Annotated in this window: 56 protein-coding genes (1 of these 56 running past the window's edge); 21 read left to right on the forward strand and 35 right to left on the reverse strand. The window is 55.7% G+C overall.

All coding sequences use genetic code 11. From position 1 onward, the window contains the following. The coding region (locus JXO48_10600; GenBank protein MBN2284329.1) for a hypothetical protein at positions 1–1,759 on the forward strand (1,759 nt) is incomplete at its 5' end. Positions 1,760–1,791: 32 nt separating this feature from the next. On the opposite strand, the gene JXO48_10605 is transcribed toward JXO48_10600, so the two are convergent. From JXO48_10605 to JXO48_10695, 19 genes are all read right to left on the reverse strand, one after another. Further along, positions 1,792–1,977 carry a DUF2065 domain-containing protein gene (locus tag JXO48_10605; protein MBN2284330.1) on the reverse strand — a complete coding sequence of 62 codons (186 nt, stop codon included), beginning with the start codon at positions 1,975–1,977 and terminating at the stop codon, positions 1,792–1,794. Then, on the reverse strand, positions 1,974–2,798 hold the full coding sequence (gene mazG, locus JXO48_10610) for a nucleoside triphosphate pyrophosphohydrolase (GenBank protein ID MBN2284331.1): 825 nt from the start codon (positions 2,796–2,798) through the stop codon (positions 1,974–1,976). The genes JXO48_10605 and mazG overlap by 4 nt, the downstream gene beginning before the upstream one ends. 308 nt (positions 2,799–3,106) lie before the next feature. Further along, a complete protein-coding gene (locus tag JXO48_10615; GenBank protein MBN2284332.1) occupies positions 3,107–3,376 on the reverse strand; it encodes a hypothetical protein in 270 nt (89 codons plus the stop codon). Between the two features lie 42 nt (positions 3,377–3,418). After that, positions 3,419–3,823 (reverse strand): MaoC family dehydratase, encoded by a 405-nt coding sequence (locus JXO48_10620; GenBank protein MBN2284333.1) that lies wholly within the window; start codon positions 3,821–3,823, stop codon positions 3,419–3,421. Positions 3,824–3,834: 11 nt separating this feature from the next. After that, a complete protein-coding gene (locus JXO48_10625; GenBank protein ID MBN2284334.1) occupies positions 3,835–4,272 on the reverse strand; it encodes a MaoC family dehydratase N-terminal domain-containing protein in 438 nt (145 codons plus the stop codon). A 14-nt stretch (positions 4,273–4,286) separates the two neighbouring features. Continuing rightward, entirely contained in the window at positions 4,287–5,444 is a 1,158-nt protein-coding gene (locus JXO48_10630) for an acyl-CoA dehydrogenase family protein (GenBank protein MBN2284335.1), read from the reverse strand. Positions 5,445–5,461: 17 nt separating this feature from the next. Beyond that, positions 5,462–6,610, reverse strand: a complete 1,149-nt coding sequence (locus tag JXO48_10635; GenBank protein MBN2284336.1) for an acyl-CoA dehydrogenase family protein — start codon at positions 6,608–6,610, stop codon at positions 5,462–5,464. Between the two features lie 16 nt (positions 6,611–6,626). Beyond that, complete coding sequence (locus tag JXO48_10640) at positions 6,627–7,097, reverse strand: Zn-ribbon domain-containing OB-fold protein (protein ID MBN2284337.1); 471 nt, start codon at positions 7,095–7,097, stop codon at positions 6,627–6,629. A gap of 21 nt (positions 7,098–7,118) precedes the next feature. Beyond that, positions 7,119–7,583 (reverse strand): Zn-ribbon domain-containing OB-fold protein, encoded by a 465-nt coding sequence (locus JXO48_10645; GenBank protein MBN2284338.1) that lies wholly within the window; start codon positions 7,581–7,583, stop codon positions 7,119–7,121. An 11-nt stretch (positions 7,584–7,594) separates the two neighbouring features. Further along, positions 7,595–8,761, reverse strand: a complete 1,167-nt coding sequence (locus JXO48_10650) for a hypothetical protein (protein MBN2284339.1) — start codon at positions 8,759–8,761, stop codon at positions 7,595–7,597. 9 nt (positions 8,762–8,770) lie between these two features. Continuing rightward, positions 8,771–9,913, reverse strand: a complete 1,143-nt coding sequence (locus tag JXO48_10655; GenBank protein MBN2284340.1) for a thiolase family protein — start codon at positions 9,911–9,913, stop codon at positions 8,771–8,773. Positions 9,914–10,075: 162 nt separating this feature from the next. Further along, positions 10,076–11,878, reverse strand: coding sequence for a long-chain fatty acid--CoA ligase (locus JXO48_10660; GenBank protein ID MBN2284341.1), 1,803 nt, complete (start codon positions 11,876–11,878; stop codon positions 10,076–10,078). 54 nt (positions 11,879–11,932) lie between these two features. Next, on the reverse strand, positions 11,933–12,793 hold the full coding sequence (locus tag JXO48_10665) for a 3-keto-5-aminohexanoate cleavage protein (protein MBN2284342.1): 861 nt from the start codon (positions 12,791–12,793) through the stop codon (positions 11,933–11,935). Between the two features lie 46 nt (positions 12,794–12,839). After that, positions 12,840–13,304, reverse strand: a complete 465-nt coding sequence (locus JXO48_10670; protein MBN2284343.1) for a Zn-ribbon domain-containing OB-fold protein — start codon at positions 13,302–13,304, stop codon at positions 12,840–12,842. A 13-nt stretch (positions 13,305–13,317) separates the two neighbouring features. Then, positions 13,318–14,475, reverse strand: coding sequence for an SCP2 sterol-binding domain-containing protein (locus tag JXO48_10675; protein MBN2284344.1), 1,158 nt, complete (start codon positions 14,473–14,475; stop codon positions 13,318–13,320). A 10-nt stretch (positions 14,476–14,485) separates the two neighbouring features. Further along, entirely contained in the window at positions 14,486–15,673 is a 1,188-nt protein-coding gene (locus JXO48_10680; protein ID MBN2284345.1) for a thiolase family protein, read from the reverse strand. A 12-nt stretch (positions 15,674–15,685) separates the two neighbouring features. After that, a complete protein-coding gene (locus JXO48_10685; protein MBN2284346.1) occupies positions 15,686–16,828 on the reverse strand; it encodes a thiolase family protein in 1,143 nt (380 codons plus the stop codon). A gap of 34 nt (positions 16,829–16,862) precedes the next feature. After that, positions 16,863–17,444, reverse strand: a complete 582-nt coding sequence (locus tag JXO48_10690; protein MBN2284347.1) for a PHP domain-containing protein — start codon at positions 17,442–17,444, stop codon at positions 16,863–16,865. A gap of 43 nt (positions 17,445–17,487) precedes the next feature. After that, the gene (locus tag JXO48_10695; protein MBN2284348.1) at positions 17,488–18,126 is read right to left on the reverse strand and encodes a TetR/AcrR family transcriptional regulator; all 639 of its coding nucleotides are present in this window, start codon (positions 18,124–18,126) and stop codon (positions 17,488–17,490) included. Positions 18,127–18,415: 289 nt separating this feature from the next. On the opposite strand from JXO48_10695, the gene JXO48_10700 reads away from it, so the two are divergent. Then, positions 18,416–19,552 carry an acyl-CoA dehydrogenase family protein gene (locus JXO48_10700; GenBank protein ID MBN2284349.1) on the forward strand — a complete coding sequence of 379 codons (1,137 nt, stop codon included), beginning with the start codon at positions 18,416–18,418 and terminating at the stop codon, positions 19,550–19,552. 62 nt (positions 19,553–19,614) lie between these two features. On the opposite strand, the gene JXO48_10705 is transcribed toward JXO48_10700, so the two are convergent. From JXO48_10705 to JXO48_10720, 4 genes are all read right to left on the reverse strand, one after another. Next, a complete protein-coding gene (locus tag JXO48_10705; protein ID MBN2284350.1) occupies positions 19,615–21,399 on the reverse strand; it encodes an AMP-binding protein in 1,785 nt (594 codons plus the stop codon). 528 nt (positions 21,400–21,927) lie between these two features. Then, positions 21,928–22,518, reverse strand: a complete 591-nt coding sequence (locus JXO48_10710; protein ID MBN2284351.1) for a hypothetical protein — start codon at positions 22,516–22,518, stop codon at positions 21,928–21,930. Between the two features lie 16 nt (positions 22,519–22,534). Next, positions 22,535–23,971 (reverse strand): thiolase domain-containing protein, encoded by a 1,437-nt coding sequence (locus JXO48_10715; GenBank protein ID MBN2284352.1) that lies wholly within the window; start codon positions 23,969–23,971, stop codon positions 22,535–22,537. Positions 23,972–24,022: 51 nt separating this feature from the next. Beyond that, complete coding sequence (locus tag JXO48_10720; protein ID MBN2284353.1) at positions 24,023–24,565, reverse strand: helix-turn-helix domain-containing protein; 543 nt, start codon at positions 24,563–24,565, stop codon at positions 24,023–24,025. 289 nt (positions 24,566–24,854) lie between these two features. On the opposite strand from JXO48_10720, the gene JXO48_10725 reads away from it, so the two are divergent. Further along, on the forward strand, positions 24,855–26,021 hold the full coding sequence (locus tag JXO48_10725; protein ID MBN2284354.1) for an acyl-CoA dehydrogenase family protein: 1,167 nt from the start codon (positions 24,855–24,857) through the stop codon (positions 26,019–26,021). 170 nt (positions 26,022–26,191) lie between these two features. Here JXO48_10725 and JXO48_10730 read toward each other — a convergent pair whose 3' ends face one another. Together JXO48_10730 and JXO48_10735 are read right to left on the reverse strand one after the other, a co-directional pair. Continuing rightward, a complete protein-coding gene (locus JXO48_10730; GenBank protein MBN2284355.1) occupies positions 26,192–27,499 on the reverse strand; it encodes a histone deacetylase in 1,308 nt (435 codons plus the stop codon). After that, the gene (locus JXO48_10735; GenBank protein ID MBN2284356.1) at positions 27,496–29,169 is read right to left on the reverse strand and encodes a hydantoinase/oxoprolinase family protein; all 1,674 of its coding nucleotides are present in this window, start codon (positions 29,167–29,169) and stop codon (positions 27,496–27,498) included. The genes JXO48_10730 and JXO48_10735 overlap by 4 nt, the downstream gene beginning before the upstream one ends. Positions 29,170–29,447: 278 nt before the next feature. On the opposite strand from JXO48_10735, the gene JXO48_10740 reads away from it, so the two are divergent. The 3 genes from JXO48_10740 to JXO48_10750 all read left to right on the forward strand — a co-directional run bounded on the left by JXO48_10740 (position 29,448) and on the right by JXO48_10750 (position 32,236). Next, complete coding sequence (locus JXO48_10740) at positions 29,448–29,912, forward strand: HNH nuclease family protein (protein ID MBN2284357.1); 465 nt, start codon at positions 29,448–29,450, stop codon at positions 29,910–29,912. 546 nt (positions 29,913–30,458) lie between these two features. Further along, positions 30,459–31,448, forward strand: a complete 990-nt coding sequence (locus JXO48_10745) for a CoA transferase subunit A (protein ID MBN2284358.1) — start codon at positions 30,459–30,461, stop codon at positions 31,446–31,448. A 17-nt stretch (positions 31,449–31,465) separates the two neighbouring features. Continuing rightward, on the forward strand, positions 31,466–32,236 hold the full coding sequence (locus tag JXO48_10750) for a 3-oxoacid CoA-transferase (protein ID MBN2284359.1): 771 nt from the start codon (positions 31,466–31,468) through the stop codon (positions 32,234–32,236). A gap of 140 nt (positions 32,237–32,376) precedes the next feature. Here the strand turns inward: JXO48_10750 and JXO48_10755 are convergent, their stop codons facing one another. Genes JXO48_10755 through JXO48_10780 form a run of 6 tightly spaced genes read right to left on the reverse strand, consistent with a single transcriptional unit; the run spans position 32,377 to position 36,514 of the window. Beyond that, positions 32,377–32,658 carry a hypothetical protein gene (locus tag JXO48_10755; protein MBN2284360.1) on the reverse strand — a complete coding sequence of 94 codons (282 nt, stop codon included), beginning with the start codon at positions 32,656–32,658 and terminating at the stop codon, positions 32,377–32,379. A 3-nt stretch (positions 32,659–32,661) separates the two neighbouring features. Next, on the reverse strand, positions 32,662–32,874 hold the full coding sequence (locus tag JXO48_10760) for a hypothetical protein (GenBank protein MBN2284361.1): 213 nt from the start codon (positions 32,872–32,874) through the stop codon (positions 32,662–32,664). Further along, complete coding sequence (locus JXO48_10765; protein MBN2284362.1) at positions 32,871–34,937, reverse strand: NAD(+) synthase; 2,067 nt, start codon at positions 34,935–34,937, stop codon at positions 32,871–32,873. The genes JXO48_10760 and JXO48_10765 overlap by 4 nt, the downstream gene beginning before the upstream one ends. A gap of 20 nt (positions 34,938–34,957) precedes the next feature. After that, the gene (locus JXO48_10770; protein ID MBN2284363.1) at positions 34,958–35,551 is read right to left on the reverse strand and encodes a class II aldolase/adducin family protein; all 594 of its coding nucleotides are present in this window, start codon (positions 35,549–35,551) and stop codon (positions 34,958–34,960) included. A gap of 10 nt (positions 35,552–35,561) precedes the next feature. Next, complete coding sequence (gene trxC, locus JXO48_10775) at positions 35,562–36,005, reverse strand: thioredoxin TrxC (GenBank protein ID MBN2284364.1); 444 nt, start codon at positions 36,003–36,005, stop codon at positions 35,562–35,564. Positions 36,006–36,028: 23 nt separating this feature from the next. Continuing rightward, positions 36,029–36,514 carry an aminoacyl-tRNA deacylase gene (locus tag JXO48_10780; protein MBN2284365.1) on the reverse strand — a complete coding sequence of 162 codons (486 nt, stop codon included), beginning with the start codon at positions 36,512–36,514 and terminating at the stop codon, positions 36,029–36,031. Positions 36,515–36,958: 444 nt separating this feature from the next. On the opposite strand from JXO48_10780, the gene JXO48_10785 reads away from it, so the two are divergent. From JXO48_10785 to JXO48_10795, 3 genes are all read left to right on the forward strand, one after another. Then, positions 36,959–37,513: a hypothetical protein gene (locus JXO48_10785; GenBank protein MBN2284366.1), complete on the forward strand. Its 555-nt coding sequence runs from the start codon at positions 36,959–36,961 to the stop codon at positions 37,511–37,513. Positions 37,514–37,593: 80 nt separating this feature from the next. Beyond that, positions 37,594–38,364, forward strand: coding sequence for a tetratricopeptide repeat protein (locus JXO48_10790; protein ID MBN2284367.1), 771 nt, complete (start codon positions 37,594–37,596; stop codon positions 38,362–38,364). A 144-nt stretch (positions 38,365–38,508) separates the two neighbouring features. Next, complete coding sequence (locus JXO48_10795; GenBank protein MBN2284368.1) at positions 38,509–41,130, forward strand: HEAT repeat domain-containing protein; 2,622 nt, start codon at positions 38,509–38,511, stop codon at positions 41,128–41,130. Positions 41,131–41,188: 58 nt separating this feature from the next. Here the strand turns inward: JXO48_10795 and JXO48_10800 are convergent, their stop codons facing one another. Together JXO48_10800 and JXO48_10805 are read right to left on the reverse strand one after the other, a co-directional pair. Next, positions 41,189–42,046, reverse strand: coding sequence for an alpha/beta hydrolase (locus tag JXO48_10800; protein ID MBN2284369.1), 858 nt, complete (start codon positions 42,044–42,046; stop codon positions 41,189–41,191). A gap of 39 nt (positions 42,047–42,085) precedes the next feature. After that, a complete protein-coding gene (locus JXO48_10805) occupies positions 42,086–42,535 on the reverse strand; it encodes a helix-turn-helix transcriptional regulator (GenBank protein ID MBN2284370.1) in 450 nt (149 codons plus the stop codon). Positions 42,536–42,752: 217 nt separating this feature from the next. On the opposite strand from JXO48_10805, the gene JXO48_10810 reads away from it, so the two are divergent. After that, on the forward strand, positions 42,753–45,584 hold the full coding sequence (locus JXO48_10810) for a PAS domain S-box protein (protein MBN2284371.1): 2,832 nt from the start codon (positions 42,753–42,755) through the stop codon (positions 45,582–45,584). 29 nt (positions 45,585–45,613) lie between these two features. On the opposite strand, the gene rdgC is transcribed toward JXO48_10810, so the two are convergent. Beyond that, the gene (gene rdgC / locus JXO48_10815; protein MBN2284372.1) at positions 45,614–46,657 is read right to left on the reverse strand and encodes a recombination-associated protein RdgC; all 1,044 of its coding nucleotides are present in this window, start codon (positions 46,655–46,657) and stop codon (positions 45,614–45,616) included. An 88-nt stretch (positions 46,658–46,745) separates the two neighbouring features. Then, positions 46,746–47,894, reverse strand: a complete 1,149-nt coding sequence (locus JXO48_10820; GenBank protein MBN2284373.1) for a DUF362 domain-containing protein — start codon at positions 47,892–47,894, stop codon at positions 46,746–46,748. A gap of 251 nt (positions 47,895–48,145) precedes the next feature. Between JXO48_10820 and JXO48_10825 the strand changes: the two genes are divergently transcribed. The 11 genes from JXO48_10825 to JXO48_10875 form a co-directional block, all read left to right on the forward strand. Next, the gene (locus tag JXO48_10825) at positions 48,146–49,006 is read left to right on the forward strand and encodes an NAD(+)/NADH kinase (protein MBN2284374.1); all 861 of its coding nucleotides are present in this window, start codon (positions 48,146–48,148) and stop codon (positions 49,004–49,006) included. 4 nt (positions 49,007–49,010) lie between these two features. Then, positions 49,011–50,762 (forward strand): DNA repair protein RecN, encoded by a 1,752-nt coding sequence (gene recN / locus JXO48_10830; protein MBN2284375.1) that lies wholly within the window; start codon positions 49,011–49,013, stop codon positions 50,760–50,762. Between the two features lie 16 nt (positions 50,763–50,778). After that, entirely contained in the window at positions 50,779–51,237 is a 459-nt protein-coding gene (locus JXO48_10835; protein ID MBN2284376.1) for an N-acetyltransferase, read from the forward strand. Positions 51,238–51,251: 14 nt separating this feature from the next. Then, positions 51,252–52,490, forward strand: a complete 1,239-nt coding sequence (locus JXO48_10840; protein ID MBN2284377.1) for an MltA domain-containing protein — start codon at positions 51,252–51,254, stop codon at positions 52,488–52,490. Positions 52,491–52,805: 315 nt separating this feature from the next. Then, positions 52,806–53,075: an HU family DNA-binding protein gene (locus tag JXO48_10845; GenBank protein ID MBN2284378.1), complete on the forward strand. Its 270-nt coding sequence runs from the start codon at positions 52,806–52,808 to the stop codon at positions 53,073–53,075. Between the two features lie 209 nt (positions 53,076–53,284). After that, positions 53,285–54,277, forward strand: a complete 993-nt coding sequence (gene trpS / locus JXO48_10850) for a tryptophan--tRNA ligase (protein MBN2284379.1) — start codon at positions 53,285–53,287, stop codon at positions 54,275–54,277. An 82-nt stretch (positions 54,278–54,359) separates the two neighbouring features. Beyond that, positions 54,360–55,076, forward strand: a complete 717-nt coding sequence (locus JXO48_10855; GenBank protein MBN2284380.1) for a segregation/condensation protein A — start codon at positions 54,360–54,362, stop codon at positions 55,074–55,076. Next, positions 55,077–55,601: an SMC-Scp complex subunit ScpB gene (gene scpB / locus JXO48_10860; protein MBN2284381.1), complete on the forward strand. Its 525-nt coding sequence runs from the start codon at positions 55,077–55,079 to the stop codon at positions 55,599–55,601. 7 nt (positions 55,602–55,608) lie between these two features. After that, positions 55,609–56,352 (forward strand): rRNA pseudouridine synthase, encoded by a 744-nt coding sequence (locus JXO48_10865; GenBank protein ID MBN2284382.1) that lies wholly within the window; start codon positions 55,609–55,611, stop codon positions 56,350–56,352. 116 nt (positions 56,353–56,468) lie between these two features. Further along, positions 56,469–56,750, forward strand: a complete 282-nt coding sequence (locus JXO48_10870) for an integration host factor subunit beta (GenBank protein MBN2284383.1) — start codon at positions 56,469–56,471, stop codon at positions 56,748–56,750. A gap of 580 nt (positions 56,751–57,330) precedes the next feature. Then, positions 57,331–57,671 carry the start of a PAS domain S-box protein gene (locus tag JXO48_10875; GenBank protein ID MBN2284384.1) on the forward strand. The gene runs 1,864 nt beyond the window's last position, so 341 of the gene's 2,205 nt are visible here — the first part of the coding sequence; it begins with the start codon at positions 57,331–57,333; its stop codon lies off the right edge, out of view.

Below are 57,671 nucleotides of genomic sequence, written 5' to 3' on the forward strand. Positions count from 1 at the left end.
ATTGACGGTGACGGACGCTCACGGACTGATTGACAGGGACGACTGCATTGTGAACGTAAGCTGGCTGAACGTACCTCCCACGGCGGACGCGGGAGCGGATCAGACCGTAGACGAGGGGATTCCGGTGACACTGAACGGGGCGAACTCGACGGACCCCGATGACGGAATTGAGTTCTATCAATGGGTGCAGAAGGGCGGTATTTTGGTGGTTCTGTCAGATGCAGGGCTTCCGAATCCTACCTTTACGGCACCTGACGTAGGTCCGGGGGGCACGTCGCTGACCTTTGAGCTGACTGTGACGGATAACGGCGGCCTGAAAGACACCGATACCTGTGTGGTCAACATAAGCTGGCTCAACGAGGCACCCACGGCGGACGCGGGGCCTGATCAGCGAGTCAATGAAGGTACACTGGTCCGGATTGACGCGACAAACTCCAGCGACCCCGACGACGGCATAACTTCCTGTCGATGGACGCAGACCGGCGGCACTCCTGTTACCCTGTCGGACAGCAGCATAATGAAACCCGTGTTCACAGCGCCTGACGTAGGTCCGGGGGGTGCATCGCTGACCTTTGAATTGACCGTGACGGACGGCGGAGGGTTGCAGGACACCGACGGCTGTGTGGTCAGCGTAAGCTGGTGCAACGAACCGCCCCAGGCGGACGCGGGTGATGATCAGACAGTTAGTGAAGGAACGGACGTGATGCTCAATGGTTCGCGTTCTATTGATCCCGACGGAAATATAGCAGTCTATCGCTGGAAGCAGACAGGAGGTGTACCGGTGACCCTCTCTGATTCGAATGCCCCTTCACCGACCTTTATCCCTGCCGATGTGGGGCCTGAGGGTGTTTCCCTGACGTTTGAACTGACCGTTACCGACAGTGAGAGCTTAAGTGATACCGATACCTGCGTGGTGAACATAACCTGGCTGAATGCTAACCCCGTAGCCCATGCCGGCTCAGACCGGAATGTGGAAGAGGGGACCACCGTTTTCCTCGATGGCTCCACGTCGGACGACCCTGACGGTTCCCTGGGATCATATCGCTGGATCATGGTATCCGGACCGGCGGTGACGCTTTCCGATCCGTCGTCACCACGGCCTACGTTCGTGACGCCGCCCGTGGATGGTATTGATGTCAGACTGGTATTTGAACTGACCGTGACCGATGACGGCGGCCTGCAGGACACCGATGAGGTGATCATAAGGGTATACGAGAATGGTATCGGGGGATTTCCCGAAGAGGTGGTAACGACCTTTTCGAAGACCGGTCAGGAGATCGGAATAGACGATATCAGCGGTGGTTCCTGCGTGGAATTCGAGACAACGGACCTCGCCGACATTCCCGATCAGGTCAACAGGCCGGAAAACCTTCCCTATGGACTTCTCGACCTCGTTATCAGAACGGAAACGGCCGGCGGCATGGCGGTACTTACCGTCTATCTGCCCGAAACGGCACCTGAAGAATGTTCATGGTTCAAATATGGTAAACGGTCGGGATGGATCGATTTCGACCGTGATCTGATATCGGGTGGCACCGGTGAAGGAGCGGTGTTCAATGAAACGCGAACAGAAGTCACTCTCTACGTGAAGGATGGCGGCAAGGGTGACGACGACGGCGTGCAAAACGGTATCATTGTCGATCCTTCCGGTCTCGGCTTTGAATCTCCTTCGTCCGATGTGACGGATGATCCCGATGGTTCCGGGAACGGCGGCAGCGGTGGTGGAGGCGGCTGTTTTATTTTTATCCTGTCTGAATGAGTCCGCTGTGTTCCCGGTGGATCGAAGAGGTGTCAGTTCCTTCCCAGATAGACCAGAAAGAGCCCCACCGAAAGTGAGAGAAGACCTAAGATTCTCAGCGTGTTGTCCGGGATTTCCTGGATCTTCAGCAGGTAGTCCTTGATCTTTTCCGGAAACGCAAAATAGGGAAGTCCTTCTATTATCAGAACCATCCCGATGACGCAAAGCATGAATTTCATGAACCTTCTTTCTCCTTCTTCGCGCATTCCCAGAGATAATCCATCTCCTCAAGTGAGACATCGGCGGGTGAGAGATCCCGTTTAGCGAGGCGTTTTTCGATATAGGCGAAACGCTCGGTGAATTTCCGCACCGAGGCGCGGACGAGGGTGTCGGGGTCTTTGTCGATAAAGCGACAGAGATTTACCAGGGAAAAGAATATGTCGCCCACTTCTTCGGCGATCTTCTCCTGATCGTTGCTTTTCACGGAGGACCTGAGTTCCTCCAGTTCCTCGCCGACCTTCACGAGTACGTCCTGCATGTTTTCCCAGTCAAAACCGACCTTTGAGGCCCGCGCCGTGACCTCACGGGCCATGATGAGGGGCGGCAGGGACCGTGGTATTCCCGAGAGGAGCGAGCGTTTCTCTTCCTGTTCCGGCTTTTCGCCCCGCTTGATCTCCTCCCAGTTTGCCTTGATTTCCGGTATCCCGCTGACCTTGCGGTTCCCGAACACGTGGGGGTGGCGACGGATCATCTTGGCCGTGATGTCGTTGATGACGTCATAGATGTCGAATTCGCCCGCTTCCTCGGCGATACCGGCCAGAAAAAGGATCTGAAAAAGGGTATCACCCAGTTCCTCGCGAAGCCCTCCGGCTGATCCCTCCTCAATGGCGTCCACCACCTCATACACTTCAGCGAGAAGGTATTTCACGACATCCTCTCTCGTCTGCTTCCGGTCCCAGGCGCATCCCTCCGGCGACCTGAGGGTCTTTATGATCTGTCTGAGCTTTTCGAAAGAATCGGTTCTGTCTCCTGTCACCCGGTGGACCTCCTCATCCGTAATGACCGTACCCCAGCTGAAAACGAAATCTTGTAGCACGATTGGTTGAGCCTGTCAAAAAACAATGGATCCTTCGAATTTCAAAAAAAGGGCCGCCCCCCGCGGCTGTATGCTCACGGCGGGACGGCCCGTGGGTCCCTGAGTACCTGAGTGCCTGACAAAACACACCTCCCCCTTTGGAAAAGGGGGATTGAGGGGGATTTTAAAATATATAAATCCCTCCCGGCCTCCCTTTACGAAAGGGAGGTGAAAAACCTGATCCATGATCCATAATTCTATTCCGTGATCCGTACCCCGTAATCCGTAATCCTCTAGTCCCTATATTTCTCCTGCAACACGTTTTTCAGCAGTTTGCCACTGGGGTTCCGCGGCAGCGCGTCGATTATGATAACCCTCTTGGGCACCTTGTACCCCGCAAGTTCTTTCTTGCAGAAAGCGATGACCGCCTCCTTGTTCAGTTCCTGGCCCGGCGCCGGCACACCACCGCACACGGCTCCGGCCACAATATAGCCGGCGGAAATCCGCTGGTGATGACGCCATGCTTTTCGATTGCCGGTGCGGGATGGGGGAAACTCACCGATAGTGTGAGATTTCCCCTTTCCGCGTGAATACGATTATGGAATCTACAGTTCCACGACAGCCGTCGCCATGCTGAGGACGGCGACACTCTCCTGGTTGGTTACTTTCAGATCGAGGGAAACCGTGTTCCCCTCCACGGCTGTGACGGTTCCCTCCGTTGTGACCGTATCGCCAAGGTGAACGGGTCGCGCGAACCGGCACTTGATCCGTTTGAGAGCGCCCGGATCACCGGTCCAGTCGGTAACGGTCTTGGTCATGAAACCGAAGGTGCACAGTCCGTGAAGAATGACACCGCCGAGGCCCACCATCTTGCCGAATTCCGGGTCGATATGAATAGGATTGAAATCCCCGGAAGCCCCCGCGTAATAAATGGTCCGGTATTTATCCACTTCTTCTGAGGCGGTGAAGACCTCTCCCACCTTGATGTCCTGTATCTGTTTTTTTGCCATGGCGTTTCCCCCTATTTCCGTATCACGAAGGTGAAGGTGGCTCTGCAGACCATGTTTCCCTTCTGGTTCCGGCTTTCACCGACAAGGGTGACCACGTCAAGCTTTTCCTTGTTTTCGATGTTGACGATCTTCCCCTTTGACGTGATGACATCGCCGGGTTTGACCACCTCGAAGAATTCGAAATCCTGTTCTCCGTGCACGAGCATGAACAGGTTCAGATTGATCTCGGGATCGAAGAAAAAGGGTTCCGCCAGCATGCCGGCATATACCACCGAAAAGGTCGGAGGAGCGATGACGCTTCCGTAGGGTGTAGTTTTCCCGAATTCATCGTCCATATAATGCGGATCGGGGTTCTTGATGGCCTTGGCGTATTCTTTTACTTTTTCCTTGCCGATCTCATAGGTCAGGGGACCGTACTCCTTCCCGATAAACTTAACGTCCACTGCCATGGATTTTCCTCCTCTCAAGAAGTGAACTTGTCCAGTTCGTTTTTCGCGATGAACACCCGCTGCATTTCAGAAGTGCCCTCACAGATTTCTCCGAACTTTGCGTCACGGTACAGGCGCTCCGCTTCACTACCCTTGAGGTACCCGTGGCCGGCAAATATCTGCATGGTCCAGTTGGCTATCTTGGATGCGGCCTCGGTGGACAGGAGCTTCGCGCAGGCGCCAATGACATCGGCCTCTTCTTCTCCTTTGTTCATCGCCCATGCGGCGCGAAGTGCCAGCATTCTGCCCAGGTCATTGTAGGTGAACATGTCGGCGAGCTTGAATCCCACGTCTTGAAAGGAACCGATCTTCCTGCCGAAAGCCTTCCTGTTTTTAGCCTGTGCCGTGGCCTTTTCCATGCAGGCCGTTCCTATCCCGACTGAGAACGCCGTTATCCCGACGGTTCCCATGGAGAGTATCTTTTTCAGCTGGGCGTGTCCCCGGCCCGGTTCACCGCCGAGAAATTCTGCGGTCCTGCATTCCGAGAGGGATACCGAGCTGAGCGGAAGTCCCCGGAGGCCCATCGTGTCGATTGTCTCGCCGACGGTCAGCCCCGGCGCGCCTTTTTCGACGATGAAAAAACTCATCCCCGTCTCGGCGCCCGCCTCGGCTGACGTATAGGCCAGGACCAGAAGGAGATCAGCGATCGGCCCGTTGGCGACGATATCCTTTTCTCCCGTCAGAACCCAGGTATCACCCCCCTTTTTCGCCGCCGCGGTTATGCCGGATATGTCGGAACCGGCTTCCGATTCGGAATAGGCGACGGCCCCCACCAGATCACCCTTCAAGAGCCCCGGAAGATACCGTTCCTTTTGCGCGGCCGTACCGAAAAGAGCGATCAGGCCGCCGCAGAGAAAGGTACTCGCCCGGCCACTGAGATACGTAGCCGGACAGACCTTGGCGATCTCTTCAGCAACGATATAGTTGCTGATCATGTCAATACCGGCATCGTCCACCCCGGCGCCGAGAAAGCCTGCACCGGCAAGTTTTTTCAGGTTCTCTCTGAGCAGGGTGAAGGCTTTCTCTTTCGGGCCTTCATCAAGTTTCCGGGCCGACGGGGCGATCTCGGTGCTGCAGAAAGCAGCGGCTTCTAGCTGTAACTTCTTTTGTGCTTCGTTCAATTCATAGTCCATAGCAATACCCCCACATCCTACATTAACATGATTCTTGAGACGATCATCCGCATGATGTCGGATGTTCCGCCGCCGATTGCACCGAGCCGGGCATCCCGGAAGTTACGCTCCACGGGATATTCGTGCATGAAACCGTAACCGCCGAATATCTGGACGGCCTGCGAGGCCATTTCGAATCCCATGTCACCGGCATAGACCTTGTTGACCGCCGCCTGGAGCGGGTTGAGCATCTGGCCGTTGTCCTTTGAGGAAGCAACGCGGTAAATGGCCAGTTTCGCCGCTTCGACGAAAACCCGCATGTCGGCGATGCGATGCTGTATCGCCTGGAATTCGCGAATGGGCCGGTTGAACTGATACCGCTCATTGGCATACCGTGAACAGAGCTCGATCCCGTAAATGGAAGAACCGAGGAAGGGAGAGAGCAGGGTGGAGCGGTCCCATTCGACGCCGCTGAGCGCGATCATCCAGCCGGCACCTTCACCGCCCAGGACGTTCTCCGCGGGGATCTCGCAGTCTTCGAAAAAGACCTCGGAGGTTGTCGAACACTTGCATCCCATCTTGTGGAAAGGCTGGCCCGTCGAAAAACCCGGCGTTCCCTTTTCAACGACGAAGGCGGTGATACCCTTGTGCTTCAACTCCCGGTCGATACTGGCGAAAACAACGATCACGTCGGCCACGGGGGCATTGGTGATAAACGTTTTCGATCCGTTGAGAACATAGGAGTCACCCTTCCTGGTGGCCGTGGAACGCATCGATGCCGCGTCGGAGCCCGCGCCGGGTTCGGTGAGACCCATGCATCCGATCCATTCTCCCGAGGCAAGCTTGGGCACATACTTCTTCTTCTGCTCCTCGGTGCCGAAGTTGAATATGTTGCAGGCACAGAGATAGGTGTGGGCTCCCCAGGCGAGAAGACTGCCGCCGTCGACACCGGCATGGCCGAGCGCCTCGCCCGCCAGGCAGCAGGTAACGATGTCCGCGCCGGAGCCGCCCAATTCCTCAGGGAACGGCAGGCCGAGAAGTCCCATATCGGCAAGCTTCTTCCAGATCTCAAAGCTGAATTCCCCCTTCAGGTCGGCTTCTTCACAGAGCGGAGTGATTTCTTCCTTTCCGTATCGGTATACCGTTTCCCTGAACATTCTTTGCTCGTCGCTGAGCGTGAAATCCATATCATCCTCCTCACATCTATTGTACCGGTTCAAAGTATTTAATATCCAGAATGTGGCCCTTCCGTTCTTCCTTCCACACGGCCCTGACCTTCATGCCGTTCTTGACGGTTTTTCTGACAAGGTCCGCGTCACGCAGGTCAAATCCACCGACGAGATGGAGAAAGCTGGAATCAGTGCCGTCGAGCCGTATCAGCGCGCCGATGAACGGGGGTTTTGTGGGCATGCCGAAGTACTCGTAATCGGTAAGGACCCACGATACGATGGCCCCTTCCTGTGATACCTCGGTTATGTCGTCGGTCTCGACAAAGCAGCGGGGACAGAAGGAGCGGGCCGGGACAAGGACCCGGTTGCACCGGGAACATCTCGAGCCGTAGATCTTCTTTTCCACCAGTCCTTCAAAAAAACGCGTCCATACCGGTCCGTACACGTTCTCGTAGGGTATGGCCACCTCATCTTCCAGAATATACAGGTCTTGTTTTTCTTCCATGATGTCACCCCTTCCTACCGGCTATGACAAAGGCGCGAAATACTTGATATCAAGTATGTGGCCTTTTCTTTCATCGTTCCACACGGCCTCGACCCGTGCGCCTTTCCGGATCACTGAACCGACCGACTCCGGACTGGTCGTATCGAAGCCGCCGAGCAGATGCAGCAGGTTGCAGTCGGTCCCGTCGAGCTTGATAAGGGCGATCACCACGGGAGGCTTTCCCGGCATGCCGAAGAATTCCTTGTCCGAATAGACCCAGGAAACGACCTCACCCTGCTGTGAGACCTCCACCGATGTGTCCAGGTTTTTCTGGCACTGCGGGCAGGAACTTCGCGCGGGGACGAAGGTCATGTTGCAGGAGGGGCAGGAGGTGCCGTATATCCTGCCTTCCTTGAGCCCGTTGTAGAACTGCGTGAATGTCCGGCCGGCCGCGTACTTATGGGGAAGCCTGACAACATTGTTAAATGTATCATAATCTCTTTTCATCGTTGCCCCTCCTACTTTTCTGAGCCGAGAATCATCACGCCGTTGAACTGGTCAACACCGCCCATGGCATGGGCAAGCGCCAATTTCGCTCCCGGTATCTGATGAGCTCCCGCCTGGTTCGTTACCTGCATCGCTGCTTCCACCACCCTGTTGAGACCGGTGGCGCCGATGGGGTTCGTGCACAGAGTGCCGCCCGACGGGTCGCAGGGCAGTTCCCCGGTGCGCGAGAAGACGCCGTTCAGGGTAAGGTCACAGGCTTCACCGAAGTCGCAGAATCCGAAGCATTCATAATAGAGGAGCTCCTGGAATGTAAATGGATTGTAAACTTCCGCCACGTCGAGTTCTTTTCTCGGGTTCTTTATGCCCGCCATATCATAGGCCTGGCGTGATGCATTGATGGCACACTGCCATATCGCCTTTTCACTGTCGCCGAACCAGTATTCCTCGCCGCTGTAGCCGACACCCTTGATCCAGGCGGCTTTCTTGCCCAGTTTCCTGACCATGTCCTCCGAGGCAAAGATGGCGGCGCAGGCGCCGTCCGAGTTGGGACACACGTCCCACAACCGCACCGGATAGGTGATGATCCGTGCATTGTTCACCTCGTCCTCGGTCAGCTTCTTCTTGATATGGGCATAGGGGTTGTCGAAGGCATCATTGTGGTGATCGATCGACAGCCGCGTCGCCGCCGCCCTTACCTTTTCCTCGGGGATCCCGAATTTGACCGACCATTCCTGGGACTGCATCGAAAAGACGCCAGGTGCGCCGGCGATGAAGAACCTCTGGTAAAAAGGCTCCAGAACGGTGGTCATCGTTGCCTGGGAGTCCCCTTCGTTCATCTTCTCGGAGCCCACCACAAGGACCAGATCGGCCAGGCCCGACGCCACCCAGTAGTACCCGGTGATAGCGAGTGATACCCCCGTGGAGCCGCAGGTCTCGGTCTTCAGGATCGGTTTACCCACTGAACGGAGCACGTCGGCAAAATAGAAGTGGGTGAGGGCGACGCCCTCCATCATCGAAGGCATGGTTCCCGAGACGACGCCCTCGATATAATCTGGTGAGATGCCGGTGTTCTCGAATACAGCATCAACGGCCTCCTTCACCAACTCGGGATAGGTAACATCGAACCTCCGGCCATGCTTTGTCTGTCCTGATCCTATTATTGCAACTGGTCTTCCCATAATTCCCTCCTAACTGCCGATGATCGCAACAGCATGGCACTGTCCGGCAAAACCATGCGTTGAATGGGCCATCGCCGTCGTTACATCTCTGTTCAACTGCCGTTCACCCGCTTCTCCCCTGATCTGCAGGAAGCACTCCGCCAGACGGTACATGCCCCGCGAAACATACGGATTGAGGGCCAGAACGCCACCGGAAGGGTTGACCGGTATATCGCCGTCCGGCCGAGTCGCTCCGCTGTCGAGGAGCTTCCCTCCCTGGCCGGCGTCGCAGAATCCCAGGTCTTCGTACCAGAGAAGTTCTTGGAACGAATAGGGTTCACAGATCTCAGCAAGGTCGATTTCCTTTTTCGGGTTCCTGATCCCCGCCATGCTGTACGCTCTCTTGGCGGCGTTCGGCAGTTCCCCCTTGAGGAGGTCCCTGTCGCCGACATAGAAACGGTCGATGGAGGAGCCGTAACCCTTCAGCCAGACCGGCTTGGGGGTCAGTTTTTTGGCCAATTCCTCTTTTGCCAGCACCATGGCTATGATGCCTTCCGATTTCGGCGCGCATTCCATGATTCTCAGCGGGTCCATGACGATCTCCGAGGAGAGGACATCGGTAACATCAAGCTTCTTCTTGATATGCGCGTAAGGATTTTTCAAGGCGTTCCCGAGATTTTTCACCACGACGCCGGCGCACTGCTCATCCGTGACGCCATAGCGGGCCATATATTCCCGTTTCTGCAGGGCCGCGGCGACCGTCTCGTTCAGGCCGACCTGGCGCTGGTAGAAGGGGTCGGTGAAGAAGTGGGTCAACATGTCGTTTTCAGGATTTTCGGAACCCTTGCAGATACCCAGGACAAGGGCCGTATCGTAACTGCCCGAAAGGATACGCATGACGGCGTAAATGAACGCGAACAGGGATTCTCCGTCCTGCCGCGACCCGTTTTTCAGAAAGGCCGCGCCCGCATCCCAGTAATAGGAATTTGCGCAGGAAATGCCGCCGTGGAACACGTCCGAAGATGCGCTGATCACCGTTCCCAGTTCATCGCGGGACACGCCGGCCTTGTCCAGGACTTCCTTGCATACGCGGAATATCTGGTCAAGGAAGTTGTCCCTTGTTTCCGTTCCCGGTGTCATGGCAACCTCAACAATTCCAACACGATTTGCCATAATAAACCTCCTTTTTGTTGTCTCTGAAGATGGTGGGATCAGGGAACGATAATCCGGAACCCGGGGGCAACCCTCATGTAAAGAGCGGTGTGGCCGGAGTGTCTCAAAGAACACTCCGGTACCGTTGAGGCTCGTTCTTTCCCGTTCCCTTTGAATCGCTGCTTACGCTTCCGAGGGGTGCATCTTCTGGATAGCGTCCTTGTGTTTTTCCATGACCACTTTTCGCTTTACCTTGAGCGATGGCGTCAGCTCCCCCGTGTCTTCCGAGAAGGTCTGCTTGACGATGTGGTAGTACTTTATCGTTTCGTATTGTGCCAAGTGACTGTTTCGTTCGGCAACGCACTTGTCCACAAGGGCTCGGAAATCGTCACGGTCGAGCAGTTCTTCCGGCTTGGAGAAGCTCAGTCCCTCCTCGGCGGCAAGCCGCCCCGCTTCTTCAAGGTTTATATTGATAAGGGCCACGAGATACTTCATGCGGTCACCGATGACGACGAACTGCTCGAAAAGCGGGTTCTGCTTGAAAAGGCCCTCGATGTTCTGGGGAGCGATGTTCTTGCCCCCCGCCGTGATGATAAGGTCTTTCTTGCGGTCCGTGATCTTCAGGTAGCCGTCCTCGTCAAATTCGCCGATGTCCCCCGATTTCAGCCATCCGTCCTCGGTGAAAGCCTCCTTTGTCTGCTCGGGCATTTTCCAGTACCCGCTGATGACGTTGCCTCCCTTTATGAGAATTTCACCATCCTCTGCGATCCTGACCTCGTTGCATGACAGGGGGGTACCCGCAGTGCCGAACTTGTAGTTGTCGAGCTTGTTCAGCGTCGCCGGCGCGCTGCACTCGGTCATGCCATACCCTTCTATAAGAAAAATACCGGCGGCGTTGAAGAAATCGGCTATGTCCCTCGCGAGGGGGGCTCCCGAAGCGACCATCCAGCGGGTGCGCCCGCCAAGGGCCTGCCGCAATTTCTCAAAGACCATCTTGTAGGCGATCTTGTATTTCAGGTTGAGGAGCGGCGGTATCGATTTCTTCTGCTCCATCATTTTGCTGACTTCTGCGCCGACACCGACGGCCCAGTTGAAGACGGCCTGTTTCCATTTGGGCTGTGTTTTGGCCTGCCCGAGGATCTTCGCATAGACCTTTTCACATACCCGGGGAACGGCCAGCAGGACCGTGGGCTTCTTCGTCTGTATGTCTTCCACGATCGTGTCGAAGCTTTGCGTATAGTGCGTGTAGATACCAACACACATGGCGAAGAAGTGTCCCGCTACCCGCTGGAACACATGACAGAGTGGCAGAAAAGCCACCAGGACATCCCGGTCATCGGCCCAGTGCATGCCGTCAAGTGCCTCACAGACGGAAAGAATGTTTCCGTGAGTTATCATGGCCCCTTTCGGCGGACCCGTGGTACCCGATGTGTAAACAAATGTCGCCAGGTCGTCTCGTTCAACGGCGTCGGTCAGGGTTTCAAAGAGACCTGGCTCCCGGGCGGCGAGCTCCTTGCCCCGGGCCACCAGTTCGTCAAAGCTCATCAGCAGGTCGGACGACATGTCACAGCCCCGGGGGTCGATGACCACGATCTTTTCCAGGGTCGGACAGTCGTCCAGGACATCGAGACCCTTCTGGAGGGCGGTCTTGTCCTCCGCTATGTAGATCTTCGATTCCGAGTTGCTGATGATATAACCCACTTCATGAGCGGGCAGGGTGACGTAAATGGGGATCGTCACGGCCCCGATGCCGATGATGCCAAGATCGGAAAGGATCCACTCGATCCGGTTCTGGGCCAGGAGAGAGACGCGGTCTCCCCTCCTGACACCGAGGCTGTAAAGCCCGAGTCCGACATGGCGGGCGCCGTCGTAATACTCCTGCCAGGAGATACCTTTCCAGACCCCATCAAGCCGCTTCTCGACGGCGAGGCGTGATCCGTATTTCTTTGCCTGGTCCCGCAATATCTGTGCAAGATTCTTTTCCATCTGCAGATCCTTCCTTCCCGGCTTCAGTGGTCGGGAGACGGTATTCCCGCACAGTTATTTCTGTTTAATTCCCATCAATTTCCGTGCTTCGTCCGGTGTGGCCGGTTCACGCCCGAGACAGGAAGCGATCCTGACGGCCCATTCAACCTGCTCATAGCTTCCCTTCGCCAGATCACCATTCGGCACCCGGATATTATCTTCAAGCCCTACCCGCATGTGTCCGCCCATGAGGCAGGAGAGAGTGATCGCCGGAAACTGGTCGATACCGACACCGCAGGTGGTGAAGTTTGCGTTTTCAGGAAGCGCGTTCACCATGGCGACGAAGCATTCGGGCCTGAAACGCTGCCCGCCGGCGACGCCCCAGACGAAGTTGAAATTTATCGGGTCCGAGAAGATCCCCTGCTTCTGGATCAGCAGGGTGTTGTCGAGACCGCCCAGGTCATAGCATTCGATCTCGGGCTTTACACCGTTCGCTTCCATTGCTTTGCCGAAATCCTGCAGCATGGTGAAGGTGTTTTCAAAGACATAATCGATCATGATCTGTCCCGTGCCGCGATCAACGATACCGAAGTTCATCGTGTTCGTGTTCAGTGAGGCCATTGCGGGCTTGACGGCGACGATCTGCTCGATCCTCTGTTCTTTCGTCGCACCCATGCCGACGGCGGAACTCAGATTGACGATGAGATCGGGGCATCGCTCCTTGATCGCGTCATGGGTCGCCTGGATCCTTTCGATCACGTGCGTCGGCATTCCCTCGTCGCCCCGCGCGTGGACATGAACCATGGCGGCACCCGCCTTATAACAACGTTCCGCCTCGTCGGCGAATTCCTGAGGCGTATAGGGAACGGCTGGATTCTGGTTCTTGAAGGTTCCGGCGCCCGCCAGGGCGGCACAAATAATAACCTTTTTCGACATGACAACTACCCTCCTTGTTTCGGTTTGTTTCTATGCTCAATTCCCCTTACAGGGGTTCAAAATGATCAAGGTCCAGAATTGTGTTCGTCGTTTCCTGCGCATACACGGCCTTTACCCGCATGCCGACCTTCACGTCCTCCACATCGATACCCTCCACGATGTGAGCGAAGGGCGTATCGGCGCCGTCCACCTTGATAAGCGCGAGAATATAGGGTGCGCGCCGCGGAAGATGCTTGTCGTTGTAGTAGACGATCGTGTAGTTGGTGATGACGCCCTCATCGGAGAGCTCCACCCAGTTCTCGTCTATCTTGGAGAAGCATCTCTCACAGTATTCACGGGGCGGAATAAAAACCTTGTTGCACTTATCACATTTGACCCCGAGGATCTTGTGATCATCCCGGAGGGAGATGATGAACTTTGTTCCGACCCTCCCGGCGAAGTACTGGTTGGGCAAGGCCATCTTCCCCGTAAACACTCTGCAGTCTTTCGTTATTTCTTTGATTACGGCCATTGGTAGTCCTCCTTCAGTCGGCGATCTCAAAGTAGAGGAGATCCTTGTACGTTCCCGTTCGCTTTTCCGCCCACACCGGACGGACCTTCATACCCGGTTTTATCCGGTCGATGTCCCGTGGATTCAGATCATGGGCGAAACTCTCGTCCCGTGATCCTCCATCAAAGACCATGAACAGGGCCGTATAGGGGGTTTTCCGAATCTTTCCGGTCAGCGGATCGGGACTGGCATAGTACACAACGTCTATAAGGGTGACCGTAGCCTCCGGGCCAACCTCGACGAATTCCGTGGCCCGCACCCGGCACTGCGCGCAGATCTCCCGGGGCGGAACCATCAATTTTCCGCAATTGGGACATTTGGACGCGATGAACTTCTTTTCCTTCAATCCCGAGAACCACTTGCCAACGATGGGTCCCGTGGCGTATCGCTGATCGATCGACGGGATGCATTTCAGGGAGATAAGTTCTTCACCCTTTTCCTCCGCCGCGCCCTCAGCTTGAAACTTGGAGAAGAATTTCGCCGTCGCGCCGGCGGCCCCGATATCGCCGTCGATCTTCACCTGGCCCGAAGTGAATGCCGTCGCCCCGTCGAGCTTTCCCGTATTGAGATCGACGAAGACCTGGGCGTCCATTTTCATGGTGACGATACAGTCGCCGTCAAGCTCGTTCTTGACGGAGCAGGCGCCCTCCTTGACGATCACCGTCCACTGACCGCCACCCTCGCCAGCGAGATCGTAACCGATCTTCATGTCAGCGCCTTCGGCCTTGTCGGGACGGAACCGCTCGGGCATGCTTTCAATGATACTGCTTGCCCGCACGATGGGCGTAAAGGGACGGAAGGCCTTCGGCAGGACCGCGATGAGAACGGTCAGATCCCCGTCGACGGAAATGTTTCCTGACGAAAGGGCCTCACCGGCGTCTATTTTCCCCAGGGTAACACCCACGAAAGTTTCCGCCTTGGCGTTGAGGATAGCCGTGCAGCCTGAAACTTCAGCGTCCAGTTTTTCAACGGTGAGGGCCCCCTTCTTTATCGTGACCTTCCAGTGTCCGCCGCCTTCTCCCGAAACATTGTATCCGATGGTGACATCCACATCCTGTGTTCCCTCCGGAAGAAAGCGAACCTCCATGGTATTGAATATATCTTCTACTCTTGAACCAAAGTATTCAGCCATTGCCAACCTCCTACCAGTTTAAGTCTTTCTCGAGCATCATGAGAACGGTCCATAAGGTTCCACCGAAGCCCGAGGCGAGGGCGTGCCGGACCTCCTTCTTGATCTGCTGGGGACCCGCGTCGCCGCGGATCTGCAGTGCCGCTTCAGCCGGGCGGAGCATTGCAGTCGCCCCGATGGGGTTGCTTGCGATAACACCGCCCGAGGGATTGACAGGGAGCTTGCCGTCCAGGTCGAATTCACCTTCCTCCAGCATTCTCAAATGTTCGTCATCGTCCAGAAGCAGAAATTCCCGCAGCCAGTCAAGGCCCCACCACGCGGAGGGGTCGTACATTTCAAAGACGTCGAAATACTCGACGGGATTTTTGATGCCGTTGCGCTCGAAAAGCTTCCGGGCGGCATAGTGATGGGTCATTTCCGGCATGTCGATACCGAAATTATTGAAGGTTTCTTCCCGGTGAACGGTGATGTGGTCCCGGACCCACACGGGGTTTTTGCTGAACTTCTTGGCCTTTTTCTCGGCAGCGAAGATCATCACGCAGGCGCCGTCGCTCTGTGAGCACATGTGGATCAGACGGAGCTCACCCACCAGCTGGGGAGACGTGTTCATCAGTTCCTCAAGCTGATCGTATTCGAGGCCGAAACGCCGATGAGCACGGGGGTTGAGACAGGCGTGCTTGTCCATCAGGATCCGGTACTTCATGGCCGCTCTTCGTGCCCTGTCTTCGCCGAATTCATCTATCATCATCGTGGCCGTCGTGGCCGTCAGGGCGCCGGTCTGCAAATGGCGGAACCAGAGGGGGTCGGCCATATTGGTGATGCCGCCCGTGGTATGCCCTTCCTGAAGTTTTTCGAGTCCGATGGCCATGACCACGTCATACATGCCCGATGCCACGAGATTGTCGGCGGCGCAGACGAGGGTGGCACCGGTGGTGCCGCCCGTGGTGATCCTGAACTGATCCTTTCCGAATGCACCGGAGCCCAGCGCGTGCCACATGTCAGGCTGGTGGACCATCTCGAAGAGTTCCATGTTCCCGTGGATGACGCAATCAATGTCATCCAGCGTGATGTTCGCGTCCTCCAGTGCATATCGAACGGCTTCGTTGACCATTTCCACCTGGTTCTGGTGCTCCTTATGGCTTGAAAATTCGGTCTGGCCGATGCCGATTATCCCCACATTTCTGTTTTTCTTTTTTCCCATGGTCCTTCCTCCTTATTTCTCCAGCACGAGGACTGAATGAAATTGACCCGCGCCTCCGGTGATGCTGTGGGCAACGGCCCGCTTCACATCAGCTGCCTGATGTTCGCCCGCCTTACCCTGGAGCTGGAGCACTGCCTCCGCGGCACGATACAGGCCGCCCGTCATGAGGGGATTTCCGGCCAGCATGCCGCCCGAAAGATTGACGTTGCACTGTGCCGGTCCGTTTTCGTCGATGAAACCGCCTCCCGTTCCTTCATCACAGAAACCGAGGCCTTCGAGCCACAGGGGCTGCTGGTATGCGTAACAGTCCATGAGTTCCACAAGGTCCACGTCTTTTCTGGGGTTCTTTACGCCTGCCATGCGGTAGGCACGCGCGGCCGCCTTCTTCAGGGCGAAATTGCCCGTCAGGTCCCGGTCTCCCAGAAAGTATGAGTCCATGCAGCTGCCGAACCCCGTGAGCCATACGGGATTGTCCGTGAATTCATGGGCCCGCTCCTCAGAGGCGAGCAGAATCGCCACGGCGCCATCTGAAACGGGATAGGCATGGAGCGTGCGAATGGGATCACAGAGCATGGGTGAGAACATGACTTCCCCCGGTTCCACCTGTCCCGTCGCGTTCGCCTTTGGGTTCCGCGCCGCCCACTGTCGTGCCCTGACGACGACCTTTGCCAGCTGTTCTTCGGTCAGGCCTGATTTTTCCATGTATGCCCGTGCCTGAAGTGCCGAGGTGTTCAGATAGTCAAGGCCCATGGCCCTGCCGTAAAAAGGATCATAGGCGAGATTGGTGCACATGTTCCTGCTCTCGGCCTGGGATTCCTTGCAGTGACCGGCGACATACACCAGGTCCTGATGTCCCGAGAGGATTATCGCCATGGCGTACCCCAGGGCGTTGAGCCCGTCCTGGGCCATTTTTTCCTCCTCGCGGTAGTGCGCACCGACAACATCGGTCATGCCGTTGTCGGATATGGTCCGGGCGTCGAAGACATCGTCCGAGGCGGTGACAATGGTCTGAACGCCGTTTTCTTCAGAGAAGTTCACGCCTGTCTGTTCCTGAATTTCTTCGAGAACATCAAGGAGCATGCCCTGAAACCGCTTGTACCAGAGATTTGAATCACATTTGTGCTGTGCGACAGCACAGACGGCAACCCTTTTCATCTCGACATCTCTCCTCCTTTACTGTTTTTAACAATCAAGCCAACATTATCGCCCGTGCCTGGCCCCTGGCATAGCAATTAATCACATCGCCGGCTTTGATTGTTCTGATGATGGAATCTCTGTCCTTCGGACAGTCAACCTCTATCCATGCCCGCCCGCACCCCAGTGTCGTGTGCGAGTCATCCGAGGCGACCTTGGGGTAGGGGATGGCATCAATATCATATTCGGGTGTGAGAAAACCGTGGTGGGTGATCTCCACGGCATCGATGGGGTACTCCTTCGCCACGTCGTTGATGCAGGTGATGGTTTGTTTCATGGTAAAGCCATAGTCTCCCGGGTGATTGAAGGTGTGGAGTATCTCGGTATCTCCTTCGATGCGGCTGACATGAACATACCCGAAAGGTGTGCCCACGGTCAGTTCGATCCCGAAAAAAACCATAAGCTCCGTCTTCACACTGGTGACGGCATCACGATAACTCGGTTTCAAAAGATGGTCATGGTCGGTGAACGCGATGAAATCGAACCCCAGCCTGGCATACGTGTCGGCTGCTTCCTGCGGTGTCAGCCTGCCGTCGGAGAATGTTGTGTGAATATGAAGCTGACCTTTCAGGCGCATGATACGCTGCCCCCCTGTGAGTCCGGCCGCTCAGGAACAATACTTATTCGCGGCACAGGTCCTTATCGATGGTTCCTCCCGTTTCTCCCGCCGCGGCGGTCATCGCACCGCAGAGAAATATCCGGATGATGGCGTTTATCGTTCGTTCGGCCCGCTGCCTGTTCAGTTTCTCCTTGCCCAGGACCATCACGGAGATAAAGGCTTCCATGGCTCCGAGGAAAATGTACGTCATGTAATGAGGCGGTACATCCTTCCTGAGAATGCCCTTCTTCTGGGCGTCCGACATGATCTCATCGCACATGGTAAAGAACTTTCTGAACCGCATCAGTCCCCGTTCCGTGCGGTAGAGGGAACTGCGGGAAACCTCCGTGATGAAGATGGAAAGCAGGAAAAAACGATTTGAGTAGGTATCAAGGAAAAACCTGATGATGTTCGCCAGTTTCTCCTTCAGTTCCGCGTCCGATTGCCGCTGGTTCTCGAGCATTTCATAGAGGGTGTTCCACCACTTCTCTACGATGTTGTCGAAAAAGGCCTCCTTGCTTTCAAAGTAATGGTACACGAGACCGTATGAAACGCCGGCTTTCTTGGCAATGTCGGCCATGCGGGTGTTGGCATAGCCTTTCTCGCAGAACACTTCGAGAGCCGCATCAATGATCATTTCTTGTTTGTCGTTCTTAGCCATGGGTCGTTAGCTATCAGAGACTGATTGACATGTCAATTCATTTTTTCCCCTTCATGCATTTTTATGAACCGGTTTTTATATATCAAGTAATATCAATATAATATGCAGAAGAAAAAGGGCGGAGCGGTTCCGCGTTCATGCCTTGTCGGGATGGAAAAACAGGGCAGGGGCTTTTATTGATTGACAAGTCAATTTACAGTGACGTATATAGACGTCCGGTGATACGTGAACCAGGAGGAAATTTCCGGCCCCCCAGTGGCCCGGTATCAAAAAAGGAAGGAGTGATACGATGGATTTCAAGTTTTCCGATGAACAGCAGATGTTGAGAGATACGGTCCGCAAGTTCGCCGAAAGGGAGATCGCGCCGCTTGTCGAGGAGATGGACCACGAGGAAACGTTCAAGGAGGAACTCTGGGAAAAGGCGAAGCCTCTCGGTTTTCTGGGCATGGGTGTTCCACCGGAACTGGGCGGTTACCTGACGGATTATCTGTCGTTCGGTCTCATGGGAGAGGAACTGGGAAAGGTCGATGCCGGCGTCGCCACCGCCTTTGGTGCTCACGGTCTTCTCTGTGCCAACAATATCGCCCGGAACGGGACAAAGGAACAGATTGAAAAGTACTGCCCGCCGCTGGCCCGGGGTGAGCGGCGCGGATGTATGGGGTTGACCGAGCCCGGTGCGGGGTCGGATGCCGTTTCGCTGAAGACGACGGCACGGAAAGAGGGGAACGAGTATATCCTGAACGGTACCAAGACCTTCATTTCCAACGCGCCCATCGCTGACACGGCACTCATCTATGCCCAGGGACCTGGCGGCCTGTGCACGTTCATCGTTGAAAAGGAATTCCCCGGATACTCCGTGGGAAAGAAACTTTCGAAGCTTGGTCTTCGCTCGTCACCGACGGGCGAGATCATTCTCGAGGACTGCCGCGTCCCGGAAGAAAACCTGGTCGGCGGCGTCGAAGGAAAAGGTCTGCGCCAGATGTTTTCCGGTCTTGATGTGGAACGGTTCATGTGGAGCTGTCTTGCCATCGGTATCGCACAGGCGGCTTTTGATGCCGCGCTCAAGTATTCCAGGGAGCGTGAGCAGTTCGGCCAGCCCATATTCAATTTTCAGATGATACAGGACAAACTGGCGACGATGTTGGTGGAACTTGAGGCCGCCCGCCTTCTGACATACAAGGGTTTGACCTGCTGGGACGAGGGAAATTTCAAGGAAGCCCGGTCGCTGGCGGCACAGGCGAAATTCTATGCCTGTGAGATGTCGGTGCGGGTAACGGGCGAGGCTGTTCATATCTTCGGCGGGTACGGGTACATGAAGGAATATCCCGTTGAGCGGTACATGCGCGATGCCAAAGTCTTTCCCATCGGGGCGGGGACCACGGAAGTGCAGAAGCTCATCATAGGCCACTACCTCAGAGGAATGTAGCCGGCGCAAAAAGGCCGGAGGGTGTGATCACCCTCCGGCCTTTTCTTTTCTTGCCGCCTCGGTTATTTCGCAGCTTCCTCATCCTTCAGGATTCTGCGGAGGATCTTGCCCACGGCACTCTTCGGCAGGGCATCACGGAACTCTATGACACGGGGCACCTTGAACGTTGCCAGTCGCTGCTTGCAGAAATCGATCAATTCCTGTTCACTCACCTTTCCTTTCGATTCCCCTTTCAGGACCACGAAGGCCTTTACCGTTTCCCCCCGGTACTCGTGGGGGATCCCGATGACAGCCGCCTCTGCCACATGAGGGTTCTGATACAGGGTGTTTTCCACTTCGACCGGCGCCAGGTTGTAACCGGATGCGACGATCAGGTCCTTTTCCCGGTCCACAAAGTGGATGAAGTCCTCCTCATCAATAAAACCCCGATCGCCGGTATGGAGCCAACCGTCACTGCCGAAGGTTTCCTTTGTTTCTTCCGGTTTGTTCCAGTAGCCCCTGGCGACCTGGAGGCCGCGGTAGTATATTTCACCCGGTTCGTTCCGGGGAACCACGGCGCCCTTTTCATCGACGACCTTCATTTCCGAATACACAGGGATCCCGATGGAATCCATCTTTTCTTTTTTGCCGGGGATCGAAATGCAGCCGCCGCTGTTCGTTTCAGTCATGCCCCAGCCGTTGGTGAGATTGATTTCCGTCAGGTCCCGCCACTGGTCCTGTACGGCCACCGGTACGGGGGCGCCGCAGCCGATGGTGAGGATCAGACTGCTGAGGTCGTGTTTTTTCAGCAGTTCCTGATTTGACATGAGGGCGATGAAGAGCGTCGGCGGCGCGAAGAGAACGGTGACACCGTAGGTCTGGATCACACGGAACGCCTCTTCGAGGTCGAACATGGGAATCGGGATGACCGTGCCGCCCGAATAAAGGGTCGGCAGCGTGTAGAGGAAGTAACCGGCCGTGTGAAACATGGGCATGATGGAATAATTAATGAGCCGCTCCGTGAAAAAATGTGCCGCGTGCAGGTGATTTATGGCATTGAAGACCATGTTGAAGTGGGTTTCGATCACCCCCTTGGAACGGCCAGTAGTCCCTGCCGTGTAAAGAAGCAGGGCGGTGTCCTCTTTCGGCTTGCAGGGGACCGGTTCGTCGAATGGTTCATATTTGTCCAGGGTTCCAAAGAGGTCCAGGGTCCCTTCGACGGGCGCTTTCGGTATATCCCAGAGGAACTTCACGGCACCGGGCACAACGGCGTTCTCGGCGGCGAAATCCTTGATGTCCGTGACGATAACCTCTTTGAGGATCCCTTCATCGTGAAGATTCTTGATCTTCGAGTAGAGGAGATTCAGTACCAGAAGTACCTTTGCGCCTGAATCGGTTACCTGGTAACGGACCTCATCCTCCTGGTACATCACGTTTATGGGTGTGTGAACGGCGCCGATCTTGAGGGCGCCGAAAAAGGCCACCCAATGCTGGAGAGAATTGGGCAGCATGGCCGCAACCACATCCCCTTTCCCGATTCCCAGGTCCTTCAAGAGGGCCGCGTATTTTCCGATGAGGACATCGAGGTCCCGGTAACTGATCGCCCGGTCAAAGAAAATGACGGCGGTCTCATCGGGATGTTTCCGTACGGTCTCCCGGAAAAGTTCATAGAGAGAGATGTCCGGCAGGGGAGGCAAGTCTTCCCAGTACCAGGTGGGATGGGCAATAACGTAGGAATCCCTCGGCGCGAAACGCTTCCCTTCCTCGATCCACTCCTTCGGGTAGCCGATCCGGTCATAGAGACGGTGGAACTCATCGTCATAGAAATCAGCGCCCTTGATGAATCTCGGTTCCATTACCTGTGCCATGATTATTCCCTCCTTTATCGTATTTTCGGGTTCTTCTCCCGTTGAGTTGCAGAAAAGGGTTCGGGGGTTCGAGGTTTCAAGGATTGTATTGTTACTTTCATTATGGTGCTCCTATCCACGCATGATCAGCATGATCTATAAGAAGACATTCACATTCTTGCATATTCCCGGTTTTTCACTTGAACCCTTGGCCCCTTGAACCCCGAAAAATGTGCTGTGCATGACGGCTTCGTAAACGGCCTGATGGTGCAGCGCGCGAAGTTCGAGGAATGGAATGAATTCTCACATCCGTTGCAATGACGAAGGACGAATCTGGGCGCTGCATGTGGGCTGTATTACAAAGTTGTCAGTATGCATGCCCGTCAGTCATGGGCGGCGTGACAGTACAGTACAACAGGAGGCGGTTTTTTTCAAAATTTTCCGCGGGCCCCGGGGAAAATCACAACCCTGCCGCAGATACGGCCAAACGGGGGAAGCGGGGGTGACGACAGCACCCCCGCTTCCCGGTTCCGTGGCAATTGATCCCTCTTAGAAACTGAATCCTTCCGGCAGGTCTTTTGCCTTCGTTCCCCGGGGAACCCAGGAAAGATCCAGAATGGTGCTGGTGGGATTGAGCGTTCTGAATATCGGTACCACCCGCATCCCGATTTCGGGATCACCGATCGAAAGATAGCTCATCAGTATCGTGGACACTCCCTTGAATTCAACGTTGATGAATTTGATCGGTTTATCAAGGAAGCTGAACGCGCCCGATCGTTCGCAGACCATGAAGGTATGAACGGTCGCCGTCTTTTTGGCGAGGTCCGTCATGTCGATGACGGTGCACCGTTCGAGGCAGTCCATACAGTGGATCCTGAAAGGCTGGTAGATGGTTCCTTTCGCTTCGCACTTCGGATTGTCGCAGCGGGTCGCCATCAACTTTCCCTTGCCGAGGGACTCGAAGAATATCGACTCACCGCCGTAGGCGTGGATGTAAGTCATGTCGCGGGGGTTCGTCACACCCATCAGCTTCCATCCATCGTCGGCGTTGCGGATCGGCTGATTCGGCGTCAAGTGATGAAAGTTCCCCCTGATCTTATATTGATTGTTTTTAACATATACCTGTCCGAACATACTCATAACCCTGCTCCTCCTTTCAGGCGTCTTCTTTCAGAAGATGGTCGGGGTCCATCAGGATGGTTGCCGTCACGTGAGAGCCGACCCCGGCGTGACTGATCGCCAGGGCACGTTTGGCGCCTTTCACCTGGAGATTGGTCCAGTCGGCCGGTTTCTCCCGGTCGAAATTCTTCCATATCTTTTTGTCACCGTGTATTTCCCCCCAGCGGTTCCAGAGGTGTGTCGCTATTTCAAAGGTCTGCATGATCCCTGTCGCACCCACGGCGTGCATGCAGCCGATCAGACCGCCCGAAAGGTTCGAGGGAAGCCTTCCCGGTTTGCCCGTGTGCGGGTTCGTGTGATAACAGTCGCCCGATTCGACGAATTTTCTTCCCTCGCCGTAGGGTCTCAGTCCGATATCCTCATAGGTCTGGACGTCGCTGATCGTGAAGGCATCGTGGAGTTCGATCACGTCAAGATCTTCCATGGGATCGACGATGCCGGTCATACGGTACCCGTACCAGGCAGCCATGCGGGCCGCAAGGAATCCCGTGAATCCGGGATACCGTTCTCCTCCCGGGAACCGTTTGCCGAGGTCTTTGTACTGCCTGGCCGTTTCATTGGGAAGGAGCGGGATATCCATGTCCCGTCTGTCGGCCGGGCGCAGGGTGTGCGAACCCGCCGTCACCCAGATCCTGAGAGGCTTGTTCTTTGTGCCCTTTGTGAGTTCCAGTGCGGTCTTTTCGTCGCAGATGATGGCACAGGCGGCGCCGACACTCATGAGGCAGCAATCAAGCGCCCTGAGAGGGTAGGCGACTACAGGGGACTTGAGGACGTCGTCAACGGTGATCTTCAAGGGGCCCTGCGCGTAAGGGTTGAACCGTGCGTAACCGCGGTGCTTGACGGCTATCTCCGCAAGCGTTTTTCGGAAGGAGGCCTGCTCTTTACCAAAGACCTTCCAGTATTTCTGGGCCATGACCGCGTAGTAGCCCGTATAGATGTGACCGAGCGGGCTTTCCCAATCCTTGTCGGCGGCGCAGGAAATGAGGAAGTTCCCTTCATCGGTGGGGACCTCGTCCATGCGTTCCCATCCCATTGCCAGTGTACAATCCGAGTATCCCGAGGCAACGGCCTTCATCGCTTCCCACATGGTCGATCCGCCGGTGGCTCCCCCGGTCTTGACGCCGATGTTCCCCAGGGGGTCCAGTCCGAGCCGGTCGTGAATGACGGCCTCGCCGAGCAGCTGGTCCCCGAAGTGATCAGCGAAGTGCCCGTAGTAACAGGTGTGAATGTACCGTTTTAACTCGGCCGGCGTTTTGTTGATCAGTTCCGCTGCCTGAGTCAGGGCATCGATACAGAGCTCTTCCGTCCGCTTGTCGGGGAGCGCCCGATCAAACTTCGACTGTCCCGCCGTGACCAGATAGACGGGTCGCGCAAGCTTTGGAACCTTCAGCTGGCGTTCACTGAATGTAATCATTCGTCCACTCCTTTCTCTTTGTCCTTTCCTTTTGTTATGGCAATCCCCTTCTCAGAGAGTTCCCACCCACAAAACAATTGCAAGATCCCCCGACCTGTTGGAGATGACCTCGCGCTGCTGGATCGACCAGTAGTGAACGGAATCACCTTCGAACAGGACATAGGTTTCCCCCCCGTGAAAAAGTTCGACGGAGCCCTTCAGCACGCAGAGGACTTCCTGGGTGTTCTTCACGTTTTTCCGGGCCGGTATGCTTCTGCCCGGCTCGATGGCGATCACGGAGCTGTCGATAACTTTCCGGTCCTGCGGGGAAAAGAAACGCCGCGTCATGAATCCCGACGCGGGGAATTCGACCTCTTCCCAATCCGTCTGCCGGATGATGACGAGCCGCTGTTTTTTTTCCGCTTCCTTCAGGACCTCGCCGGCCTCGATGCCGATGGCGTTGCAGATGTTCACCAGCGTATCCACCGACGGTGAGCTGACATCGTTTTCAACCTGGGATAGAAAACCCTCTGAAATGCCGGCTTTCTCGGCAACGGCCCGGAGGGTCAACTTGAGGGCTTTTCGTTTCTCGCGAAGTATGGATCCTAAATTCATAGTAATATCATATGGATAAAAGGGTTAATGTTTTGTATTTGTAAATCTATATCATTACTTAATATTTGTTGTCAATTAATTATTGACAAATCAGTCAATATTTGATTGATATATGAGTCAATCCTTAAAAAGAAGGTATGCCGGGTGTTGAAGAACCGGCGGTGTCGGTTTCCGGCCCTTGATGTTTCCAGGAGATACCCGGGAAGGGAGTGTCCGGGCCGCGAACGCTGAAGGATTGCGAAGATACGGGGGAGGTTTCGCCCATTCAAAATCAAAAAAGGAGTGAGCCATGGTGGAATTGAACAGTGAAGAACTCATGCTGGCCGAAACAATGTACAAGTGGGCCGTGAACGAGATCGCGCCGATCCAGGAGGAGATCGATGAGGAAGATCGCCTTCCCGATGGTTTTTTCAAGAAGCTCGGAGATCTGGGGATGCTGGGGATCACCATCGACGAGAAATACGGCGGCTCCGGACAGGGTATCCTGATGCAGACCCTCGCCGTGGAACAGTTGAGCCGTATTTCACCGGCTCTGGGTATGACCTACGGTGCCCATTCGAACCTCTGTGCCAATAATATTCACAAGAACGGCAATGAGGCGCAGAAGTCGAAATACCTTCCTCCCATGTGCACGGGAGAACGGGTAGGGGCCCTGTGTCTCACGGAGCCCAATGCCGGTTCCGACGCCCTGGGGGGAATGCGGACCGTGGCCATGAAGGATGACGGTTCCTACCGCATGAACGGAACAAAGATGTTCATTACGAACGGGAACATCGCCGGGACGCTGCTGGTGTATGCGAAGACCGCCCCCGAGCTGGGGGCCCACGGTATCAGCGCCTTCATCGTTGATGCCGATACGCCCGGTGTTTCCGTATCGAGAAAGCTTAAGAAGTGCGGCATGCGCGGGTCACCCACCTGCGAACTCGTCTTCGAGGATGTGCCGGTTCCCGCCGAAAATCTTCTCCTTGCGGAAAATCAGGGTGTCGCCGTGGTCACTTCCGGCCTTGCCTATGAACGAATCGTGCTTTCCGGCGGTTCCCTGGGCATGGCGGAACAGGCCCTGCAGTATTCCGTACAATATGCGAAAGAAAGGGAACAGTTCGGAAGGCCCATAAAGGATTTCGAGATGATCCAGCAGAAGATCGCCGACATGTATTGTCTTGTGGAGGCCTCCCGGGGGCTGGTGTACCGGGCGGCCCGGTTTGCCGACGGCCCTGAGGGTAAACGCGGCGGCAAGGGAACGGAACTGGACAAACTGGCGGCGGCGGCGATCCTTTTCGCCGCGGAATCGGCTACGAAGGTGGCCTGTGAAGGAATTCAGATCCACGGCGGGTATGGATACTGTCTTGAGTATCCGATCCAGAAGCTCTGGCGGGACGCGAAGCTGTACGAGATAGGCGCGGGAACATCCGAGATCAGGAGGATCATCATCGCCCGCGAGCTCTTCCGTGACTGACGCGGGATGCCATGCTTCCCATGAATGACACGACAAAGGTCCCGCCGGCTCAGCGAGCGGGGCCTTTTCTCATATCCGGTGGTGGCGGCGTGGTCTTTTCCGGGGAAAAGGGAAGGACCGCGGTCGTTCTGAAAGAAACCGATCCCCGGTGAGGCTTCCGACAGGGGATATCATTTCACCTGGTAGATGTCACGGTCCCTGTCCTGGAAGTAGACATGGTCGTATGTCCCCCGGTCGATAGACTCAAAGAACTGTTCTCCCTTTTTCCTGCAGGCGGGACAGCTCTGTCCGGGTATGATGACGGCGAACACGCGGTTGCCCGTGCTTGCCCGGGAGTCTATCGTCAACAGACCGCCGCAGTCTTCGCAGATACGGATGGTTTCGATCTGGTCTTCTTCGATGTTGTCGGTATCGTAATAGATGCCGCGCCGGCGACGCAGGTAGCCGGCCCCTTCGGTGATCTCCGCCTTCTTTGTTCCACGGTCCTTCCAGAGCTGATATATCTCTTTCACTTCCTGCTCGATATAGCGTGTTATCTGCGGTGACTGCCGGATGGCTTCCGGGTCGTAATCGGGCTCCATCACGGAGCTGTAGTCGATACCCGCCATTGCGAGGATGATCCCGGCGTTCACGTAGGGAAGGGCGCTTTCGATCGAGTATCCCCCTTCGAGCACCGCGATATGGGGGGACAGCTTCTCGTTCAGGATCGCGTATCCCTGGGCGGTGAAGTTCATGTTTGTGATCGGATCCGTGTAGTGGTTGTCCTGGCCTGCCGAGTTGATGATGAGATCGGGCTTGTAATCGTCGAGGATCGGAAGGATCAGATTATCGAGGGTATAGAGAAATCCCTCCTGCGACGTATGGGGCGGCAGGGGGATGTTGATCGTATAACCGAGTGCGTTGGGACCGCCGAACTCTTCGATGAATCCCGATCCGGGATAGAGCGTACGCCCGTCCTGGTGAATTGAAATATAGAGCGTGTCCGGATCGTGCCAGTAGATATCCTGCGTGCCGTCACCGTGGTGGCAGTCGGTATCGACGACGGCGACCCGCCGGTGGCCGTATTTTTTCCGGATGTGCTCGATCATGATAGCTTCAATATTGATGTTGCAGAACCCGCGGGCCCCGTGGACGATCCTCATGGCATGGTGTCCCGGTGGGCGGACCAGGGCGAAAGCATTATCCACCTTTCCCTGCATGACCACATCGGCGGCGGTGATGGCGCCGCCGGCCGATATGAGATGTGACTCGGTGATGACGCTTTGTGCGTCGGGAACACAGACGTGGATCCGGTTGATGTCCTCAATGGTGGCGAGGCCCGGCTTGAACTCCGTGATATTATCAAAATCGAGAAGACCTTCCTCGAAGACCTGGTCCTGCGTGTAAAGCAGTCGCTCTTCCCGTTCCGGGTGCGTGGGTGATATGGCCCAGTCAAAGGCGGGGAAAAATATCAATCCTGTTTTCCGTGTTCCCTTCATGCTTCTGTCCCTTTCCTGAGACCGGCTATCAGGCCCGGCTTGACCTGTCCCTTTATGCGGATGTTCTTGCCGGCGGTGAAATAGCCGCGTACCATGTTGAACGACTGATCTTCCGTGATCTCGATCTCGATCTCGTCCTTCCGGGCCCCCATGGAGATCGCGCGTTTTTCGAGGTGCTCTCTGCAGACCTCACGGGCCTTCTCCCGGTCAAAGCCGGAATCAATGCGGATCTGGATACCTTCTTCCACGATGGTGAGAACTCCCTGTTCCGTATCAGCCAGGATGGTCAATTCGGTTGTTGTTCGCGCCAGGGCGGCGCCGATGGCGTTGGCCACCTCGGCGTGTTCCGGAATTTCGGACCTGCACCTGAGCAGTTCTCCGAGACGGGGCGCCATTGCCTCCGCCGGACCGCCCACGACATAGAGGGCGGTCGGTTCGATCGTTTTCCCCTCGAGCAGTTCATGTACGGTGTAGACGGGCTCGTTGTTGATCTCCCGGATCATCGCCTGTACCGCGGCGGTGATTTTTTCGCAGGCACTGTCGTATATCGCCTGTGCCGTTTCGACCATGGAAAGTCCGGTCTTATGTGATATTCCGTCTATCGCGGCGACGGCCTTCTCCCGGTCCCCTATTTCGGCGAGATTGAGGACGATCATGGCATCCGTCGGTGTTGCCGCCGGACCGCCGAAGGCGGCTGCCGGGCCGGCCCGCTCCGGGCCGATGATGATCGTTCCATCCTCGCAGCGGACCCTGCTGTCCCCGCCGATACCGATCGACCTGGTCCGAAGCCCCCTGATCAGGGTCTTGTGTCCCTCGATGGTCACCCCAAGCGGTTCCAGAAGCGGGACCCCCCCGGCGAAAATGGCGATGTCCGTCGTGGTTCCCCCGATATCGAGGGCGATGGCGTCCTCCCCGCATTCCGTGAGGCTCAGAATACCCATGATACTGGCGGCCGGTCCGGAAAGGATGGTCTGCACGGGGCATTTGACGGATTGTGCGATCTCGAAGGTGCCCCCGTCGGCCTTCAGGATATAAATGGGATAACCGCCGTCGAATCTGGAAACGAAGCGGTTGATGTTGTTGACGAAAGAATTGTAAATGTCCCATACGGCCGCGTTCAGATAGGTCGTGGCGATCCGTCGCGGAAAGTTCAGGTTTCCCGACATGCGGTGGCCGAGGGATACATGCCGGAACCGATCCGCTGTCCGGTCGGCGATATTCGTCTCTATACCGGGATTGCGCGTGGAGAATTTACCGACGATCCCGAGATGGTCTATGCCGGCGTCCTTGATGAGGGACACAACGCGGTCAATCTCTTCGTCCCGCACGGGCGACACGATGATACCCCGATGATTGGCATATCCGGACACGATGTGCGTATGATCATTTATCCTGAGAAAATCAGGAGAAATGCCGGGTCCGGCCGCCACGATCATGCCGACGGGGCTGACCGTTCCCTGGACGATGGCATTGGTTGACATGGTCGTACTGAGCACGACCCTCTCGAGGACGTCCGGTCCAAGGTCACTGAATATTTCCTCCGTGACCGCCAGAAGTGAATCGAGAAGTTGCTCATGATTCGTGGGGACCTTCGCTTTCTTCCTGACGATGAGACCATCGAGAAGAACAGCGTCCGTGTGTGTGCCGCCGACGTCGATGCCGAGAATCATAGGCTTTCCTTGACGATGTATTTGGAATGATTAGGTCGGTGAGTATCACATGAATAGCATGGCAGTCAAATACTGTTTGGGGGATGAGGCGTGAGGCGTGACGTGAGAAATACAGTCGTACAGCTTTGGGATTACGGATTACGGATTACGGATTACGGGGTACGGATTATGGATTATGAATCTCGATTCCCGAATCCTGAACACAGAGGCGTCGAAATTGATTGATGAAATGCGGTCATTATTGTATTTTTTCATAAAGTCCGGCAGGGAGGGCAGTCATGGCGAAGATCACCTTCAGCAAGAGGGGCGGGCAGATACGGACCGTGGTAAAGAAAGACCGGGCAGCCGCGACTGGTGCTTCGCCGGAGGAGGTGGTGCGCCGGATAAAGGAAGAGTCGAAAAGACCCCATGAAGAGGAATACCGCCGGCGTTCCCTGGAAATTCACGGACTCGTCTGTGCCCGGTGCGGCAGGGAGTTCGATCATACCAACCGGCATCTCCTGACGGTCCATCACCGGGACGGCAACCACGACAACAACCCCCCCGACGGGAGCAACTGGGAAAATCTCTGCGTGTACTGTCATGATGACGCCCACAGCAGGGAGGTCCTGGGAGACTATCTCGGCGGGAATAGCAGTGACCGGGAATCCGTCGTGGTCTACTCGAAAGGGGAAGGTTCGACCCCCTCCGGCCTGGGGAGCCTCGGTGACAGGATCAGGGATGCAATGAAAAAGAAAAAGTAGGGATACCCCTCCGGTTCTCATTACGTCCGTCAACCTCGAACCACCCGTAGCATATTAATATCAAAGACATTCCATTTTATCATTCTCCGGGACAAATATTGATTGACAAGTCAATTTTTTTTTTATAATTTCCGGGTGCCGATGGAAAATACCTGCGGTGCCGTGTACCACGGGATTTTTCTCCCCGTGGCGACGGTGCCTGTCGGCTGTGTCTGGTCGTTGAAAAAGGAACATATCCATTGGATAGGGGTGGTTTTTCCGGGTATTCAGAGAAGCTGTGGTTACCCATGAACGGCTCGTTGTCCGGAGATACATCCCGTTTGGAGCGGCCGTTGAAACGTTCCTGCGGGGATCGTGATTCGGGGATCGTGATTCGGGATTCATAATCCGTAATCCGTAATCCGTAATCCCCTAATCCGAAATTTATAGGATTTTCATGCCCCACATCCATGAAAAACGTTTCCGGTTCGGAGCAAAGGGGAAAGGACAACCATCCGGGAATTCTTTGCCGCGCAGGCGGGATACAGACAGAAGGAGGAGAAAGCGGTGGATATCGTAGATCAAGGGGTAGGAAGGCTCTTTACGGACCCTGATGCCGATAAGGCGCGGGAGTTCTTCAGGCAGAAATCGAGAAAGCAGGAAAAGAAGTTGATGACCGTCAAGGAGGCGGTTGAAAAATTCGTTCATGACGGAGATTACCTTGCGATCGGAGGATTCGGCGCGAACAGGATCCCCACAGCGGTTTGTCATGAAATTGTCAGGCAGGGCAGAAAGAACATGGCCTTTGCCGGGCATACGTCGACCCATGATTTTCAGATACTCTCGGCGGGCAAGGTCTTCAACAAGCTCGACATCGCTTACATAATCGGTCTCGAGGCACGCGGGCTGTCGCCCAATGCCAGAAAGTACATGGAAAGCGGTGAGGTCGAGGTCACCGAGTGGACGAACTACTGCATGTCGGCGCGGATCAAGGCGGCGGCGATGGGCGTATCGTTTGTTCCGATCAGAAACATCATGGGAACGGATACGTTCAAGTACAGCGGTGCGAAGAAGATAGTATGTCCCTATACCGGGCAGTATTACGTGCTCATGCCGGCTCTCTATCCCGATGTTTCGGCAATTCATGTCCATGAGGCGGATATTTACGGGAACTGCCGGATCAGGGGTATCACCATATCGGACCTTGATCTCGCGCGGGCGACGAAGCGGCTTATCATTACCGCCGAACGGATAATCCCACCCGATGAGATCAGAAAGGATCCGACGCAGACGGTCATTCCCTTCTATCTGGTCGATGCCGTCTGTGAGGTGCCCTACGGCAGCTACCCCGGCAACATGCCCTATGAGTATTTTTCGGATGAGGAACATCTGCGGGAATGGATGAAGGTGGAACGGGAACCGGAGACATTTCAGGAATTCCTCGACAAGAACATCTATTCGTGCCGGGATCATTTCGAGTACATCCGGCAAAACGGCGGCATGGAAAAGATGTGGCAACTGAGACACAAAGAATTAATGATCCTCAATAATCACTAAGGGAAGGGGGCGATACCATGGCCGATTACAATACAATGGAACTGATGATATGCGTTGCAGCGAGGGAACTGGAGGACGGTGCGTCCGTCGGGGTCGGCACCGGCGCTCCCTGCGCGGCGGCGATGCTTGCTCAGAAAACCCGTTCACCGAACCTGCTGATCATGTTCGAGGCAGGCGGGGTGGCTCCCATACTTCCCGAGATGCCCATATCCGTGGGCGATTCCCGGACATTCTGGCGGGCGGTAATGGCAAGCGGCATGTGCGAGATCATGGAGACATGCTGCCGGGGGATGGTGGATTACACCTTTCTGGGCGGAGCCCAGATCGACATGTATGGAAATCTGAATTCGACGCGCATCGGCGGCGAGCACCAGAAACCGAAGATCAGACTGCCGGGAAGCGGTGGTGCCAACGACTTCGCCTCGCTCTGCTGGAGAATGATGGTCATCACCCCTCAGGACAACAGGCGGTTCGTCGAAAAAACGGATTATATCACTACGCCGGGCTGGCTCGAAGGAGGAGATTCCCGCTCGAAATCGGGTCTCCCACTGGGGGCCGGTCCCTACAAGATCATCACAAATATGGCGGTGCTCGATTTTGAACCGGAATCCAAGAGGATGCGGATCATTTCCGTGAACCCGGGGTATTCGGAAAAGGACGTTCAGGACAATTGCGGGTTTGAACTGCTGCGGGCCTCAAAGATCGTGGAAACCCACCCGCCCACGGATAAGGAACTGAAGGTCCTCAGAGAGGAAGTGGATCCCTACCGGTATATTATCGGCCGGTGATGGAATCCTGGAGTTCGGAAGGAATCCGAAAAGAGGCCATGGCTCTCAGCCATGGCCTCTTTTTATTCGTTCATCTTTAATGCGGGGTTTTTCCGGGCGTGTCGGAGAGACCTCTCACCGCCCATGGACGGCTCTCTCTATCAGAGGCACAATATTTCGTCCAGCGTCAGGTCTTCCACCCGCACGGGATCGATACCCTTGATATGGGCGGCGAGTTCCCTGGCCGACATCTCCGGTACGGTCCTGACGATGCGGTAGTTGTGGTCCTGAAGCCAGTTCATGAACTGCCAGCCGAGACATTCCTTACAGTGGACACTCTTTTTGTGAATATAGGCATCGCCTTCGAGACCTTCGAGTTCCTTGTGCCTGGGACACGCGATGTCAACACAGAACTGTCCCGAAACGTATTTTTTCTCTTTCATCAATCAGACTCCTTTCTTTCCTCTCAATATATCAAAGCTGCTGTTCTGGTAATCCATTTTGTCTCCAACCGAGCTTCCACAGATGGGACAAACATAATCATATTTATCGCCGTCGGCAAGGACCAGCAACAGTCGTTTCCTTACCGGGACGGCCCTTTTGCAGGTGGCACAGTACAGTTCGGTGGCCTCGAATTCATCGAACGAGTCCCGTTTCATAGGTCAGCGTCTTTCTCCGGTATTATGTCAGCACTGTCCAGCCAGACGGTTGCCTCGCTGTCGCTCGGTGCCCGGTAATCGCCCCGGGGCGAAAGGGAGCCGCCGGACCCGATCTTCGGGGCGTTGGGAATACAGGAACGTTTGAACTGGCTCGTTTTGAAAAAACGATAGAGGTAAACCTTCAGCCATTTTTTTATTTCACCGATGGTATATTCATTCCTCGCGCCCTCCGGAACGTCGGGCCATTGTCCGGCTTTCCTGTCTTTCCATGTATTGTAAGCGATGAATGCTATCTTGGCGGGCCCGTATCCGTAGCGGGTTATATAGAAATTGTTGAAATCCTGCAGTTCATAAGGCCCGATAGTTTCTTCGGTTTTCTGCGCCGGTATATCATTATTTTCTCCGGGAATCAATTCCGGGCTGATCTCCGTTCCAATAATGTCCGACAGGACCTGTTCCGTTTCCCCGTCGAACTGATGCGAGTCGATGACCCACCGGATGACGTGCCGTATCAGGGTCTTGGGAACGCTCGCGTTCACGCTGTAATGGGACATGTGATCGCCGACGCCGTATGTGCTCCACCCGAGCGCCAGTTCGCTCAGGTCGCCCGTTCCGACAACGATCGCGTCCCGCAGGTTCGCGATGCGGAACAGATGGGAGGTGCGTTCGCCGGCCTGGACGTTCTCGAACGTGATATCATAGGTCTTCTCACCCTGGGCATAGGGGTGCCCGATATCCTTGAACATCTGCATACAGCTCGGCCTGATATCAAGCTCGTTCGCCTCGACCGAGAGGGCCTTCATGAGGCTCAGGGCATTCCGGTATGTCCGCTCTGACGTTGCGAATCCCGGCATGGTATAGGCCTTGATGTTCGACCGGGGAAGGCCGAGCAGGTCCATGGTGCGGGCCGTCACGATAAGCGCGTGGGTGGAGTCGAGGCCTCCCGATACGCCGATGACCACATTTTCAATGCCTGATGAGTCAAGTCGCTTCGCCAGTCCCTGAACCTGGATATTGTATATCTCGAAGCACCGGAGGTCCCTCTTTTCCCGTTCCGCTGGAATATAGGGAAATCGCGAATATTCGCGGTCAAGCAGGACCCTTTCTTCGGGGATGTCGGCGCTGAAGGTTACCGTGCGAAACGGCGCCGAATCACTCCGGCATGCCCGCGCGTTCTGACTGAAACAGGTCATGCGCATTCTGTCCTGGGCGAGCCGATCCACGTCTATATCTCCGAAAATTATCTGCGGCTTCCGTAAAAAGCGCTCCGATTCGGCCAGCAGGGTGCCGTTTTCGTATATCATGGCGTGTCCGTCCCAGGCGAGGTCCGTCGTCGACTCGCCGTAGCCGGCCGCCGTGTACAGGTATGCCGATATCAGGCGCGCCGACTGGCTTGCAACGAGGGCATGCCGGTATTCCGATTTTCCCACCACGATGTTCGATGCCGAGAGATTGGCTATCACCGTGGCCCCCGTCAGTGCCGCCCTGCTCGACGGGGCGATCGGTACCCAGAGGTCTTCGCATATTTCAACGAAGAACCTGCAATGTCTGATGTTGTCGATATCGAAGATAAGATCCGCACCGAAAGGAATACCGGACTGATCACACAGACGGACATGCCGTGACAGGGCGTCTTCGGCCGGGCTGAACTGCCTGCCTTCATAAAACTCCCGGTAGTTGGGAAGATAGGATTTGACCGCAACTCCGAGAATGGCTCCCCGGTACATGACAATGCCGCAATTGAAGAGAAGTTCGTCGACTTGAAGAGGGGCCCCGACGATGATGATCAGGGGAAGGTTCGCCGTTGCCTCCAAAACCTGTTTGAGGGCGTTCTGGACGCCCTCAAGAAGAGCTTCCTGGTGAAAGAGGTCCTCATTGGAATAGGAAGAGATGCCCAGTTCAGGGAATACGGCTAACAGGGCCTTGTTCCCGGCTGCCTTCCGGGCGAGGTCGATCGTGCTTTTCGCGTTGAACTGGGGGTCCGAGACGCGCACCTCCGGCGAACAGAGGGCGACCCTGATGAAGCCGTGATGGTATAGATTGAAGAACTCTCTCTCATTCATGAACCGCTTTTTGTTTCCTCTCAGGTTGCAGTCTTAAGGGCCGACGCCTGCTCATGAACAGCCACGGCCGCTTCCCCCGCTTCTCTCATGGTTCTTCCCAGGGAAAGAAATCCGTGGTTTTTCATTATGATAAACCAGTGGTCGCTTAATATTTCCATTACGCTCGACACCAGTTCCACGGACCCGAAGGGTTCCTCCCGGCATGTTTCCGGTATTGAAAGCGCATGCGCCGCCTCGAGTATGCGCCTTGAATGTCCATGAAAGATGGCATGAACGTCTTTTCTCCGGCGGTAGATCTCATGGTGCAGCATGCTTTCCGACGAAGGGTTTCTGGTTCCTCCGGCCGTAATGATTCCCTTTTCGAGGTCACAGTCATGAACAAGAACAAAGGAATCATCGGTGAGGCAATCCTTCAGCCCCAGCTCGGATGCCGTTATTATGAATGAATTATCATGCTTATGCAACCGGAAACTGAGATTTCCCAGGGAGCTGCCCCGGTACAGGGGTGTCAGTTCCAGTCGGTGGAAGGCGCGGCACCATTTCCTGAGTTCGTCTGTTCTGTCATCGGCGGGAACACTGTTCCCCTTCCATGTGACGGTAAATCCTATTCTCATGCTGTTCGGCTCATACATGGGACAGGACCCTTTTTTCGATTTCCGCCCGGGGCATGGCCCCCACAAGGCGGTCGACAACCTGTCCGTCCCGGAAGAGAAGCATGGTGGGAATGCTTCTGGTTTCATAACGGGAAGAGGAGAGGGGATTCTCGTCAACGTTGAGTTTTGCGACCTTGAGGCGTCCCGCGTATTCCCGGGCCAGTTCTTCGAGGATGGGGGCTATCATCCGGCAGGGACCGCACCAGGGGGCCCAGAAATCGACGAGGACGAGGCCGGTTTCTGAAATGACCTCCTCGGCAAAGGTGTCGTCGGAAACCATGACCGGTGAACCGGTGATGCCCCGCGCCGGAAAGGGTGTTCCGCATTTGCCGCAGAGCGGCCTGTCACCCAGCCTGTTCCTGGGTATGCGGTTTTTCGTCCCGCACCGGGGACAGGGAATGATCACGCTTTCCATGCCGGGTCTTACCTTTTCTATTTCTAATATCCTGCTTCCACTATCACGGGGTCCAGGATCCTCACCACTTCAGCCGGCGGCATCTCGACCAGCAGGCCCCGCCTGCCTCCGTTGATATAGATACGCTCAAGCTCAAGAATGCTTCTTTCCATATAAAGCGGTAAAGGCTTCCTCGTTCCGAAAGGGGATGTCCCGCCGACCTGATATCCCGTATGTCTCTGGACCTCTTCGGGAGTGCAGGGCCGAACCGTCTTTGCCCCCCGCAGGCGGGCCATTGTCTTTGCCGACACTTCCTTGTCGCCGTTCATGAGAACAATGAAGGGGTCCCCGTTTTCGTCCTCCATGACGATGGTCTTCACGGCAAGGTGCTCGCCTATGTTCAGTTCCCTTGAAGCAACTTTCGTGCCGCCCCGGTCCTCATATCGGTAAAAATGGGGAACGAAATCAACCTTTTCCTTTTTCAGCATCCGGATCGCCGGTGTGCCGGTAACCTTTTCCTTTGCCGCCATGAAGCAGCCCTTCTCATCCTGTAATCGCGCGTAATCTATCACAGAGTCGAAAAGGTCTCAAGTGGATGTCGTGCATAATGACACTGCCCTGTATGCATGTTTTATTATAGTTGCTCATAATCCCTTTTTTACTGAGCCCGAAACGTTACAGTCAGTGGCAAAGGGGCAAAGCGACAGAGCGACAAAGTGAACATCATGAAACGTGTGATATCAAGTGTTCCTTCAGTTCCCCCTTTAGCAAAGGGGGATCAAGGGGGATTTTACATACGAAAATCCCTCCCGACCTCCCTTTACAAAGGGAGGAGAAAAACTTTTGAACCCCATAAAACCGTTTCAATGGCCGCTTCAAAAGGGATTTGCGCAGGCGGAGAAACATCGAATATTTTGTCTCATCATGATGGGAATAGGAATATTGGATTGACAACCCGTTGTAACAAGGGGCATATGAGTGGTATAGTCCTGCTGAACGAGAAGACAAAAAATATAGGGACGGTAAACGGCGGAGACATGAGGGATTCGGATCGCATGAAGATCATCGCGTTTGCGGCAGTGTTCGGGATCTGCATGGGACTGTTTCCATTGGATGGTCCGGTATCATATGCCGAAGATAATCTGCCGCAGGCCGTCGTTGAAACCATCGAGCGGGAGGCGATGCGTTCCTACCCCTCTTCCGATGACGACCGGCAAGCCTATATCGATCGCCAGAAACGGGATTTTCATGCATTGTCCTCATATTCGCCCGATGGTGTCGATCCGGCAGTGATAGAGGAGATCAAGATCTCGGCCGCCGCGGCCTTTCCCCACAATTTCAGTGCCCGGAAGTTCTTTGTCGAAGCGCAGATCCGGGACTACCTTTTTGTCAGGGATTATTGGAATCCCGGTGTCCAGCCCGAGGTGATTTCACGGGTCAGGGATGAAGCTTTTTTGGAATTTCCCGAAGATTACAGCGCTCAGAAGCTGATTCTGGAAAAAAGGATCAGTGAGCTCATCGGTGACTGATCATGAATAGGAGGGGCAGCTTTTTTCAGGTTGATTTTCACTGCCTTTTGATTTAGATATATGTTTCAAAGGTGATATTAATGAGGAAAGCAGCCTTCATCCTTGCAGTCGCCGGTATTTTTCTTTTCCTGGCCTCCTGCCAGTTCTTCCATGAATCGAAACTTCCGGAAACCATGGGAGTCAGTCTGGTGAGCGCCGATGATTACAATAATCAGGGAATTGCCTGGCGTTGCCTGGGGGAACTGGATCAGGCCATCGAATGCTACGACCGGGCTCTTGAACTGGACCCGGATCATGCCATCGCATACAATAATCGCGGTGTCGCCTGGCGGCTGAAGGGTGATTTCCAGCAGGCCGTCAAGGACTACAGCAAGGCGTTGGAAATAGATCCGCTTCTCGCGGCCGCATACAATAACCGGGGTGTCATTTACGGCATGGAAGGAAATCTCGGACAGGCCATAGGTCATTACAACAAAGCCCTTTCCATCGATATCTTCTGTGCCGATTACTATAACAACCGAGGGGTTGCCAGGGAAATGAAGGGTGACCTGGACGTGGCCATCGATAATTACGAAAAGGCCATCGAGATAGATTCCGAGCATGCCGTCGCCTTTAACAACCTCGGTGTGGCCATGCGGGTCAGGGGCGATATCGACCAGGCCATAGATAATTACAACCGGGCCCTTGAGTTGAACCCCGCCTTCGCGGACGCCTATTACAACCGCGGTATCGCCTGGAAAATGAAGGGAGACATCCGCCAGGCCGTATCGGATATGAAGAAGGCCCTCAGCCTGAATCCCAAGAACAAGAAATACCAGATTTTCCTCGCCTATCTTGAATCACGCCTGTAGTATTAAAAAATATCGGCCCACGATGCACGGAAGGGAAAGCGCTCATCTTGTGCTTTGCCGGAATGTATGGCAGAAACGTTCCGATCGCCACTGCAGGGAGGAGGCATATGCAGCCTCCGGGTGGGTGACGGAGGAAGGGTGACCATGATCAAAAAAACGCATAGTTCTTCTGCTGCGGCAGCCCTGCTCCTGCTGCTCGGCATCCTGTTCGCCGCCTGCCAGGGTGATCCCTTCGCCGGCGTGAAAGCCGACAATCCGGTACAGTGGGGGGAAGCGGTGAAAAAAATGGTTGCCGCCGGCGACCCGCGGGTCATACCCTATCTTGAAGAGGGTTTGAAGAACGGCAACCGCTATGTTCGAAAGACCGCCGCCTGGGGGCTTGGCAGAATGAAGGACACCGCGGCCGTCGAGAGCCTCACGGCGGCGCTTGACGATGAATTCTGGGAAGTGCGCAAGGCGGCCGTTGTCGCCCTGGGCGACATAGGTGACGACCGTGGCATTGTTCCTCTTATTACTGTCCTTGGCGACGCCGACTGTGATGTACGGTATTCCGCCATGCGGGCCTTGGAAAAGACCGGTGCGGCCACGGAGGACGCCCTCCTTGCGGCACTGCGTTCGAATAACGGGACGATTAGGGAAGGCGCGGCGAAAACCCTCCAGGAGCGGGGGTGGCGGCCGGGAACCGTCGAGGAAGAAGTATGGTTCTCCCTTGCCCTGAAACAATGGGAGCCGGTCAAGGCCGGCGGGGATGCGGGACTTCCGGTCCTCGTCGACTATCTGGCCTATGATGATATTTCCTCTCAGGTAATGGTACCCCTGTTCCGTGCCGTCGGTCCGGCCGCGGTCCGGTCCCTGGAGCTATCCCTGGGTGATGACGACAGTACCGTTCGTGCCCGGTCAGCGGAGATCCTCGATGCCCTCGGCTGGAAACCCTCGACCGTCGAAATGCGTATCAGCTATGCCGTCGCGCGGGGCCGGTGGGATGACTTACGGAACATGAAGGGGGATATCCTGACGCCGCTTTTGAAGGTGCTTCGGGACGGTGACGCCGGCATCAGGCGCCAGGCCGCCGAGGTCCTGTCCGACCTGCACTGGAAGCCGCAAAACGACCGTGAAAGGATAGATCATCTCATTGCGAAAGGTGATTGGGAGGCGGTATCGGCAGAGGGGAAAGGGGCCGCGGGGCGGCTGGTGGATCTTCTCAATGACCGGGATCCGTCCGTCAGGAGCGCTGCGGCATTGTCGCTCGGCTCCATCGGCGACGGCGACGCACTCCCCGCGCTGATGGAAGCCCTTGCCGATAGGGACTGCACCGTGCGGCAGGCAGCCGTGGAGGCGCTCGGTCTCCTGGCCGATCCGCGGGCGGTGCCTGCGTTGATCGGAGCAATGAAAGACCGCTCCTGTGATGTCCGGGAAAAGTCGGCGCCGGCATTCGCGCGCATCGGTGAGCACGCTGTTGAACCCCTGATCGCCGTCCTGGAGGAGAACAATCGCTATCTGAATGAGGGTGTTCTCGATTCCCTGGGGCAGATCGGTGATCCGCGGGCGGTAGAGCCGGTGATCGGCACACTGGGAGATACTGACAAAAAAATAAGAATATCCGCCGCCCGTGCCCTGGGTGAGATCAGGGATCGACAGGCAGTGGTCCCCCTTGTCGAAGCGCTGCATGATGTGGAGCAGGATGTCCGGGAGAGTGCGGCAAAGGCCCTTGGTGAGATCGGTGATGCGGCGGCCCTGGACCCCTTGACGGAGCTCCTGCGCGATACGGACAACAACCGGTTTGTCAGGGAAAACGCCGTTGAGGCGCTTGGTAACATACATGGACCGGAAACAATACCCATACTCGTGGAAGCTTTGGGGGACCGGAATGGTTTTGTCCGGGCGAAAGCGGCCGGTGTCATGGGTGGAATAACCGACGCCCGGGTGGAAGAGGCACTGATCGCAGCCCTCGCCGATGAGGTCTACGCGGTGCAGGCGGCCGCGGCGGAGTCCCTCGCATCGTTGGGGTGGCAGCCATCGTCGGAAACAGAGAAAGCCCACTATCTTCTGGGCATGAAGAAATGGGAGGAACTGGCGAAGATCGGTTCACCAGCAGCCGTGCCCCTGCTGGCGGCCATGAAGGATCCGGATTCAGAGGTCAAGACGGAGGCGTCCGGGGCCCTTGTTTCCATCGGGGGTGATGCGGTGGAGATCTTGATGAATGAGATCGCGGACGGCAGATCGCCGATCCGGGCCGATGTGGCCGAGATTCTGGGCGATATCAGCGACAGCCGGTCCGTGGAGGTGCTCATAACCGCCCTGAACGACGATGATTCGGGAGTACGAAAAAACGCCGCTGTGGCCCTCGGCAGGATCGGTGACGCCAGGGCGGTGCAGCCGTTGATAGGTCACCTGCGTGACTGGTGGGCCGGCGAGGAAGCCGCCGCGGCTCTCGAGAAGCTGAACTGGAAACCGCAGCATGAGGCCGATCGGATCCACTGGCTGGTTGCGAAGAGAAACTTTGATGAGTTGAAAAGCAGGTGGAACATGACGAAAGCGGTCCTTTTCGCGGACCTCGAATCGGGGGATTTCAATGCGGCGGAGAACGCGCTCACGGCGCTCCTGAAAATGGATATGACTGACGATATTATCCCCGAGCTGATCGACAGGATACAGCGGGCGGGGAACGGTGCAATGGCGGAGGCGTTTTTGAACTCACCGGAACCGAAGCTTGTCGCGGCAGCCCGCCAGTGGGCGGCCCGGCACGGATATTCCGTAAAGAAGTAGCAGGCTTCCCTATACACTTATTTGAAAAAGGGTGAAATCACGAAACGAGCGGGACCATTCATGACCCGATGCCACCAAAGAAATCCCTGATTATCTCCGCGATACCGGCAGGTTGTTCCATGGGTATCAGGTGACCCGCACCGGGGATCAGCCGGTGGGTTCCCCTGGGGAACAGAGATGCCGCCCCGGGAAGATCAATGTAACTCCTGTTTTCACTTTCTTCACCTTCCAGGACGAGGGTGGGGCATGAGACCCGTGAGAGCAGCGGCCACGGATCATACTGCATGCCGCCCATGAAGAGCGCCGCTTCGCGCTGGGGTGAGCAGAGAAGCTGCAATCCCCCCGTTTCACCCGGTGTCATGCCGAATCGAATGTACAGTTCGAGCATTTCCGTGTCCCAGTTTCTGAAGAGCGGTTTCGTCCTCAGGTACTCAAGGGCTTCCGTGCCGTCATTCCAGTGGTTGCGCCGTTTGATCGATTTCGACGCCAGGGGGTGATCTTCGACCCCGATACCGATACGGTAAAAGTCCTGCGGCAGGAAGATCGGCTCGATCAGGATCATTCCGCGGGCATTGAGGTCAAAATGGGCATCGGCGATCGTGAGCACCGTGGCCCCCATGGAATGACCCACCAGAAAAGGGGATGCGATCCCCTTCTCACGACAGAAAGCGGACATGTCGCGGGCAAGGGTCATCCAGTTCAGGCCGCCCTCTCTGGGGTCGGTGACGCGGTGGTCGCAGAAGTAAGGGGCAAGGATACGGTATTGCGGGGAGAGCCGCCGCGCGACCGGGTGCCAGAGCCAGGGGAGAAATCCCGTGGCATGGAGTAAAATGATCGTTTCCCCCTCGCCGTCATACTGGAGGTAGGAAAGATCGACATCACCGATATTCTGCGTCAGCGTGAGCGGTTCGCTCATGGCACGGTACCTCCTGAATCGGCTGATCGCCCCATGGAACTACCGGTCCGGGCGGTCAGTCCTTTTGTCTGTGAATTTTGAAATCAGCCTTTTGACATAAGGGTTGTTCCAGAACCCCCGTGTTGAAACGATCAGTTTGCAGACATGCAGCATCGCCGGGTCTCTCATGAGGGCCTCTATCAATACCCGGTGACTTTTTACAAAACCGTCGAACTGGAGCTCCGTGCGCTGTTCGAAGCCGAAGGGGATGCCGCTGAACCGTTCCAGTTCCTCCGGCGTCATGCCGAGCCCGCCCAGCATCTTCAGAAGGTACTCACCGGTGATGTTCCGCGTTCCCTGGGAGAACTCGCTGAACCGTTGCGGAGACAGCCCGGAAGCCTTCATGAACCGTCCCTTGCTCATTTTCAGGATGCCGGCGCGCTTCCAGAGAAAGTCAAAATAATCGTTGAATTCCGTTTCTTTCTTTCGGGCTGCCATGGGTGGAAGCATAACATCATTTCTCATCATGTCAATATAAAACCGGGCCTTCGCAGATGGAAATCCGGCGGGAAGCGAAGAGGGACAACTGCCGGTGACCCTATCCCCGGCGAACCCCGCAAAGATAGCATTGACAGGAAAGGACGATGTTTTTTATTGATTTAATGTGGATTTTGATTGTACTCCAACCATAAGAGACCCTTTGAGAAAAGATGTCGGAAGGAAGGGAATGAGCCTTCGACTGAAGACAACCATCATCATTATAATTGCTACTGCGGTCCTGCTCGGTCTGCTCTGGGGTGTTTCCTCGATCATTGTCGGCAGGGGTTTCGGCCGGGTGGAAGAAGCGGATATGCGTCATTCCCTGGAGGTTCTCCTCAGTGCTTTGAACAACGAGATACAGAACATTACCGCTGCCAATGCCGACTATGCCTTCTGGGACGACACCTGTGAGTTCATCGAGACCGGCAGCGAAACCTATATGACAGTCAATTTCACGGAAGATACCTTCACCGATTTTCGTCTCAACTTTGTTCTTTTTGTCGACCTGTCGGGGTGGGTCGTCTACGCACGGGGATTCGATCTGAAGGCCGGCAGGGAACGGCCGGTACCACGGTCCCTGACGAAGGCAGCCCATATTCAGCGGTTCCTCATCGGGGAGGCTGAGATCGACCGGTGCCTCAGTGGCATCGTTACCCTCCCGGAGGGGAATGTCCTGATTTCATCCTGTCCCATCATCAACAGCCGCAAGGAAGGACCGGTGAGGGGGGCTCTCATCATGGGGCGGTATCTCGATGAGCTTGAAGTATATCGCCTCTCGGGCATGCTCCATCTTCCGGTGACCCTGTTCCCCTTCCGTGACGGGGTGATGCCTCCTGAGGTTGCTCATGTCTATGCCGAAGGTGGGGGAAAGGACGGGTTTGCGGTACAACCCATTGATGAGCGGACGATCGCGGGATACGCGATCGTGAATGACATGGACGGAAAACCGGCGCTGGCGCTGCGCGCTGAAAAACCGCGGGCCATCCATCTCCAAAGCCAAAAAACTCTCAGATATTTCGTCATTATTCTTGTTATTGCCGCGGCCGTCTTCGCGTCGATCATCTTTCAGCTCCTGGAGATATCCGTTCTCTCACGGCTCAGACGGATCCAAAAGAAAGTGCAGGTAATCGGTTCGACCCGGCAATTTTCCGAAAGGCTCTCTGAGCCGGGAAGGGATGAACTGGCGAGCCTGTCGGCCGATATCGATTACATGATTGAAAATATTGAGAAAGAACAGAAACTACGCCAAGAGAGCGAGGAGCGGTATCGTCTTCACTTCCTGCATTCCTCCGACGTCTTTTATACCCTGTCACCGGATTTCGTCGTACAGGATGTATCGGGAAGTGTGGAGAGGATCATGGGGTACAAGCCGGAGGAGATGATAGGCAGGAACTTTCTGGAGTTGAACATTCTGGCCCCCGAGTCCCTCGACCGGGCGGTTGCAGATACCGGAAAGGTGCTTGCCGGTGGAACGGTAAAGGCCTCGGTCTACAGGTTCATTACCAGGGACGGACAGGAACGATTCGGAGAGGTCTCGGGCATCCCCGTATATCGGGACGGACGGGTGACGGCAATCGTATCGGTGGGTCGCGACATAACCGAGCGCAGGCTGGTGGAAGAAGCGCTTCAGGAGAGTGAGGAGCGGTTCAGGGCCATAGCGGTGACCGCACGGGATGCCATCATCATGATGGATGGAGAAGGTGCGATCACGTACTGGAACCCGGCGGCTGAATCGGTCTTCGGCTATGGGAACAGCGAGGCCCTCGGCAGCGATCTTCATACCCTGCTTGCCCCGGAACGATATCAAGCGGCATACAGAGAGGGGGTCAGAAAATTCCGGTATACCGGGTCCGGTGATGCCGTGGGCAAAACGCTTGAACTTGAGGCAGTCAGAAAGGACGGGACGGAAATACTGGTGGAACTGTCTCTCTCATCGATACAGATGAAGGGCGATTGGTACGCCGTGGGAATTGTGCGGGACATAACGGAACGCAAAGAAACGGAGGAACTCCTGCGGTTGAGCAAGGAGCGCTATCAGAACCTCGTTGAGAATATCAATGACATCGTGTACACGATCGATGAAGGAGGGGTCATCACCTACGTCAGCCCATCGGTGGAAACGATCACCGATTACACCGTTTCGGACCTCGTCGGTACAAATTTCATCGACCTTGTACACCAGGACGACCTTCCCCTGGTCATGACCAGGTTTAGGGAAATCATCAACGGAGATATAGGGCCTGCCGAATATCGTATGATCATGAAATCGGGAACAGCGAGGTGGGTGAGGACATCGAGCCGCCCCATCATGGCTGACGGTTTTTTCGCCGGAATGACGGGACTCCTGGTGGACGTGGATGATCGGAAGGATGCGGAGCTTGAGTTACAGTCGCAACGGGAACACCTTGAACTTATCAACAAGATCCTCCGGCATGACCTGATCAACGACCTGACGATCATAAAAAGCGCTCTGAACCTGTACCAGGAGACGGGGGAAGCGGAGCTCCTGGAAGAGTCGACCAAGCACGTGGACAAAAGTGTTGGCCTCATCCGGACCATGAAGGAATTTGAATCCTTCATCGCCGCCCACAGTGAGCTGAAGATCTATAACATCGGGGAACTGCTCCTGTCATTGTCGAAAAACTACCCGTCGCTGGCTGTAACCGTCGAGGGGAGCGGGCGTGTCCTCGCCGATGAATCGCTGAGCTCAGTTATCGACAATATCCTGCGCAATGCCGTTATTCATGGAAAGACGGACCGTGTTTCCGTCACGATAGAAACGGAAGAACAGTTCTGTGTCGTCAGGATCGCCGATTACGGGAAGGGGATCCCCGCCGATGTCAGGGATAAGGTTTTCGATGAGGGATTCATGTTCGGCGAAACGGGACAAACGGGATTGGGGCTGCACATTGTGAAGCGGGCCATGGATAATTACGGGGGGACCGTCCACGTGGAGGAAAATACCCCGCAGGGTGCCGTTTTCGTCCTTCGGTTCAGGTCGATCGCAGGTTCACGATGACCGTGTCCGTGTCCGTGTGAGAGTGTTCCTTACCGACCCTGCTCCATCCATTTTTTCATGCGGGGAAGTTCTTCCTGTTCCCACGCCGCGGAGCGCCGCCGCTCCAGGAACAGCGCAAAGAGTTTCTCCATCGTGTCAACCATTCTCTCGATGGCGGACGTCCGGTAAAGCAGTTTTGCCTCCCTTTCTTCCTCTTCTTCATCGAAATCGGAAAGGATGTTCAACGATTGATAGAGAAAACGGTCCGCCTTGATGGTGCACTCCATCCGGTCCGTTCCGATGCCCAGGCCGAGGCGTGCTTCCCTGATCTTCTTCGCCCGCCTGAGCGCCGTCTTTCCTTCACTGAGGTCCGCGTGCAGCCCCTGGCAGACGACCGTTTCGGTATATTCTCCCTCACCTGATTCGAAGACCACCCTGCGGGAGAAAACGACCTCTATGTCGCCGAGCCCGGGGACCAGCATGGTGCCGTTCCTCTCCTCGCTCTTGAACCAGAGCCAGGTCAGGAACTCGCGGCCCGGCAGGGGCGGAATATCTTCTTCACCTGTCCAGGGAAGGGCGGGGACCAGTTTCAGGGAAAAGGAGCGGTCGAAGTACTTTTCGAAATCTTCCATGACCGACGGTGCCGTCGTGCCGATAATGAGCCACCCCTTCGCCGGGCACCAGATGACGTCATGGAACGAGGGGATCGCGGGAACCTTCTCGAGCAGCCTCTGGCGGACCTGCTCCTTTATGTCTTTCCGTTCCGAACGGGAGAGGCGCCGCCGGCCTGTTTCCTCAGCCCGGGCCTTTTCGGCTTCCAGTATCCTGAGCCGGAGCAGCGCGGGCGGTATGGTCCGCCGGTCGATGCGCAGGGAAAAAACAAGGCATTCACCCAGATGATAGCTGGCGTATTCAAAATTCCGATCAAGGACATTTTCAAGACCCGTCCAGCCCAGGGATTTTTCACGAACGACCGAGGAGTTATCGAAGGCGTATTTTTTCAGTTCCCTGTCGAAAAAGGCGGAAAAATCCTGCGGTAGATCACCCGCCACGTGATATCGTGAGAAGGTTATCGTCCCTTTTATCAACCCCATGCTTCTTCTCCGTTGCGATTTTTTCTCCGGTAAAGGAAGGAACCCTACTTCGGGCGGCGTTCCCTGTCAAGTCGAATCGGGTCCGTGATCATGTTATGAGGGGATTCAGGATCGAGCGCATCAGGGGGACCTGCAGTTCGATCGCCCCTTCGGGACACACTTCCTGGCAGCAGTAACAGCGAATGCAACAGGAGTAATCGTGATGGGGCGGTTTTGAGCAGTCCCCATCGAACCACAGGAGGGCTTTCGGCACGGCGGGGCACATCTCGACGCAGAGGCCGCAGCGGATACATTTCCTTTTTACGATGACCGGCTTCGGCACCAGGGCATTGCTGAGGAATCGTGTCATACCCCCCTTACGGTACGGCCTGATCGGAGAGCGGTCAACGTCGAAGTCCGAACGCACCAGTGAGGAGATATCATCACCGAGCAGGTCGATTTCCTCTTCCTGAAAGGTGCCGAGGCCGAAATGCCCGCCGTACAGGATGGCGGGGACGAGCCGGAAATTGAGGTCGACAAGCCTGCATGCCGTTGCGTCGAGCGCCACCGGGTCGGAGGAAAGGAGGATCACGCCCAGTCGCTTCGGTGTCCCGCTGCCCGGTCCGTTGCCTTCCATTGCGTCGATCCCGTCCATGATGAACAGGCGAGGGTTCACGAACCGGGCCACATCGACAAGCATTTTTGCGAAGTCCATCGCATCGGACAACTTCACGTGATATTCGCCCTTCAGGATTCCCGGAATGCAGCCGAACTGGTTCTTGACGGCGCCGGTGATCTTCTGAAACCCGTGGGTCTTGAACTTGGGGAGACTGATGATCCCGTCGCTCTCAAGAACGCCGCGGGCGACAGTGAACGTGCGGTTCTGTTTTCCCTCGGGGAAAGAGACCTCGACCCCGGTCCTGAAATCGGCGATACCGATAGCGAGGTCCCGGGCGACGGCTGCCAGACCCGCTCTGCGGGCGGCGTTCCTGAAACCGCCGATGGCCGGTGAATCACCATAGCTGACAACAGCCCCCGCTTCGAGCGCCGATTCGGCGACGGCCCTGAAGACGGCGGGATGGGTGGTCACGCATTTTTCAGGGGGGGATGCCGAAAGAAGGTTCGGTTTCAGAAGGACCTTTTCCGTTTTATCGATGAAATTCTCCATTCCGCCCAGCAGGGAAAGCCCCCGCGAAACGGCCGCTTTTACCGTCCCGGGTTCATAACTGTCGCAGGCAATGATCGCCACTGTCGCCATCGGAAACCTTCCCTCGCCGGCTGTTTTTGACGCATTTCACACATTGTGAGTACTTTTGTCCCGTTTGTCAATCGAATCGGTCCGGCAGGACGTTGTCGGGTACGGCCTTCCTGAAGAAGGGAACATCTTTCGCCGATAGACAGTGTTTTCTTTTTGTGATAGGTATTGACGACTTCGTAAGCATTATACGGTTCAGCGACGGTCGTACCGGCTGCCATGACCTGCCGAGGGATGGGTGCCGGCGGCGGGAGATGGAGATAATAATGGGGATCCGGAAGATCGGAATTATCGCGAACAGTGAGAAGGAAAATGCCGTTCATCAGTCGGAACGCCTCCGGGACTGGCTTGTCGAAAGGGGGGTGCAGGTGTTTCTCGACGAGGAAACGGCAGGCATGCTGGACCTCAAAGGGGGCATCCCGCGGGACCGCCTGGCGTCTCTCACGGACATGATCATCGTTTTCGGGGGTGACGGAACGCTTCTGCGGGCGGCTCGCTCGATCAGAAAATCCCAGGTCCCGCTGGTGGGGATCAATCTCGGCGGTTTCGGGTTCATGACCGTCATCAACCTGGGTGACATGTTCAATGCCATGGAGATGATCCTCAAAGGTGACTATCAGACATCCCGGCGGATGATGCTGGAAGCATCCGTAGACGGCGTGGAACACTCGGCCCTCAATGATATCGTCATCACCCGGGGAAGCCTCTCGCGCATGGTCGTCCTGGAAACGTTCATTGATGGAAAGTACCTGACCACTTACAAGGCGGACGGTCTGATCATCTCGACCCCCACGGGCTCGACGGCGTACTCCCTGTCGGCGGGAGGCCCCATCGTCAAACCGGAACACTACTCGATCATCATAACGCCCATATGCCCGCATACGCTGACGAACCGGCCGATCATGCTTCCTCCCGAGGTGACGATGACCGTCGTTGTCATGACACCGGAGCGGGGGGTATCCGTAACCCTTGACGGACAGGACCTCTTCGAACTGAGATCGGGCGACCGTGTCATGATACGGAAATCGCCCTATGACATACACCTTGTCGATTCACCGTTGCACGATTACTGGGAGATACTGCGAACAAAACTCGGGTGGGGCGGGTTGCCGTAACATCATGCTGCGAGAGCTTACCATCAGGCATTTTGCCATCATCGATGAGCTGAGGTCATCCTTCACGGAGGGGCTCAACATCATCTCCGGTGAGACGGGGGCCGGGAAATCCATCATCATCGGAGCCGTCAGCCTGTTGCTGGGGGATCGGGCATCGAGCGATCTTATCCGTTCCTCTGAAGATTCGGCAGAAGTGGAAGCCCTTTTTGATGTAGAGAACGGAACGGTGAAGGAAACGCTGCAGTCCATGGATCTGCCCGTCGAGAATGAACTCCTGCTGAGACGGGTGATCTCCCGTTCCGGCAAGAACAGGATATATATCAACGGAAGGCCGGCGACGGTGAACATGCTGTCCGTTGTGAGCGAATTCCTGGTCAACATCTGCGGGCAGCACGAGCACCAGGTCCTCATAGATGCCGCAAGCCACATCGATATCCTCGATGAATTCGGCGACCTGATGCCGCCCAGATCGAGCTATGCCCTGCTGTTTCGGGAATATCAGGCGCTGAAAAAACGCCTCGGCGAGCTTACGGCCCTGAATGCCGAAAAGAAGTCCCGCGAAGAACTCCTGCGGTTTCAGTTCCAGGAAATAGAGGCGGCGGGATTGACGCCCGGTGAGGATACCCTTCTGCGGGATGAAAAAAAGGTCCTTGCCAACGCGAAACGCCTCGAAGAACTGGCCGGCGAGGCCTTTGATATTCTGTATGCATCGGAGGGCGCGGTCCTGGAGCGTCTCGACCGGGTGTCGGCCGCCCTCGGTGAAGTGAGATCGATAGACGGAAGCTTTCCACTTTCGGTCGAAGACATGGAATCGACACGGTACTCCCTCGAGGACGCGGCGCTGACGATCCGCGACTATCTGAAACGTGTTGTCTCCGACCCGGGCCGTCTTGAAGTCATTGACGAGCGGCTCGAATCCATCGGAAGGATGAAGCGGAAATACGGCGTGACCATTGAGGCGATCTTTGAAAAGAAAGGGACCCTCGAGCGGGAGCTTCGGAACATGGCATCGCTGGAGGAAGAGCTGATGTCACTTGCTTCGGAGATCTCCTCAATGGAAAAGATGCTCGTGACGAAGGCGGAGGAACTTTCTCTTCAGAGAAGAGCGGCGGCAAAGGTCCTTACGGAAGCCGTAGAAAAGGAGATCCGCTCCATGAAAATGGAGAACGCCGTCTTCGAGGTGCTGTTCCGGCCGGCAGCTGATGAGGCCGGCGGTCCCGTCCTCCATGAAAAGGGGACGGACGATATCGAGTTCTATCTCACCACCAACCCGGGAGAATCCATGAAGCCCCTGAACCGTATCGCCTCGGGCGGCGAGCTCTCCCGCATCGTCCTGGCCATGAAAAAGGTTCTCGCCGGAACGGCATCGGTGGGGACCGTCGTCTTTGACGAAGTGGACAGCGGTATCGGCGGCGCGGCGGCTGAAGTGGTCGGTGAAAAGTTGAAGGACGTGTCGCATCATCATCAGGTCATTTGCATAACGCACCTGCCGCAGATTGCCTGCTTCGGCGATTCACATTTCCGGGTTTCAAAGGAGGTGCACGGGGGCAGGACGCAGACACGGATGGATCGTCTCCGTGGGGATGAACGGATCGAAGAGATAACGCGGATGCTCGGTGGTGTCGAGATCACCGAGAAGACCAGGGCCCATGCGGTGGAGATGCTCAGGAACGCGGGGAAAAGATCGCGAACGGCGACCCCCGCCGCAAAGGGCCGGCGTGAACATGAAGTCCCGGGTGACGGGGCGCAGAGGTGAAGAAAAGGGACGGCGAATGCTTCGAAAAGCAAAGGTCAGTGACGCAAAGATCATACATCGCCTGATCAACGAATCGGCGCAGAAGGGGGAGATGCTTCCCCGGTCCCTGATGGACATCTACAGCAGCCTCCGGGATTTTTTCGTGTTCGTTGATGAAAAAGATGATGTCCTTGCCGGCCTCTGCGCCATGCACATTTTCTGGGAGAACCTCGCCGAGGTCCGTTCTCTCTACGTGAGGGACGAATACCGGAAGAGAGGCATCGGCAGGGCCCTCGTGGAGGCCTGCGTCTCCGAGGCGATCACTCTCGACCTGATGCGCATTTTCACCCTGACCTACCAGACGGCGTTCTTCAGCACTCTTGATTTTAAGATCATCGACCGGGCGACGCTCCCCGAGAAGATATGGTCCGACTGCTTCAAGTGCCCCAAATATCCCGATTACTGCGACGAAGTGGCAATGATACTGGAATTGTGAGGTGAGACGACGACGTGCGGAGACGAACGGGGATACACGGTGTTTCAGGATGGTGGAAAACAGCGCTGTTGCTGGTCTTCGTTCTCGTTGCCGTCACGGGCTGCGAAATCCCCCCGGAAAAACCGCCGCTCGAGGTCCCGCCCGCCGTTCCCTCCCTGATCCGGGTCGAGCCCGGTGAAGACCTTGTTTTCGATGATGACCTTGATCCCGGTTCCCTCGAACTGGCGGTCCTGAGAAGTCTTGACTATTACCAGCGGCTTCCCGACGATCGGCTGTTTTTTTTCGGCGGGATCCCCTATACCGTGCAGGAGCTGAAGGAATCCCTCAGGGACTTTCTCACGATCGTAAAAACCAGTTCCACACCGGCAGAGCGAAGCCGGAAACTGCGCAACACCTTTGATCTATACCGGTCCGCAGCGGGAACGGCCGGGGACGCGGTCCTCTTCACCGGGTATTATGCCCCCGTCCTTGAAGGATCGCTCACGCAGACCCCCGTATTTGCCTATCCCATTTACCGGACCCCCGATGATCACATCGTGATACATCTGGGGCGGTTCGATGAAAAACATGCAGGGGAACGGCTTATCGCGAGGCTCGATGGGAACGAGGCGGTTCCCTACTATACGCGCGGAGAGATCGATATCGAACAGTGCCTCCGCGGGCGCGGCCTCGAACTGGTGTGGCTCGCCGACCCGGTCGATGTCTTTTTCCTGCATATTCAGGGGTCGGGCCTGGTCAATCTTCCCGACGGCCGCCGGCTGACGGTCAGCTATGCCCAGTCCAACGGTCATCCCTATCGGAGCGTGGGAAGGCTCCTGATGGAGAGGGAAGGACTCACGCCGGCTCAGGTTTCAATGCGGGGGATCAAGGAATACCTTCGGGAGCGCCCCGATGAAATGCTCCGGATCCTGGCCCACAACGAAAGTTATGTCTTCTTCCGGATCGTCGAAGAGGGACCCATTGGCTGTCTCGATGTTCCCGTGACCCCGGGACGAACGATAGCGACGGACCCGGCATATTTTCCCCAGGGAGCCCTTGCCTTCATCAGATTGAAAAAGCCGACCGTAGACAACGACGGAAATATCGTGGACTGGGTATTCTTCAGCAGATTCGCTCTGAACCAGGATGCAGGCGGCGCCATCAAGGGACCCCGGCGCGTTGACCTTTACTGCGGTGACGATGCCTATGCCGAGATCATGGCGGGGCATCTCAGGCAGGAGGGCGAGCTGTATTTCCTGGTGAGAAAAAAGTAAGTATTAACAGATTATTGTCTTTCGCTGCCGGCGGGGAATGCCGCACAATGAACACTACAGAAGAAAAAATAACCAAAACCTGCGCCAATACTATATTTTTGCTTGATTGTTATTTTTCTTTGTGTTAGAAATCCAAGCAACACGGAATGTTAAGGGACATTGAAAAAAGAGGGGGAGATTCATAAGCAGCGTGCGTACGTGGTACCATGAAATGCAAACCATTCTATGACGGAATGGTACATGCGGCCTCGGAGCAGGGAGGAGGTTTCATTTCGGGTACTGCCAAATACAATTCCATAAAAGGAGGACGGGAGTATGACAAAGGCCGAATTAGTAGCAGCAATGGCAAAAGATGCAGGTGTAACCAAGGCACAGGCTGCGAAGCTGTTGGACTCTTATGTTACCAATGTGGCTAAAGAGCTCAAGAAAAACGGCAAGCTTGGTCTGGTTGGTTTCGGGACCTTCTCCGTGGCGAAGAGGAAGGCGCGGACGGGAAGGAATCCTCAGACCGGCGCCAAAATAAAGATTCCGGCCAAAAAAGTTGTCAAGTTCAAAGCTGGAAAGGCGCTTGCGGCAAAAGTCTGATTCAGCACGGATCTTCCATGTGAGGCCCCCGGTTTCAGTGAAATCGGGGGCCTTTTTTTCGGCTGAGTGCCGGGCCGGAGCACGACGGGATAGAGGGATGCAAGATCAAGGAAATTGACAGATTCCGATCGAATCTGCTATACATCCTGACGCACCGAAGCAGCCGTGCCGTCGGCCGGCGCCGGGTGACATAATACACAGAGGTTCGGATGGTGAAGGGTAAAAGGATTTTGAGCGGCATGAGGCCTACCGGAAGGCTTCATCTGGGCAACCTTCAGGGGGCCCTCAAAAACTGGGTCGATCTGCAGGATGAAGGAGGGTACGACTGTTTTTATTTCGTTGCCGACTGGCATGCCCTGACGAGCGATTACAAGAACACGGGCATGATCAGGGACTATACCATAGATATGGTCATAGACTGGCTCACCGTCGGTCTTGATCCCACGCGAAGCACCATATTCGTTCAGTCCGCCGTGAAGGAACACGCCGAGCTGTTTCTCATCCTGTCGATGATCACACCCATGCCCTGGCTCGAGAGGAACCCCACCTACAAGGAAATGAGGGAGGAGCTTCATGACAGGGACCTCTCAACCTTCGGCTTTCTCGGCTATCCCGTTCTGCAGGCGGCGGACATTATCATGTACAAAGCGTACGGTGTGCCCGTGGGCGTCGATCAGTTGCCCCATGTTGAATTGACCCGTGAGATCGCCCGGCGATTCAACTTCTTCTATGGAGAGGTCTTTCCCATACCTGAACCGCTCCTTACGGAGGTGCCGAAACTTCTCGGGATCGACGGGAGAAAAATGAGCAAGTCTTACGAAAACGCCATATATCTCAGGGACCGCGGTGATGAACTGAGGCAAAAGATACTTTCCATGTTCACCGATCCACAGCGGCAGAAGAAGAACGACCCCGGCAGACCGGAGGTATGCAATGTCTTCGCCTTTCACAATATCTACACGGACCGGGAGGAAGTACAGGAGATCGAAGCGGATTGCAGGAGCGCCCGTATCGGCTGCGTCGAATGTAAACAGCGGCTTGCCGGCCGTATTGAAAAAGAAATGGCGGGGATTCATGAACGGCAGGACTATTATCTCGCCCATATCGATGAGGTACGGGAGATCATCACGGCGGGGAATGAGGCCTCCGGCAGGATCGCCCGGTCCACCATGGAGGAAGTGCGGGAAGCCGTCAGGATCTGAAGACGGCGCGGCGGCAGTTCAGAGGGACCGGACCCTGAAGGCAAAGGGCCTGGATCGTTGAGAAGCATCACCGGTAACAGACATGACCTATGAGATTAAACTGGACGTATTCGAAGGTCCGCTGGATCTCCTTCTGTACCTCATCAAGAAGAACGAGATAGACATCTACGACATTCCCATCGCGCTCATTACGGAACAGTACCTTGAATACATAGAGGCAATGAAATCGCTCAATCTCGACCTGGCGGGGGAATACCTGCTGATCGCCTCGACGCTCATTCACATCAAGTCGAGGATGCTGCTCCCCGTCGATGAGGAAGGGGATGAGGAGGACCAGGAGGACCCGCGCAGCGAGCTGGTGCGGCAACTCCTCGAATATCAGGCCTTCAAGGAGGCGGCCCTGAATCTTGAGCGGCTGACGCTTTTGGGACGGGATGTCTTTGACAGGGAAGCCGGTCCGGACGAAGAGACCGACGACGGGGATATGCCCATACGGGAGATCGGGATCCTGGAGCTTGTGGCGACCTTCCGCCAGCTCATCGCGTCCGTAAAGGATTTTGAATCGATGGCGATCGACGTCGAAAAAGTATCGCTCACGGAACGGATCGCGCAGATCATGGATGAACTCCAGCGCAAAAAAGAGATGACCTTTGTGGAACTGCTCGGTGAAATGGCGAACCGTACGCGGGTCATCTATACGTTTCTGGCGATCCTTGAACTTATGAAGCTCCGCCTGGTGCGGACCTATCAGGCCGTGCCGTACGGCCCGATTCGCATCTGTCTCGCGGTGGGTGAATAAATGAACCAGATCAAGGCGATAATAGAGTCCCTCATTTTTGTATCCGAAATGCCGCTCACGGTGGAAAAGCTGCTCGAGGTGATGGGGAACGAGGTGAGCCGTGAAGACATTACCACGGCCCTCGATGACCTGGTGAGAGAGTACGCCGGGAGACAGGGGGGGGTTGTGCTGCGAAAGGTAGCCGGCGGGTATCACTTCAGAACGGCGGAAGAATGCGCTTCCTGGGTCAAAAAACTGAAAGCCGCCAGAGCGACGAGCCTTTCCCGTGCCGCCCTGGAGACGCTGGCGGTGATCGCTTACCGCCAGCCCGTCCTGCGGTCGGACATAGAGAAGATCCGCGGCGTCGATGCCAGTGGCGCTCTGAAAGGTCTTCTGGAAAAGAACCTGATACGGATCGTCGGGAGAAAGGACGTACCCGGCCGGCCCATCATGTACGGTACGAGCAGAAGGTTTCTCGAAGTGTTCAGCCTGAACGACCTTTCCGAGCTCCCCACCATGAAGGACCTGGAAGAACTTGAGGAATAGAAACCCAATGGGAGAGCGCCTCCAGAAAATCATCTCCCGCGCGGGGATCGCATCGCGCCGTGAAGCGGAAAAGATGATCCGCGAGGGACGTATCAGCGTCAATAATGTCATCGTGACGGAACTGGGCAGCAAGGCCGACATCAGGTCCGATGAGGTACGGGTGGACGGCAGGCTCATAGCGGCGGGAACACCCGACCTGTATATCCTGCTGAACAAGCCGAGAGGGTATGTAACGACCATGAGAGACCCCGAAGGACGGCCCATCGTGACGGACCTCGTCAGGGATATTTCTGAACGGCTCTTTCCCGTCGGCAGGCTCGATTATGACTCGGAAGGTTTTTTGCTGCTCACCAACGACGGTGAGTTCTCGTACCGGATCCAGCATCCGAAATTTGAAATTTCCAAAACCTACCTCGTCAAGGTGAAAGGCGCCGTCACCGGTGATGCCATCGGCCGCGTCAGTGCGGGGCTCTGGATCGACGGAGGCCTCTTCAAGCCGTCCGCTGTCGGGATCGAAAAGAAGAACCGGAAGAGCTGCTGGCTGAGGATCGAAATATCCGAGGGGAGGCACCGGATCATCAGAAGGGTTTTCGAATCGATGGGTCTGCCCGTCGTGCGTCTCATCCGGACCGCTGTCGGCGGGCTGGAGCTGGGGCACCTCAAACCCGGAGAATACCGCCATCTGAGTGAAAAAGAGGTCAAGCGGCTGCTCGATCGGGGCAATATCGGAGATAGACGAAAAATATCTTGACTTTAGTAATAAAATAAACAATATGTAAACCCATTAGTCTTTTTGAGCGAAAAGAACAGTCATCGTGTTGATGGTGAACCGTATAATTTTGACCAGTCTCAAAAGAAGGGGGTTTTATGAACAAATCTGATTTGATCGATGCTCTCAGCAAAAAAGAGGATTTGACGGAACGCCAGGCAACGGAGGTCGTCAATCTTATTTTTAAGGGTTTCAGCGATGAGCTCAAAAAAGGCGGAAGGATCGAGATCAGGGGATTCGGGAGCTTTGTCGTGAGAAACTATGGCGCCTATGCGGGGAGAAACCCGAAAACGGGAGGAACAATTCAGGTGACCCCCAAGAAACTGCCGTTTTTCAAAGTGGGGAAAGAACTGAAGGAACGGGTAAATTCCGGAAAGTAGTCTTGGGTTCAGTACAGCCGCCGCGGGAGGCCGTTACCGGTCATGCATGAGGCGGCGGAAAGTGTGTCATGATCTATCAAAGGGGAGAAATCCCCTTTTTTATTGTTCTCTTAACGGGTCGGGTCCCTTCTTCCGGTGATTACAGTGACAAGGCGACAAAGTGACAAAGCGACAAGGCGACAAAGTGACAAAGCGACAAAGCGACAAAGCGACAAAGCGACAAAGTGACAAAGCGACAAAGCGACAGAGTGACAGAGTGACAGAGTGAAAAGCCACCTTTGATAAAATGCCGCACCGAAAGCCCCCCTTTGATAAAGGGGGGTTGGGGGGATTTTACATACAAAAATCCCTCCCGGTCTCCCTTTGCAAAGGGAGGAGAAAAATTCTTGAACCCCATCCGTTTCAATGGCCGCTTTAAAAGGGATGCACATCCGGGTACCCTTTCATTTTGATGATTTCTCCGTGCCCATATGAACGGGCGGCTCACTTTTTACTCGACAGCCAATGGGAGAGCATTTACAATACAGCCTCAGGTCCCGGCGGCTGTTGTGGATATGCCGTTGGTACAGCGGAGTTGCTCATGAATTATGAAAGGATGAAAAAAACAGAGCTGGTCGCGGAACTGAAAAGGCTTCGGAACGCCGGGGCGGGTCCGCCGACGTCCGCTGCTGGGGTCGACAGTGACCGGAAGGAGCTCTACAGTAATTTCTTCGAAGAATCACGGGATGCCATCATCATCGCCGGCAGGAACGGCAAATTCATTGATTTCAATCAATCCGCGCTGGACCTCTTCGGCTATACCCGGGAAGAGATGATGAAGATGAGCGTCCGGGACTTTTACATACATCCCTCCGATCGCGCGAGGTTTCTCAAAGAGATAGAAAAGGACGGGGCGGTTACGGATTTCAACGTCGAGCTGCG

It is taken from the genome of Deltaproteobacteria bacterium, from assembly GCA_016933965.1.
In the GTDB taxonomy this organism is placed as follows: domain Bacteria; phylum Desulfobacterota; class Syntrophia; order Syntrophales; family UBA2210; genus JAFGTS01.

Excerpts from the sequence above, each read along its gene's own strand:
- JXO48_10785 (MBN2284366.1), top strand. The coding sequence starts at position 36,959 with ATGAGTGGTATAGTCCTGCTGAACGAGAAGACAAAAAATATAGGGACG.
- JXO48_10710 (MBN2284351.1), bottom strand. The coding sequence starts at position 22,518 with ATGAGTATGTTCGGACAGGTATATGTTAAAAACAATCAATATAAGATC.
- JXO48_10770 (MBN2284363.1), bottom strand. The coding sequence starts at position 35,551 with ATGAGAATAGGATTTACCGTCACATGGAAGGGGAACAGTGTTCCCGCC.
- JXO48_10660 (MBN2284341.1), bottom strand. The coding sequence starts at position 11,878 with ATGGAAAAGAATCTTGCACAGATATTGCGGGACCAGGCAAAGAAATAC.
- trpS (MBN2284379.1), top strand. The coding sequence starts at position 53,285 with ATGGTGAAGGGTAAAAGGATTTTGAGCGGCATGAGGCCTACCGGAAGG.
- JXO48_10605 (MBN2284330.1), bottom strand. The coding sequence starts at position 1,977 with ATGAAATTCATGCTTTGCGTCATCGGGATGGTTCTGATAATAGAAGGA.
- JXO48_10800 (MBN2284369.1), bottom strand. The coding sequence starts at position 42,046 with ATGAGCGAACCGCTCACGCTGACGCAGAATATCGGTGATGTCGATCTT.
- JXO48_10715 (MBN2284352.1), bottom strand. The coding sequence starts at position 23,971 with ATGATTACATTCAGTGAACGCCAGCTGAAGGTTCCAAAGCTTGCGCGA.
- JXO48_10625 (MBN2284334.1), bottom strand. The coding sequence starts at position 4,272 with ATGGCAGTGGACGTTAAGTTTATCGGGAAGGAGTACGGTCCCCTGACC.
- JXO48_10650 (MBN2284339.1), bottom strand. The coding sequence starts at position 8,761 with ATGGGAAGACCAGTTGCAATAATAGGATCAGGACAGACAAAGCATGGC.
- JXO48_10700 (MBN2284349.1), top strand. The coding sequence starts at position 18,416 with ATGGATTTCAAGTTTTCCGATGAACAGCAGATGTTGAGAGATACGGTC.
- JXO48_10705 (MBN2284350.1), bottom strand. The coding sequence starts at position 21,399 with ATGGCACAGGTAATGGAACCGAGATTCATCAAGGGCGCTGATTTCTAT.
- scpB (MBN2284381.1), top strand. The coding sequence starts at position 55,077 with ATGAACCAGATCAAGGCGATAATAGAGTCCCTCATTTTTGTATCCGAA.
- JXO48_10865 (MBN2284382.1), top strand. The coding sequence starts at position 55,609 with ATGGGAGAGCGCCTCCAGAAAATCATCTCCCGCGCGGGGATCGCATCG.
- JXO48_10835 (MBN2284376.1), top strand. The coding sequence starts at position 50,779 with ATGCTTCGAAAAGCAAAGGTCAGTGACGCAAAGATCATACATCGCCTG.
- JXO48_10735 (MBN2284356.1), bottom strand. The coding sequence starts at position 29,169 with ATGATTCTCGGCATCGACGTCGGCGGCACACACACGGACGCTGTTCTT.
- JXO48_10675 (MBN2284344.1), bottom strand. The coding sequence starts at position 14,475 with ATGGCTGAATACTTTGGTTCAAGAGTAGAAGATATATTCAATACCATG.
- JXO48_10765 (MBN2284362.1), bottom strand. The coding sequence starts at position 34,937 with ATGAATGAGAGAGAGTTCTTCAATCTATACCATCACGGCTTCATCAGG.
- JXO48_10870 (MBN2284383.1), top strand. The coding sequence starts at position 56,469 with ATGAACAAATCTGATTTGATCGATGCTCTCAGCAAAAAAGAGGATTTG.
- JXO48_10795 (MBN2284368.1), top strand. The coding sequence starts at position 38,509 with ATGATCAAAAAAACGCATAGTTCTTCTGCTGCGGCAGCCCTGCTCCTG.
- JXO48_10740 (MBN2284357.1), top strand. The coding sequence starts at position 29,448 with ATGGCGAAGATCACCTTCAGCAAGAGGGGCGGGCAGATACGGACCGTG.
- JXO48_10680 (MBN2284345.1), bottom strand. The coding sequence starts at position 15,673 with ATGGGAAAAAAGAAAAACAGAAATGTGGGGATAATCGGCATCGGCCAG.
- JXO48_10635 (MBN2284336.1), bottom strand. The coding sequence starts at position 6,610 with ATGGATTTCACGCTCAGCGACGAGCAAAGAATGTTCAGGGAAACGGTA.
- JXO48_10755 (MBN2284360.1), bottom strand. The coding sequence starts at position 32,658 with ATGAAAGAGAAAAAATACGTTTCGGGACAGTTCTGTGTTGACATCGCG.
- JXO48_10725 (MBN2284354.1), top strand. The coding sequence starts at position 24,855 with ATGGTGGAATTGAACAGTGAAGAACTCATGCTGGCCGAAACAATGTAC.
- JXO48_10855 (MBN2284380.1), top strand. The coding sequence starts at position 54,360 with ATGACCTATGAGATTAAACTGGACGTATTCGAAGGTCCGCTGGATCTC.
- JXO48_10810 (MBN2284371.1), top strand. The coding sequence starts at position 42,753 with ATGAGCCTTCGACTGAAGACAACCATCATCATTATAATTGCTACTGCG.
- JXO48_10690 (MBN2284347.1), bottom strand. The coding sequence starts at position 17,444 with ATGCGCCTGAAAGGTCAGCTTCATATTCACACAACATTCTCCGACGGC.
- JXO48_10720 (MBN2284353.1), bottom strand. The coding sequence starts at position 24,565 with ATGAATTTAGGATCCATACTTCGCGAGAAACGAAAAGCCCTCAAGTTG.
- JXO48_10790 (MBN2284367.1), top strand. The coding sequence starts at position 37,594 with ATGAGGAAAGCAGCCTTCATCCTTGCAGTCGCCGGTATTTTTCTTTTC.
- JXO48_10685 (MBN2284346.1), bottom strand. The coding sequence starts at position 16,828 with ATGAAAAGGGTTGCCGTCTGTGCTGTCGCACAGCACAAATGTGATTCA.
- JXO48_10620 (MBN2284333.1), bottom strand. The coding sequence starts at position 3,823 with ATGGCAAAAAAACAGATACAGGACATCAAGGTGGGAGAGGTCTTCACC.
- JXO48_10670 (MBN2284343.1), bottom strand. The coding sequence starts at position 13,304 with ATGGCCGTAATCAAAGAAATAACGAAAGACTGCAGAGTGTTTACGGGG.
- JXO48_10695 (MBN2284348.1), bottom strand. The coding sequence starts at position 18,126 with ATGGCTAAGAACGACAAACAAGAAATGATCATTGATGCGGCTCTCGAA.
- JXO48_10655 (MBN2284340.1), bottom strand. The coding sequence starts at position 9,913 with ATGGCAAATCGTGTTGGAATTGTTGAGGTTGCCATGACACCGGGAACG.
- JXO48_10640 (MBN2284337.1), bottom strand. The coding sequence starts at position 7,097 with ATGGAAGAAAAACAAGACCTGTATATTCTGGAAGATGAGGTGGCCATA.
- JXO48_10820 (MBN2284373.1), bottom strand. The coding sequence starts at position 47,894 with ATGGCGACAGTGGCGATCATTGCCTGCGACAGTTATGAACCCGGGACG.
- JXO48_10780 (MBN2284365.1), bottom strand. The coding sequence starts at position 36,514 with ATGGCGGCAAAGGAAAAGGTTACCGGCACACCGGCGATCCGGATGCTG.
- JXO48_10730 (MBN2284355.1), bottom strand. The coding sequence starts at position 27,499 with ATGAAGGGAACACGGAAAACAGGATTGATATTTTTCCCCGCCTTTGAC.
- JXO48_10845 (MBN2284378.1), top strand. The coding sequence starts at position 52,806 with ATGACAAAGGCCGAATTAGTAGCAGCAATGGCAAAAGATGCAGGTGTA.
- recN (MBN2284375.1), top strand. The coding sequence starts at position 49,011 with ATGCTGCGAGAGCTTACCATCAGGCATTTTGCCATCATCGATGAGCTG.
- rdgC (MBN2284372.1), bottom strand. The coding sequence starts at position 46,657 with ATGGGGTTGATAAAAGGGACGATAACCTTCTCACGATATCACGTGGCG.
- JXO48_10805 (MBN2284370.1), bottom strand. The coding sequence starts at position 42,535 with ATGCTTCCACCCATGGCAGCCCGAAAGAAAGAAACGGAATTCAACGAT.
- JXO48_10760 (MBN2284361.1), bottom strand. The coding sequence starts at position 32,874 with ATGAAACGGGACTCGTTCGATGAATTCGAGGCCACCGAACTGTACTGT.
- trxC (MBN2284364.1), bottom strand. The coding sequence starts at position 36,005 with ATGGAAAGCGTGATCATTCCCTGTCCCCGGTGCGGGACGAAAAACCGC.
- JXO48_10750 (MBN2284359.1), top strand. The coding sequence starts at position 31,466 with ATGGCCGATTACAATACAATGGAACTGATGATATGCGTTGCAGCGAGG.
- JXO48_10630 (MBN2284335.1), bottom strand. The coding sequence starts at position 5,444 with ATGGACTATGAATTGAACGAAGCACAAAAGAAGTTACAGCTAGAAGCC.
- JXO48_10645 (MBN2284338.1), bottom strand. The coding sequence starts at position 7,583 with ATGAAAAGAGATTATGATACATTTAACAATGTTGTCAGGCTTCCCCAT.
- JXO48_10825 (MBN2284374.1), top strand. The coding sequence starts at position 48,146 with ATGGAGATAATAATGGGGATCCGGAAGATCGGAATTATCGCGAACAGT.
- JXO48_10665 (MBN2284342.1), bottom strand. The coding sequence starts at position 12,793 with ATGTCGAAAAAGGTTATTATTTGTGCCGCCCTGGCGGGCGCCGGAACC.